Genomic DNA, 57,466 nt, shown 5'->3' on the forward strand with positions numbered 1-57,466 from the left:
AACTATATTTCAATAATTTCAAAGAACTTTTTCAGATTTTAATGGGACAGTAGTGGCATTCAATCTTTTTTCACTCGTATAAGCCACTACAAGCCCAGTCTCGTCATGCTGTATGGTGATGTACTTTTCACCCCTCTCTATAGTAGAGAAGTCGTACGGCGTACATAGCTTACCCAACACTTTACCCAGCTGCTTCATCAGTGGAGCTTCGGGGGTGATAACTAAAACTAAATCCGCTTTCATAATCAATCTCTAATTTCTATTTGAACATTATATCCAAAACGTGCAGCATATCTACACAGTCTATTGATAATAAGTAACAAGCATTCTGTTTTAGATGATTCAAAATTAACTTGTACCATTTCGTCACCATTTACATAAAAAGCCATTGTTTTCATAATCGTGTGTATTGTGGTAGCCCGAAGGCTACCGGATTAAAGTTAGAATTTCTCTATTTTAAGATTGTCGTTAATGACGAACATACGTCCACACTCTAAAATCACGTGAGCATCTGTAATTCGCTTGATTACTCTTACTACATCATCGTGCGATATGCGTGGCGTACCGTCTGCATGACGACCATTAGACAAATCACCTGATACTCTATATCTCAAACCTACTGTAACTTCATTTACGTTCATAATCTTATATATTGCGCAGGGCTTTCGCCCTGCTGGTTAATTATTTAATATCGTAATCTCTTTGTTACCTACTTCTGCATCAACGTTCAGCACCTCATACTTTTGAGCCTTGTAGTTGTAAACAACCTCACAAGTATTGAAGCCTCTACCGTCTTCTCTTTGGTCATAAACAGTATCTATATGCTGATACATTTTATTGCCTAACATGAAATTTATTTTGCCTGATGTACAGAAGTAGAATGCTACTGCATACTTCAATGTTTTCTTTTCATCAATCTTCTTTGTTGCCATGATCATATATTTAAGTGTTAATACCAATTGCGTTTCTCATAAAGTCACTTGCTTGCTCTACTGACATACCCAGCTTCTTTTGAATCAAAATGAGCATACAGCTTACTTGTTCTTTTGTGTTCAAATTGCCTTGTACAAACTCTGACATGATGAACTTCTCTATTGTTCTTTGTTTAATTACTGATGCTGCCATAATCGTATATCTTTTAATTGTTATTACTTCGTTTCTGACGATGCAAATATAATGATTAAAATCATACACACAATAAATAAGCGCATTGTTTGTATGATTATTATCATATATTAACAAAAGCAACACAAGTATGACTATAGTCTAAATATATTTTATAATAAATGACTATATTCAATCAAAAAAAATAACAATTCATTTGTATATTCAGATTTTACCACTATATTTGCAACTGATTAAAATCATACATGTATGGAAGTAAAGACAATAATCAAGCAGAAAGGCTTCACAATAGAGGCTGTTGCAAAAAAAATGGGTATAACAAGAGTTACACTTGCCCAAAACCTTAGTAGAAATCCAACAGTAGGAACATTACAAAAAATAGCAGATGTTATCGGATGCAAGGTTGGTGACTTTTTTGTTGATGATATGGATATAAAAGATGATGCCAACACCATCACCTGCCCTCACTGTGGAGGTAAAATCCATTTTGATGGAGAAAAGAATGTCTCACGTAAATCACGTGAAGATTAATGATAAAACATTGAACGAATTACAGTAACGTATATGAAATCCACATATTTTACAAAGGTAAAGGCATTCTTACAAAGAAATAAAATCTTATTTGATATTTTCAGTTCTATATTATTAAGTTCCATGGCATTGATAGTTTCCATAAATTCATGCCAAATAAGTAAGCAACAATCAATAAATGAAGAACGCCTTAATATACCTCTTATTAAAGTTTCATCTGAACAATTTTCTAATAAAGAAACAAATGATAGCGAAAAAATAACCATCGAAAATGTAGGTGGATATGCCTATAACTATAAGATTCAAAAGAAAGTATTTCTTTCTTGCGAATACAATCCCTTAAATGGTGAAGCTACAAAACAAATATACTTACCGATAGATGATATATTAGATACAAGCAGTCAGACTAACAATTATATAGGACCAATTAAATATTATTACACTATTTCTACAATGAAGTATTTTCATGATTTATACCAAAAAACCATAGAAGTTGAAAAAGGATATTTACACATAAGGTTGCTTAAATACATTATGATTTCCTATAATGATTTTAAAGACCAAACACATAAAGAATTGTTTAGCATAGATGGAGTTTTTCAAGGGTGTAAAATAGAAGAAACTGACGATATTAACAAACTGTTTTCATTACAATATCCTACATATCGAATATCAAAAATAACATTAGAGCAGATATTTAAGTTATTTAAATTAAAGCCGGAGCACTAAACTCCGGCCTGTTGATTTACTTTTTACGATTAATTTCATCACTCAATTTGCCTTTGAGCATTTGAAGATATTCATAATCTCTTAATCCTTCCTGCCTTATATTTCTGCTAATGATTGCAGCTGTTTCAAAAGGTACTCCTTTTTCTGTGGCATTTTTCACTATTCTTCGTTCTTCTTTTTCATAATAGTCTTTATTATCAGACATAAAACCTCCTTTTTTAAAGTTAATACTAATATATCAACCTTTATGTATGCTTAAAAACGGTGTTATACACATAACACAAAGAATTTTGTGCAGAAAAGCATTGTAAATATAGGAATAATTATAATTCGATGGCTCAAAATTGAGTTAAAAAAACAAAGCGATAAGAATTACTTACCGCTTTGCTAATTGATTAGCCCTTTGAATTTCAAACGATTTAGAATTTCGGTGTAAAGATACTCTATATCTCCACTGAAATCCCCATAGTTCTGATAGAGAAACACGACATCCGTACAGTTGTCGGAAATTGTACATTCAGACTGGATGCCAAGAACCTTCGCTATCTCCGGTCGTAATCCGGCAGTCATCTTCCCACCTGCAAGTGAACTTGGAGAAAACAGGTACAAGATAATGAAAATGAACTTCTTCCGCTGGGTAACACTGTCAATATTCGGTGGACATCCTCTCTCATTCAGTAACTCAATGAATATTTTGTAGATTTCATGGATAAGGCTCTTGTCTTTCAGAACCGGGGCAGTCAAGGCGTTTTCTTCCTCTGAAAGTTCTGATTTCTCGATACGAATCTTTTTAAGACGAATGATTTTATTAAAATCCAGCTCCATAACACGATTATTTTAAAAGTAAATAGTATATTTGCATCATAATCGTGTGAGGGAGGATCGAGTGGTCGTGCGCTTGGTTCTCCTTTTTTTATTTTACAGAGTTATTCTTTTCTTGAATAACCCGATTTTTCTCGTTCACCTCCCTACCCCACATCATAGCAGAATAGATGGCTTTTGCATACAAAAAGAGTTCCTCACAACTGGTAAGGAACTCAACTCGAAGGGCTGCACATTTCGCATCAGTCCAGACATTTTCATTTCTATTCATTGGCTATTTGTTAATTTTTAAATCTATTACGTTAATGGTTAACACATATATCCACTTGCTAAACCATGTTATAAGATGGCTGAACAAAGGCTCATAATTTGCATAACTCCCACAAATCCGTACCTTTGCAATGTGTTTTTCATAGTATTAGATTTAAGGTTAATAAAAAAGATTGGCTGTCTGGGATAGATAGCCTTTTTTTGTATCTATCAGTCACCTTTGTTCTCGTCCCTATACTTATGCTTCCAATAGCTATTTAAACAATTATATACAGTAACGCAAATTATCAAAACTGTTACAACAAACCCTCCCCAATCAAATTCCATATCCTACTTTATTACATTCCACTCACTTTCCATAATCACATGTTCACACTTATTACACCTATGCAGGTAAGTCGGAAACGGAGCTGTCGTATAATCTTCGACAGCAATTTCTATACTGCCACATTCCGGACACTCAATTTTTACCTCTTTAATACCGGAATAGTCCCAGAAAGACGGTTTCCCTTTCACGTTCTCGATAGGTTTGGAGTAAAGGATAGGATTAGCCAGTACCCAGTTATAAACTCCTTTCTCTGCCCAGATGGAAGAGTGATTCACAACACAATCCACAATTTCGACACTTCCAATGATAGCAGAATTTACATATCCATTGCCGCAAATAATCTCACTCTGGAATCCAAGTGAAAAGCTATCCCATTGCCTTTTCGTAAATACACTATTAGGATTAATCATTTCCATGGGGACGGCGCTTGAATGAATCAGCACCCTCTGCCCTAAGTATTTCTTAGGACACGGCCAAGTGCGATTCTCGATGTCTTTGATGCCGTGGACTATCAGACTGGCCCATGGCTGTTTGATGGCTATTGCTTTCATCCTTCGCCTCCTTTCGGTAGTGCTGGTATCGGCCTCCAATGTGTGACATATCCAGTTTTGATGTATGGATAAATATTATACATCACTCTACGAGCCGCCATTTCACCTTCTTTTCCGTCTACTGTTATGACTTGCACTACTCCGGGAGAATCATCTTTCGGAATAGCCATTTCTACGCTTATCCACGGGGATTGCTTTGCCTGCCATTCGGCACCTTTTCTGAACATATTCAACATTGCTTGTCTCTGATAGGCTAATTCACCTTCAACTATTATTGCATAACTTGACGTAAGTTCTTGTTTTGCTGCTTCTTCTACTGTCTGTTTCATAATTTATCCTTATTGAATGTTCTGATTTATGTAATTCACAATCTTTTCCAACTTGCTTGAAGCAAACAAGCAATTATTAAGTTGTCGCTTGCCCTCTTTCCATTCGTGGAATAATTGATAATATGGTGGACTAAGTGTACGGTCAATCTTTATGCGATATTGATTAGTCCCATACTCAGTTATAAGATTCTCAATGTATTCGTCTGAATTATCTTGATTGGTAACAAATACCATCTTATCAGTAGTAAGTATCATATTTTACCCTCCTTATCAAATTCGGATAATGCCTGCTCGCAGAACTTGACCTGCTCCAAAGCATAATCCCTCTTATAAGTGATTATATCGCGTGTTGTATAGTCCGTATAAAATCGGTCTATAATGCTTTTAACATAAAACCTTTTAGGTTCCTCACAATGGTTCAGAAGAATCACGTATTCATCGTTTCTCGGATGCAAGCACAAAAAACGATAATAATTCACTTCACCATTTAGGCATTCAATCAGTTTTTCATCTGTCTTTAGATTTCCAATGTCTTCTATATTCCTTATTGGTCTCATAATTCAATATTTTTTATTATTTTTTCTATTCCGCTCGCTCTGTACCTCTGCCATACACATCTTGCACCATGACGCTTTCAGATGGTATTCCTTACCGTTACGACGGGCTATTCTATCGAAAAAACGGGATAACGGAAGCGCTCTACCACAGCGGGTGCACAGTTTACGCTCCACTCCGTCAACGACCACCCGGTTACGGGGTTTCCTCCTCACGATTTCACATGGTCCGCATTCGGACGCACCGTACCTCCTGCAATATGCAAGGGAATGCTTGCCGCACTTGGAGAAGGATGTACAATCCGAACGGGGAACAGTCTGGTGAACGTTCATACGGCATCGCTCATTAAGTCGAACAATGTGGGTGCGCTGACCTCCATCTCCGCCTCATACAGATATGAAAGACTGTCTTTCCAGTAGTCGTAATTGAGTTCAGTAGATAGACCTTTCCTCCCCAAATTGATTGCGCAATAGGGAACGGTGCCGATACCTCCGAACGGGTCAAACACCAGTTCACCTTTGTTTGAGTATCGTTCAATCAACCTTTCGACAATATCCAACTGAAGGGGACAGATGTGGTTCTGCCGTTTCTTCTGCGACTGCCTAGTATTGAGCGTGCGCATCCGGGTGACATCATCCCATATCCAGGGCTTCTTGCTTACCGGGTCAACAGCCATGAATGTCTTTGGCAGTTTTCCATATGCCTCCAGTTCTTCGGCAAATGACACGTGTTCCTCATAATCATAGACGTGCCCACGCTCGTAGTTCCTGAATAGGTGGCGTATCTTGTCAATGCCGGCCCCTTTCATGTCCTCGTAACTCAACAGGGAGTTACCCGATGATTTCCAACTTGCATGAGCGTCTATCTGCCAACGGGCCAACGAATATTCGCTTTTGTTTTTTGTCACCGGCAAATCAGCATAGGCCCGTGAGGTGTCGGAAGGAAGCTTGCGGAAAAGAAGGACATACTCAGGACAACCGATACCCATCTTTGAACCGTCCTTGCACATCTCCGTATATCCAAGCCGATAAGTCTGGTTGTTCTCCCTTACCACATCCGTATCCACCGTGATGCGCCCCATGTAGCGGAAACCGTGTTTCATGTAGTGGAATACAGTCATTTCACTGAACGGGTCGATGGTGGGCATACCGTCACCAGTGGCGTTGCCGAACAAAACACGGTCTTTCACATGGATGCAAGCTAACCTACCGGGTTTAAGAATACGCATAAGCTCCGGTGTAAGATAATCCATCTGCTCGAAGAACTTGCCGTTGTCCTCATTATGCCCGAAGTCGTTATAGGTCGGAGTGTACTCATAGTGGTTGGAGAACGGGATGCTTGTTACAATTAGGTCCACCGAATTACTTTCCATAGTCTGGCATTCAAGAACATTGTCATTATTGATTGCCCTCCACAGTTTACCGGACTTTTCTTCCCTGCTGGCAAACATCCACCGCATCATCTTCTCCTCTGCCTGCAAGCCGAACAAACCGTTCTCGCGGACTATATCGGTCATCTTGGCTACCATCTCGCGGTGTTGCGCCCACTTCTGCATGAAGCTCTTGTATATCTCTCCCCCACTTTCCGCATAGACCAGATAAAGGTCAACCGGATGCTGCTGCATGAAACGGTAGATACGGGCTATCGCCTGGAACTTGTCGTTAAAACGGTAGTCAATGAACATGATTGCCTTATGGCAGTGGTACTGGAAGTTCAAACCTTCACCAAGCATCTCCGGTTTGGCGGCCAAATATTTCAGACGGCCGTCTTTGAAATCCGCTATCACCTTGTCCGCTTCATCATCATCCTGCGAGCCGTACACAGCCTTACATCCGGGTATGGCATCACACAAAGCCTTCCGTTCATTCTCCAGGTCATGCCATAAAAGGAAATGGGCGTCTTTGTTTTCAGGACGGTTAATGATTTCCACCACACGGACAATCTTTTCCTGCATGTTGTCCCGACGTTCTTTCGCTGCGTCGGCAAGTCCGAGAGCAGCCTCACGGAACATCTTCACTTGTCCGTCACGGTCAGTTCCGGCTGTGGAGTTATCAACACTAACCACTTCTTCATGTACACGCAGTTCCGGCAATTCATATCCGATATCGGGATAACCGAGGTCGGACGGTTTAGTGAGGAACAACGCCCATGTACTTACCCACAACCAGAACTCCTTCTCCTTGTGCGGATAAAGGGTAAGGTTGTTCGCCTTCGTGCTGTCACGCTGAAAGAAACGGGTAAGCGCCTGCCCGGTATCCATCACACCGAGATAACCGGCATAATGTATCAGCTCCTTGTATCTGTTGGGCGATGGCGTGGCGGTGGCGACAAAGCGGTAGGGAACATCCGCAAACAAGGGAAGGAACTCCTGGTAGGTCTTGGTACCGAAACCACGTAATACGCTCGCTTCATCCAATGATGTTGCGGTGAAGGAGGAAGGTTCTATTCTTACACCATCTTCACCGTCGCGCACACGCTCGTAGTTCGTAACCATGATGTCAGTCGGGCATATCATCACATCAGCCATAGTTCGTACATAGGTCACTTTCATGTGCAGATGTTGTTCCGCTTGTGTAAGGAACTCAACCACTACACGTTTAGGACAAACTATCAGCCCTTTGCCGCCTTTGTGTTTCAGGACTACCCGAAGTATCTCCAACTGAGTTACGGTTTTCTGCATACCGAAACTGGAGAATATCGCACGGCAACCGCCGGACACCGCCCAACGAACGGTATCTTTCACATGAGGATATAACGATGGGGTTAAATCATCCTGATTGACCTCGAACCCTGTCTGATGACTGATGGCCATCTTGTCTTTCAGAAATTCTATATATTCTTTCATTATGCTATTTCTTTCAATAATTTCATTGTTTCACTTCTTTAGGTTTCCAATCAGACGGTAATTTTGCCCACTCGCGGAACTTGGCGTCGAAGTCGTCCATGTCCCTGAACATATCCATCTTCGATTTCTCTGTCTCTACGAGTGAGGAGAATTCCAGAAAGTACAAATCTGCGCTTTTGACAAAATTGTTATGAAGCCTTTTCACGTTTCCGAGTAGTAACCCTTTGGCGCTCATCAGGTCTGCTGCTTCCTCCACCAGCATGTTGGCTTCACAGTTCAGTATGTGTGCGGCTGAAAGGAGGCTGTTCAATCTGTCTATGCTGCCATCAGCCTCGGCAGCTTTAATCAAATCTTTCTTTGGTTTCATAGTTTCTGCTTTTTCTTGCAAGTTCATCAATCATTCGCTGGTACTTCTTTGCCACCAACGGGCAGCGCAGGCGCAGTGCGTTATCACGCTGCCACTCTAATAATTCTATTTTCTTTTCAAGTTCTATGTCCATAAAATTATTTCTTCTTAAATTTGTCACATATCCTGCCGTAGCGGTCACATGCGCACACCCTATGGGCCTTGGCCTTGCATAGACAAGAGTTCCCTACAAAATCTCTGGAGTATGAGCATTGGCGGCAGCGGACGGGTGCAGGTGGTATATCTTTTTTCTTTGCTATTATCTTCGGCTTTCACCTTCAATTTTAATTACATTGAACATCTCTTTCACCCGGTCGGCAATATAATCCCCATACCGTTGAGAAAACTCCTTGTCCGGGTCCAGATTGGTAGTCATGTGGGTGTAGAAACAATATCTCTGCTCATAGCGCAGTTGCAAGACGGTCTGAATGGCATTGATGCCCGTACCAAAGTGTTTGGCATCCATAGGTTCCCGACCCACCTCGTCAATGGCAAGATTGTGCATACATGACCTGTCTGTGTATTGGTTTAACCCGACAATTCCTTTCTCGGCAAACAGCAAGGCAATCTCGGCAGCACTGGTGAACTGAAAGGTCAATCCGGCATCCGCACCGCCAATACAATAACGGGCAATTTTTGCTGCATAGTTCTGTAATCCTTTCAACAAAGTGGACTTGCCAACTCCGATAGGGCCATGTAATAACAAGCCCTTATCCAAATCAAGCATTCCCGGCATTCCCCATATCCATTGATAAAGGGCTTTCAGCAGTTGGCGGTTGCTGTCATCAACTGTAAAGGCCGGGGAAACGGATTTCATGGAAACTACGAGTTGGTTGCGCCAATACATGTCAGCCTGCTCCCTGCTCCATTGCTTATGGTTAGCTCTGTTTGCCGAAGACAATTGATTTGATACCGGCAGAACTTTCGTCTGGTTTTGTATCAGGTTTCCGATTGTTTCCATTTTTAGCTTGTGCTACGATTTCATTAAATTTAGAATTGATATTAGTTACGCTGAAATTATCAAATATCCACCCCTCTTTGACCGAGGAAAGAAGGTATTGAAGGGCATACAACAGAGAATCATCGGAAACGTCCATTTTCTTTTGTTCTCTTTGGAATTTGAGCTTATTCAAGAGCTGGGACATAGCCCCGGCATCCTTGGCTGTCCAGTAGTAGTCAGCCCCGAAGGTTTCCCTAAAATGCTGTTCAAATAGCAAACGGGCTTTTGAATTAATCTCTTTAGGCTTATTTTTCTTGCCTCCCCCCTTGGGGGGTGTGGGGGGAATATTATTATCTTCTTCATCTTTCTTTTTATTATTGCCCTTAGCTTGCCCCAATTCTTCTATTTTTTGAGCCATTTTTTCTGTGGTTGCCCTTAACTCCGCCCTTAGTTCGCCCAAAGCATGATTTAATCCGCTGATTTCTTTGTTGTTGTCTATGCCCTTATCTACGTCTCTTTGCCTGCCCTTGACCGGATTATATTCATCATAGTTACATAAAGTAATTACGGTCATACCTTGTTTATTACAAGTCGTTATCATACCTCTTTTTTTAAGTTTGGCAAGGAAATAGCGCACTTTCTTTTCAGACCATTGCCAACGCTTCATCAAAAACGATACGGATGCTGGATATTGACCTCTTGTATAAGAGATTTCCCGACCTCCGATAAGTTCGCTGTACGCCTTGTCGGTTGCCTCAAATCGTGCGCTCTGAATCAAGTCGAGCCACGCTTCGCATTCCGAAAACTTACGGGCTACTTTCCACATTTCATTCGAGAAAAACTTGCGGCTTAGCCTCAAAAATCCTTCGTCCATAGTCTTAGAATCTCACGTTAGTTAATTGCCTTCCGTTAGAGAATACAGCCCATTTCCCATTTCCGCTATCAAACAACCGTAAGTCCGATACCTCTCCGAAACGTTTGATATTACCGCATAAATCCACAATCCATCCACATTCTTTAGAAGGATGCGGGCGGATGGCACGACCGACTATCTGATACCACATGGCAAGTGACATTGTAGGACGTGCCATAACTACCGTATCAAGTTCCGGATAGTCAAAGCCGGTGGTTAATACCCCGACATTCGCCACTACCGAAATTTCACCAGCCTTGAACGCTTCAAGTATCCTTTCGCGCTCACCTTTTGGGGTGTCACCCGAAACGATTGCGGCTCCGGGTATAGACCAGGTAAGCCGCTCCGCTTCTTTCAGAAAACGGGTAAATACCAAAATACCTTTCCGTTTTCCTCCGGCTTTGGGATTCATCAGCCTTTGGACAATATGAACGAGATAGCCGTAAAAGTCTATCCGTTCATATTCTCTCTGAACTGACCTATCCGTGTAGTCGGCACCAGTGGTATTTACTTTCAAATTGAGTTCGTTCCATCCCGAAGGATTCATTGGATAATAATTTAGTTTTGCTAAATATCCCAAATCTAATAGGGTTGATACCTGTACATGGTAAATGACCTCTGAAAAGACATGAGGCTTTGTCCGGGTGATGAATTTCAGCATAGAGCCGAAATCACGGCTAGAGCTTAAACGGTATGGTGTTGCAGTCAAGCCAAGAACCTTGCACTTTACCGCATCAAAGAAATCCTTGTACATTCCCTCTTTAGGGTTTACAAGGTGGCATTCATCAACAATGATGTTCTTGAAGTGGGTAAACAGCTCAGGATGATTCTTCACACTGCCGATGGTGGCAAATGTTATCCGGCTTATTTCTTTTGAGTTAAAGGATGCAGAATAGATGCTGCAATCAAGAATGCCGTATGAGCAGAGTTTCTTGAAGTTTTGTTCTAAAATTTCTTTTGAGGGCTGAAAAACCAATGTATGACCGTCAAGCCTTGCGGCTATATCCGCTATGATAAGACTTTTTCCACTCCCCGTAGGCAGAACCATGACAACATTCGTCTTCTTCGCCCTGTTATTGAAGAAAGAAACGGCAGCATCAGAGGCTTTCTGTTGGTAATCACGAAGTTTGTACATTGTCTGCTCTTCTTTCTGTAACGGTTCTGATTCTTCCGAGTTTCATTATCTCATCGCACATCCAAGTATATCCACAGAAACCTTTAGATTTCCGCATTATTTTTTTAGATTCGCTTGGTGTAACATATCTGACTTCCACATTTGCTACCCATCCATCGCCAAAATCATAATAGAAGTTTCCTTCTTTTAGATTTGAATAGATTGGCTTTCCACGTCTAAATGCAACCTGTGAATAGGCATATAAATTCCCTTCTCCAGTCCATTTACCATTCCATGAATTGTTTTTGGGCATAGTGAGGATAAATAAAGCTACTGTCTTATTTTCTTTTTCTATCGCTGTGAGTTTATATTCAACTCCTTCAATGATAGTGGATTTCATATACCTTTCTCCTTTCGTAACTTCTTATTGAGTGCTTTGTAATACTTGATTAGCTGCTCATATTCAAAATCTGACATCTTAGTATTTGATGCAGCTTTCACTTTTAGCAAGTCAAAATACTGTTGTCCGATTTTGGCTATCAAATTCTCACGGTAGCCTTCAAGGTGGTCGGCACGGAAACGGTTGCACGCACGGCATTCGGCATGGCAATTGTTCTCATCAAATCGGGTAGCCAGATGCGTGCGGCTGAAATAGTGACCACAGTCGGCTTGCCCGAACGGTTTTATCTGTCCACATGATATACATCGGAAGAAACCGTTTGGCATACAATCACGAAGCCGGATGAAAAGGGAAAACTCTTTATCGAGCTTAGCTTTCAAATCCGGCTTCTTCTTTACTGTTATCCCTGTTTTATCAAACAGAGGTAAAGGCTTGTCTTTCTTCTTGGCCTTTGTTCGTTTTATGTAGTATGGCATTATATTATTTCAGTTTTCTGCCACAAAAAGGGCAATAGTTTATATTAAAAATATATGAATTAGTTGCACTCCCCCAACTTAATGGTATATCAACGTCAATAGTTAGTATGTCATCGTTATAGCTAAGATAGCACTCATCTGATTTATGATTAATACCAGCAAGCTGCTTATAGAAATCACATCCTTCAATATCTTTTGGATGTTCTTCTGCCCAAGTAACACCAGACCCAAACATATTTATCATATCAGTTCTATCGAATCCCTCTAAGCCATTCAAGTTATCTATCTCGGCATTGGCTACTAAATCTATTTCCTTTCCTCTATCCATAATCTTACCAAATTAAAAGCCCCGAAGCGTATTCTCCGGGGCACAAACATTATTTAAAACCAGTGCCATTGATGTGTGGCTCACATTATTCCATCGGGAACACTATCTGTATGCGCATTACAGAAATATCCATTTGCAACTGAATACTTTCATATCCCCTTTCCAACACAAGCTTGTGGACGGTGTCGGAGTCGAACCAACCTCACGGATTATTGGTGCACCTCACCGTAGTTTCAGCCCACGAAAACATAACCGCCCGTGTGCTGTTTTATTTATGGGATAAAAAACAGCAAAAAATAACCACGCTCATTTCAATGTTTTTATTGAAGGAATCCGAAAATAGAGCGGAAAACAACGTTCCCCATTGTGGTGGTAGCAGGATTCGAACCTGCAATGCTTGGCAATCTTTACGTCTTTGCGTAGAACGGGATTAGGTTTCGTTTTACTTTGATGCCCCGTTTTCATAACATCGTAACCAAGTCTACTAAGAGTTGTCAGCGTCTACCTATTCCGCCATACCACCGTGTTTGCCTGCCATATCTTCACAGACGGAGCAGGCTGGTTAACAAAGTTATTCCATATAAGCCATTGAAAACTCTTTCGGAATAAACCGCCCGACCGGAATAGGTTTGGCTGATTCAATAGCCGTGTGAATTTCTCTCTTTTTGAACTCATGTCCCTTTTCTTTGGCTTGTTTCTCACATTCTTCCTCTTTGTTTTTGAGATAGTGGGTAATAAGCATCATCGCTCTGTCAACGTTGAAGGTGTTCACGACAAAAGTCTGAACCCTTTCGTCTTCATTTTCCCCATCCGTGAATGTGATTTTCGTCTCAATCTGGTAGAATTTCTTTTCATTCGGTTTAGATTCTTCGTCGCTATCTTCCGTCTCATCGTCCATCTTATCAACGTATTCTGCCATAGTGATTTCATTTTTGAGATAGGCAAGCGAAGCATCATCAACCTTGCGTTCTTTTAAGTTGTCAGTAAGAATCACGCAAGAATCGAACTCCTTTATCATTGTCAGGGTGAATCCGAACTGATAATTGAGTTCGATGTAGTCTTTCAAGATAAGGCAAGCATTCTCTAGCCCAGTGGCATACAGCAAGAACTTATACTTCTTGTCACTTATTTGTGCTTGTGCAAGATAGGGATATAAGAACTTGTTTTCATTCTCGAACGCCAAGCGGTTCTGGTTACTGACTTCCACTTCCTTGATACCGTCGGCCTCCATACTGAAACGAATTTTCGCCAAAGTGTCTTGGTCTATTAGCGTACCACGGTCGAAAAGAATTTCATTTCGTTCAATGGTTACTGTTTCACCGGTATCTTCATCAATAAAAGATTCCTCCCATGTTTTGAGGACACGTTTTGCAAGGTACATGTTGAGCATCTTCTTCGGGTCAGATGTCACATACCGGATTTCTGTTTTTCTTGTTTCTATCATAACTAAATAAATTCTTGATTTCTTTGTATTTCCTGCTGGGCGTATATCAGCATTTGATGTTCATTGGCGGCAGGTAAGTAGATACCTGCCACTGATGCGCTCCAATTACGAAAGCGGTCAATCGAAAGGGTCATTTCACCTGTTGTCAGTTCGGCAGAACTACGCAAATAGGTTACTTCATTGCCTTTCTTGTTGACCGTCTTTCGTTCAAACAAATCACGGTTGCAAGTCCTCTTATAGAAGTCAATTTTGGCTTCGTCAAGGCTGCAACCGTACTCACTACCGAAATACCCTAAAAGAAGATGCAAATAGCTGTTTTGGGCAAGCGTGCGGTTGGGCAGTTTCTTTTTCACTTCCACCACCGCACGTTCACTAAACAGCTTGTTTACATACTCCTTGAACTTGGGTATTTGATATTCATTCTTCAAGTCGAACAGCATACGCTAAAAAGGCAAATCATCCTTTACATTGCCATTAGCATCAACCGGAGGCGGGAAATTCTGCGGCTGTTGCTGATAAGTCGGTTGTGGCGCTGGCTGTTGTATCGATGTTGTCTGTTGGGATTGAGATACACCGCCACGCGCATCTATTTTGTAACACCGAATAGACGCCATACGTTTGAATTCTCCGTCCTGATTCGTCCAAGAACGCCCTTGTAAGACAAATGATACAGTAACAACATCACCCTGATTAAAGCGGTCGAGTTCTGCACACTTATCGCCTGAAAACTCTAAGGGAATAACATTCTCATACTCGCTACGCTCTCCCGTATAAGGGTCGTAAGTGGTAGCATCCAAGATAAACTCCCGTTTTGTAAATGAGGAACCACCGTTTTTGGATGGTATTTGAACGGTTTGTCCGATTTCGATTATCCGTCCGGTTATTTGGTTTGCCATTAATTTTCTCCTCCAAAAATCTTTTTATCGGTTATAAGTTCTCTGTTTTCTTCCAAAAACCGGATAAATTCCTCACAATGATTAGTGAGAATAGGAATATCACGTTCTGGATTGAAAACGTATGTTTCTGTATAGGTATCTACCACAAAACCACCTTTATTGAACTCTACAATGTTGTACTCAAATGTCCGTACATCCGAACCGTTCTTCATCAAAGCGTAAGGATAAACCAAATGTTGATGGTGGTCTTTGAACTTCCCTACGGTATAGCTTCCGGTTGTTTTGATGTCGTGGACGCTGGCTGACATCAGTTCGTCAATTACCCCATAAACCAAAACATTGCTGTATGCGGTTGGAAGAATCGCTTCTACTCTTTGTTGGGTTAATGCTCCTTTGAAGTAACCGGCGAACTCTCGGCAAAGAGAAATGGGAAAAACAAATGTGCGGTCATTGTAAACAACCGTATAGCAAGTATTATCTTCGTTTCGCTCTACATCCATACCGTTCGGCTTGCGATTTTCTATAAGAGCGTCCACTAACTCATTAAAGGCTGTGCCCTTGTCGGCCGCTTCACTGTCGAAAGGTTTACGATTGATACGGTCTATCAGTTCTTGAAACTGCAATTCGTGAAATTCTTCGGGAGTATGGGGAGGATTTTCGCTCCATCCCCAATACTTTTCCCAAATTACATCACTATTCAGATATCCCCAATAGGCATCCAATAATGTTGCATATATACAGTAATTAAGCTGCTGGTTTTTCATAAGTCTTTGTCTCTTTATTGGGAACAAGCCCTAATGCTTTTGCTTTATTATTAATAAGCACTTTTGCCGCAACCATCGAACTACCTATATGTTGAAATTCACCAAGCCTTGATAACAAGTCATTGATGGATTCTGCGTCTGTCACCAGCTCAACCTGCTCTTTGATTTCCTCCATCACCTTATCGTATTTCTCCTGTGCTTCTTTCTTGGCGGCGAGCATCCCAAGGTAAGAGTTAATAATCTTCGAGGCGATAAAGTCGTTCTTGGCAGTTGGATTACCGTTCCTATCAAGGATAGTCGGCACTTCCATCACTGAAGGAAGATTGCAGGTATTCTTTCCGTCATTCCTTGATGTCGGATCGAAAGTGATAGTACGTCTTTGAACGCCTCTTTCGCTTTTCATTTCAAGATAACCGAGCAAATCCAGTTCGGTAACGATGGAGTTGTAGGATTTTTCACGTAAGGCAGGAATGAACACCGTATCATCACCTTCTTTTCTTGTGTCACGATGGGCAACGAAAATGATGTGCTTGTTCAGACTTGAGAGTGTTCTTGTCATCCAAGAAAATTCAGCATTGATACCACTCCAATCCCGGATAGACGGTTGGCGGTTACCACATTTATAAGCAATGATGAAATCCATCATCTTGCCAATGGTATCAACTACGATTGTCTGATAAGCTGACAAATCTTCCTGCAAGACCTGTTGAACATCACTCCAAGAAGTGACCTGTACTGTGTCTATGTTTTCCAAATGTGCCATATTCATACGCTTAACGCCATTATCGAAATCCAATAATAACGGTTTCGGTGCGCTCAATGCCACTGTTGATTTTCCCATACCAGCCTGGCCGTAAATCATCATTTTCACTGTGGTAGGGATTACTAATTCATTTGATTTTTTGATAAGACTCATAATCGTAAAATTTAAAGGGTTAATTATTCTCTTTCTGTAGAATAGCATCTACATCACTTTTTCGGTACAATCTCTTACCTCCTATTTCCAACCTGCACAAATATCCAATTTTATGCCATCTCCATAAGGTTGACTTATCGGTATGTAGAATCTGACTTGCCTCTTTAATGGTCAAGTAATCCTCTTCCGGTCTGATGAAAGAGTCTCTAATACTTCTCACAGTCTTTTTTACAAGATGTTCTGCGAACTCTTTCAAATCAGTGGACTTTATTGTCAAAGTAACATTGGCACCACTATTTAAAATATCCTCCATGTTCATTCTCTTACCCTTTCCATATGTTCAATTCTAAATCTTCGTAACCTCCTCATATCACCTTGTTCGTGGTAAAGTGACAAAGAAAATATGCACAGTAAGCAACATGCGACGGACACACGGACTATAGGCGAAAAATCCATCGTGAGCCTCACACCGGCTATCCGTTCATAAAGCATTGTTGCAAGTTCTCTCCCATTCCGTACATGCAATATTTCAAAAGCCTTTTGTAACTGGTTATTAATCGTGCTAACCGCCCGGCATTTGAAATTGGCAATTTCCTTTTTCTCATACCCCTGTGCATACATTCGTGCTGTAATTTCGCATTCAGGGGTGAGTTCTGTGAATACCCGTTCCATAATCGTGTGAGTTAGATGACTATGACTCCCTTTTTACAACGACAATACCTTTTTTCGGATAAGACTTTGAAGCCCATTTTTTACCCTCAAGAAGATGCTTGGCATTTAGAAGTGATACGTTGTTGCGGATTGTCTCAAGTGAAGATATAGGCAGCTCTATCGTGGCTCCTCTCTTCATGTTTCTCATTTTCTCTTTACTTTCTACCTTTTCCATAAATGTTATATTAGAATGATTGGTGGGCGTTGACGGACTCGAACCGCCAGTCTCCTCCAATGAGGTGTGTTAACCATTACACCGAACGCCCCAATAAGAAAGGTGCGCTATCTTCACAGACGGCACACCCAGTACAAACACAAAATAAAACACGACAAAACAGTTTATACTAACACTTTTCATGTAACTCCATGCCGGTTATCACTGCAAGTATAACAGACAAAATAAACATTGCAGATGTCAACACGATTCCCGTCATGTACAAAGGGCCATCCTTTATTATGGAATTACATAATATCATTGTCATACAAAGCAGTACAAGCAACGAAAAAGAGAACATAATTATCTTCATAACATCGTCATTGCAACCAGTTCATCACTATAGAATTCTACAAAATCGTGCTTTCCGAACTCTACCATTACTTTATCCCCATTGATGGCGCAAATCGCCCCAATCTTGCTTTCCCATCCGGGATGTTTACACTTAACCGGCATACCTATATATGGCATACGTGATTTATACATACTTTTTCCCATAATCGTGTGATTTTAAATTTTACCGCCCGTACAAGGATGAGGTAAAGCGGTGCGCACTTCGCTTTGCCCGTGGCTTTTAGTACGATAGTAGCACTAACCTTTGCTGCGGTTGTGTACCCTACCCGATTCTCGCTATCGGATGTCAGTCTTTAGCTGTCAATAGGGCTATATTGTCGATGTGCGTGTCGGTCGCCTAATCCGTCATTACTTACACCTCAAAGACTATGGTTACACATCTATTAATTGTTAAACATTGCACAGCTCGCAAGCCCCAACTTGCTTATGTGCGTTCGTTATCTTTGGTTGGCAAAAACGGCTTATGAATTACACCGTAATTGCTTTCACAGACTTATCAAAGAACCAATCAATAGTACCCTACCCGATTCTCGCTATCGGATGCCAGTCTTTAGCTGTCAATAGGACTGTCGTGCGTGATATAATCGTGTGATTAATCATCGTAAAAGAACTTCTCGCCCGGCTTTCTGAAAAGCCTATAACTTGCATACAAGCAGCCTAATACTATCAATGCCTCTATCATACTGCTATTCTATCAAGTTGAAACTCTATGTAATCAATCTCTTCTTGAATAATCTCTAAGGCCTCTTCTTTGGTATCGGTATTACAGAAAGCACAAGCCTCTGTGTCAGACATCTTATCAACTCTATCAAGGTCTATACAAGCCTTATCCAAAGCCTTTTCAAGCCCGTAGGCTTCTACACTGTCACATACTCTAAACTGTCTCATATCAGGCGATTTTTAAAAGGTTAGCCTTTTTATAGCATCTGAACTCTTGGCGTTCAGTATCATAGTAAGTTTGAACGGTGTCGTTCTTCTTTCTGTTGTCAGTACCAGCAATGGCAGGCATCAGCTTTTCATTTAGTGTACCGTAGGCTTCTCTCACAGAACCATCCACCTTTTGAAAATAGAATTTCACAATCTTGCTTTTCATCTGCAATTTCAATTTCATGTTAGCCCAAGCGCATTTTAATGCTTCTGACATCGTGAAACCGTTCTTGCGAACGAACTGCCATGCAAGGCTCATAACTTCATGTAAAAAACTCTTCGTGCTCATAATCGTGTGATTTAATATGTTTATACTATTTGTATCGTCAATCATTTAGTTTATCTTTGCTACGTGATTGATTGATGATGCAAATATACTATCTAAAAAGATACCATCAAAACAAATAGTATCTTTTTAGATAGCAACAAACATTATTTAACTATTAGAGCGGTTTATACCTTATTATAATATGAAGAAAGAAAATTGGGCTTTAGTATTGAGTGGAATTGCGATAGCGATAAGCATTATTGCATTATGTATTTCTTGCCCTCACAAGGCAGAGTTAGGATTTGACTATCAAGGCGTATTGGTTGGTGTTCTATCATTACTTGTTACAATTTTGATAGGATGGAATATATATACGATAATTGACATAAAAACACAAGAGATAAGATTGATGAAATATCAACTGGAGCATCATTCATGGTACAAAAAAACATGGCTGTTTCTGAAAACACCAACTGGATGATATATCATTATTTATTATTAGGAAAAGACCCATTGGGATTAGAATACAGATTTTTATATCATGGAGTTGCATGCTTATTCCATACATCACAATTCTCTGATATAACGACTTGCAATGTGGTAGTAAAAGGATTACTTGAATGTATAGCAAATCCTAAATCTATAACTATAACAAAAAATGGAAAGAATGACATTCTCAAGCTTTTATCTGGCGTGAAACACACCGACAAAATAGAAGGATTCCTTGAATTATTAAATAGGATCGCTTTAGTGAACGTGAAGTAACGAAGTGGTAATCCGTCATTGATGATTGTATTTGAGAATACAACTCCTTACCTTCATCGCTGTCTAAGAATTCTGTAGAAAAACCTTCGGGAATATTCTTTTCCATAATAATAAGTAAAGCGACCAACTCCAAAGTTGCGGTTTGAAGTGAAGTCGCCTATATAATCCCTTGCGGGAACAGTTAAACAATTTAGTTGGTATCATCCGCAACTTGATTCCAGCACAAATATAAGTATCTTTTATGATACCATCAAGAACTATGGAAACTATTAAAGATAGATTTTATGCGGTAATGGAAAAGCTTGGCTTAAATGACTATAAAGTGTATACTACCATTCCAAGCATCACAAAAAATATGATGTCAAAACTTAGAACTGGGGAAACAGGAGAAGTTTCTACTAAAATAATAGCTCCATTTTGTTCGTATTATGAGAATGCGAATCCAGAATACATTCTCACCGGAAGAGGAACACCACTAAAGGAAGAAAACGCCTTGAGCGAAACAATCAATATTCCTGCTTCAAACGGGATAGCTGTAACTTCCGAAAAGGAGTATAAAGAAGCTATGGAGAAAGGATTTCATCTTCTTCCAGAAGTAACTTTCAAGTTTGCCGCCGGTCAGGCAGAATTGATAAGCAAAACAGAAGATATTACCCGTTATTGGTATCTTCCCGATTGTAAAGATTGCGAAGGAGTTGCCCAAATTGTAGGAAATTCAATGACGCCTGCGCTTCCTGCCGGATGCTGGGTTGCACTCAAAAAATACACTCTTCCTCGTAATAATCCAAATGCAATTCCATTTGGGAATATTTTCGGAGTAGTTGTTGAAGATGAAATTACCGGAGATTATCACGGTCACATTAAAGTTATTCGCAGATATAAAGACCAAGAAGTATCTCGAAAATACTGGATAGCTCATTCAATAAATGAAAAAGAGTTTGATGACTTCGATATAGAAATTGCTCAGGTTAGGAGCTTATGGATAGTTAAACAACATATTGTAAGTGATATATTATTGTAGATGAAATCTAAATACTATGGGACTATATTTCAGAAAAAGAATTAAGATACTTCCCGGAGTGCACATGAATATTAGCAAATCCGGTACAAGCTGGTCAGTTGGTCCACGTGGAGCAAAAGTTAACTTTGGGAAGCGTGGCACTTATGTAACAACCGGAATACCGGGAACCGGAATTTACTCAAGAACAAAAGTCAGTAGTAATGGTATATCTAATCGTAGAATACAATCAAGCAATATTGATTCTGGATATGAGATTAAAAATTACACAGGATGTCTTTTCTCGGCGATATGCTATGCGCTTGCAATCATATTGCCGATTTGCGGTGTGCACTTCTCTGTATCTATATTTCTTATTATAATAGGATTTGCATTGCATCTATCGTCGGTTGAAAAGAAGGAAACAGTTCAAAGCAATAATGAGGTTGACAACGGTAATAATGCCAAAGTTGTAGAAACGCCTATAAACAGGGCAATTATAGACACAGAAGAAAAAGAAGAGGAATTCATAACGGAGGAAGATGAAGAAAAAATAGAGTACCCCTCTGTAGAAAAGGTTGACATGACAAGGCTTGACCCACTATTTGAAGATGCAGCTCGATTAGTTGTTATCCACCAACAAGGTTCCACTTCATTAATTCAACGTAAATTCGCTATAGGCTATAATAGAGCAGGGCGTATTATGGACCAACTGGAATGTGCTGGTATTGTAGGAGAAACAAGTGGGATTAAAGCGAGAGAAGTTTTATGTAAAGATGAAGATGAACTCGAATATAAACTAAACCATTTGGAAAAATCTCGCTTTGAAAGACTTCAACAAAAACAGGAAGAAGAATTTGAAGAAGCATCTCAACGAGAAATACAGAATGAAAGTTCAAGATTAATTAAATTGGGCATAGATTTAGAAAAGGAAGGTATGATAAATGAAGCTATAGCTGTATATGAAAAAGCTATCATACCACAACTTCCAGCAACACATCCCTATGATAGACTAATGATTCTCTATCGGAAAAAGAAAGATTATGATAATGAAGTCAGAATCATCAAGATAGCCATAAGCGTATTTATGAAAGAAAATGAACGTAGAGCCGGAAGAATAATTGAAGAAGATTCATCATTATACAATCAAGTGATGCAAGCACTTGAAACCAATGAAAGTATTAGATACGAAGACGGGAAATGGGCTTTCGTTCAATATGACGTAATGGAGTATATTACAAGACTTGAAAAAGCCCAAAAACTGTATAAGAAATCTCAAGAACAATCTAAATTATAAAAGTCATGAAAAAATTATTAATACTACTATTTTTCATACTAATATTCGGTAGTTGTACAACCAATTATTTTTTATGTGAAACCGCAGGTCCTGTAAAGTTATACGCATCGCCAAATACTAACTCGACATATATAGAAGTACCTGTTGGCAAAAACTTAATTTCAACAGGAAAATACAAGAAATACAGAAGAGCTAAATACGGTAATAAAAGAGGTTATGTATATAAAACAAGATTCCTATCAGAAAAGAAAATTCGTTCTTTATCTGATTGGAATTTTGATTCTGAAACATCTACTTATAAATATTCGCATTCTAATCATGCACTTAGTAATTCAACAAAATATAAGTATAAGCCAACATCAACTGGTGGTACTGTCCAAGTTAAAGGATACTATCGAAAGGATGGAACTTATGTTAAGCCACATACAAGAAGAGCTCCTTCTAGGAGAAAATAACAAACTAAATATCTAAGATTATGAAAAGAGGAATAATACTATTTTTTTCTTTCTTATTTCCTTGCTTGTTAAATGCCCAACTTTCCACTCAGCAAGATACCATAAGATATGTTATGGCAAATCTAAATTTGAGAGAGGCTCCTAATACGACCTCTGCTATTATTACTCAAATACCTAAAGGCACTCAAGTTACCATAGATGAAGACTGTGAATGTAAATGGATTCCGATAAACTATAATGGATACATAGGATATGTTTCGACTAAATACCTTTCAAAAGAAAAAATAGAATGTACTACTACATACAATAACAGTACGTCTATTAAATATTATACAAATTCAAAGGGAGAAAGAGTACAATCTCCAACTTATTATAATTCCGCGCCTCCTGGAGCAACAGCTTTATGTAGAGATGGAACATATAGTTTTAGCAAAAGCCGTAGAGGAACATGTTCACATCATGGTGGAGTTGCAAAATGGCTAAAATAACAAATTAGACACATAAGATTATGATTGACTTTCTAACCATCATACTCCTAATATTCGGAGTACTGCAAATCATCCTCTTCTTCAAGGTATGGGAAATGACGAATGACATCAAAGAGATAAGGAACAAGTACCTCAAAGACGAGGACGAGAAACGAAGACAAAAAGCAGAATACGACCCAACTCCCAAAATCAGCGGTGGGGTTAAAACAACAACATAGCCGGAATTATTTCCCGGCTTTTTCTTTTCCCTATTCGCGAGTTGTGCAAATGTTGTGCAACTATCATAAAAAGAAAATGCTAACAAGTTATTTATGAACTTATTAGCATTTTTCTTTGTGATTCCGTTGCGATTCGAACGCAAGACCCACGCCTTAGAAGGGCGTTGCTCTATCCAGCTGAGCTACGGAACCAGCCTTAATTGCGGTGCAAAGGTACGTTTTTTTACGAATATTGCAAATTTTTGTATCACTTTTTTTTGTTACCTATGTATAAAAGGCTCATTTGTCATATATAAAGTAATGATTAGTTATTTTCATAAACAAGATATACGATATTTATATACAGATACATCAAGACATTTTGCAAATTATCAATGTTATCAATTATGAAAAATAAAAATCTGAAGGAATATTCAAGTAGGGAAAGTAGCATTGATCCATTCGTTCCCCTGTTAACGAAATGGTTCAGTATTATAATGATTCTGCATAGTATGGTATTCCTTATTGGGAACAAAAACAGAAAGCGCCATTACCGATATTATCGAAAGCAGGCTGTTCACCGATTATGATATTACAGTCCTAATGGCAAACCGCTGATGTACCAAAGTACAAATAAGGAAGTCCATGCCAATAGAATGACTAAAGAATATCTCCAAGTATACTTCAGCAGTGAGCCATAAGTAGATTGCCTGTCATATTGCTGCATATAGGTCAAGACAAGCGGCATGTAAAACATAAAAGGAGTAATGGCATTTGTCGCACTATCACCTATACGGAATGCACATTGGGTCATATCCGGCGATATGCCCATACTTGCCAATACCGGAACAAAAATGAAAGACATAAAAATCCATTTAGCTGTGGCAGATACCATAAAAAGATTGACCAGCGCCGTGAAAAGAATAAATAAAATCAATATCCATAAACTACTCAAAGAAGCGGAAGATAACAGATTGGCGCCTAAAATGGCAATGCACTTATCCAAGTGGGAATACTCAAAACAAGCAAACATCTGTGAGGCAAAGAAAGCTATCACAAAATAAACGCCCAACAACTTCATCGGCTGTGTAAGTCCTTTTATCACATCACTGTCTGTGCGATAACGACCGGAAGCGAAACCATAAACCATTCCCATCAAACCTATTCCAAACGAAAGCAAGAACAGAATGCCGACTATAAATGGAGAACGAATCAGTCCACCATTGACACTCCGCAGTATTCCCCACGAAGAGAATGTAGCCAACAAAATAATAACAATATACAATAAGCCAACAAATACAGCTCCCAACATGGCTCTCCGCTCCTTGCGTGACAATTGCTTGTAACCATTAAAATGAATATCCCCTACGTACTCTCCCAAACGTGGTAATAAGCTCCTGCTGGTAATATGATAAATGATGAATACAAGCAAGAACGTGGAAACGAAGAGAAAATAATAATTGCACAACGGTCCTGTCTGCCCCGGAGCGATATTTATCCTATCAGCCGCTTCCTGCGTTACAGAGGCAATCATGGGGTCTAATGTACTCAAAAACACATTAGCGCTATAGCCACAAGAGACTGAAACATAAGCTGTAATTATACCTCCAATAGGATGCAGACCAACGAACTGGAACAAAGTCGCAGCTATCGGCAGCAGAATAATATATCCTGCATCCCCCACTATATTGGACAACAGCCCTAAGACAATGACCAGCAGAATAATGCGCCAGGAAGCACGTTGGTGCCGTACTCCCCTGCGAATACATGCGTCAATGAATCCCGAATGCTCTGCCGCCCCTATTCCAAACATAGCCACAATCACCAGCCCTAACGGAGCGAATCCTGTAAAATTAGTCACGACATGGCGCAGCAGCCAGCGTATGCCCTCTGGACTCAGCAAGCTTTGCACGCGTATTTCTTCTCCTGTCTGCGGTTGCAGCACGCTCAGGCCATAGATATCGAATATCCATGAAAGAAGGATGACTGCCAAAGTTAGCAGAAAGAACATCGTAGCGGGATGTGGCATTCGGAATTTACTCATCGTCAGCTTCCAGATTGTCTATATTCAGGACTCGGAGTTCCAATGCACGCACCACCAGTCGAGTGGCATTCACTCCCACCCGTTCACTGGGTGGGAAAAGACGGCCGACCAAGTCATTCTGCCGTTTCTCCAACGACTTGACCCCAAAAGGAATTCCCCTAAGATTGGCAATCATTTCTTTGGTATAGCCCAATGCCAGATGACGGAGGAAACGCTCGTCATACTCGTCAATATCATAGCTTATGATTGCTTCCTGACGTTTCGCATCATTCAAGACCGATTTCTTGAAGCGCTCCACTATCTTCTCCAGTATCGGATAGTTAAAGACCAGCTTCTTGCCGTCCATCACTGCCTGCACATCGGTTTTGGTCAGCAGTTCTCCGGTTTTCAGGATAATACCGTCGGCACCGGCTTCAAGTACGTCCACCCATAACTTCTCATTTAATATTTCTCCCGTGAATATCAGCACATGAACCCCTGGATAACGTTTAAAGATATTCCGGCAGATGTCCACCCCAATCGTGGTCGAACCTCCCAATCCCAAGTCAAGCAGGACAAGATCTGGCACACCGGCTTCAATCAATGTCCAGAAATCCTGCTCAGTCATAGCAGTACCTATTACTTCCGCATTGGGAATTTCATGGCGGAAGATTTCTTCCGTCCCTTTCAGCTCTAGCTTGACATCTTCAACGATGATTACTTTAAATTTTTTGTCTTCCATATTTCATTTTTTCGGTAGCGTAAAATATATTGTAAAACCTCCTTTCCTTCCCGGTTCGGCATTGATACGGCATCCCCGGCGTCCGGCAAACTCATCATGGTCGCGGATAATCTGCTTGCACACCAGATATTCCGTACCATACAGTTCTCCTTTCTCACCAGCTGCCATGCGGGACAGGTCGGGATAGAACAATTGGTTCAATTCCTCACGGGTCTTTTCCCTGCGCATATCCGTAAACAGAAAACGTATAAACTCCCCTTCTTCTTGAGCCGTCAGACAGACTGTTCCATCCAGAGTTATGCAACAAGCCTCATCTATCAAGTTTTCAAGTAGGAAACGCAACTGGTTCCAGTCACCGGTAATCCGTCCCTCCAACGGTTGTATCCTAAAATCAATATGCGCCTTGTTTCCCTTGTACACTTTGCGGAAATACTTCTCGGCAGTAGCCATAAGCTCCGGCACTGATATTGTCGCACGCCTGAAAGTCACCTCTTCCAGCTGGCGGGAAGCGCATGAACTGAGTATCGTAAAAATACCTTTGTAGTACTCTATCAATTCGCTGATGGCAGCCACCGTTTCCCGCTCCTCCACTTCCGTCTGTCTGCCAGACCGCAGTTTCCCTATCAGTTGCTTTATCTTATTCGGATAATAAATCGTTTCATGCTTGATGGTCGAGAGGCAATTATCCAGCACCATGTTCTGCACATGCAACAAACTGTCCTCCCACGAAGCTCGTCGGGCTTCATCCTGAGCCACTTCGATGTCCCGATATTTCGTAGCCAACTTGACCACTGCATTGAAGATTACAATGGATACATAACGGGCAATCAGTTCCAAAAGCAAATGATCGGTCTCCTGCTCTGTACCTTCCCTGCGTTCCAGACACAGCACACCTATGCAACGGCACATATTGCCCGCATCCACAACAAGCGGCAATGCCTGTATACCTTTTTCCGATATGTACACTTGCCGTTCAAAGCAACTCTCCATACATTTTCTCCAAACAGGCTGTTCATCCATTACAACATCTTCCACCGGATTGGAAGTATATTCCAACTTATGTGTAGTCTCATTGTATACAGCTATACTTAACCGGTCGATACTCAAAAGTTCGTTCACTGCATCAAAAGCGGAATTTACTATCTGCTGTGGAATTTCCTTCAATGTGTCCTCCTCACGCTGCAACATTTCTTCCGTATCCGAAGCCGGAAGCAGGGATGCATTGAACACCTTTCCATTGATTTCCAATACTTGCTCCAGATTCCAGCGGTTAATCAGACGCTTACGGAAATAGAGTATATAATATCCCAACAATAATGCAAACAGCAAAATCACCGCCAGCAAAACACCTACCATTTTGTTGTTGGTGGAGCGTTCCAATTGTCGACAATATTCTTCCAGAGATTGATCTTCTCCCAACAACTTATATAAAGTGGTGTAGGCTGCATTGTTATAACTGTAGTCATCCCATTGCTTCAATGCAAGGAATGAGACTGCCGCTTCATTCCTGATATCCAGAATTACATGGAAATCCGAGTTAAACATCCGGTTCCACCAATCCAGTTCCGCAGGCATCCCATCTCCCGTCAGCGTCATACAGCGATGTGTAGAAGGGGCATATTGTCTGCAATGTTCGTTCAGGCAATACATTGCCGAATCTATGTATTGTAAGGCCAGTTTATATTCTCCATCTACATTGCAGTAATAAGCTTCATTGGCATAATCGGAAGCTTCGTCCAACAAAGCTTCATATTCGTTCTGTGCAAGCAGTGCCAGAGAATCCGGCCGCACTTCTCCGGAAGCAGGCTGCTCCACAGTATGCCGGCAGGACGACATGCACAGAGACAATACGACGAACAACACCGACACGGGCTTACGGATGCCAGCAGGCAGACGGAAATAGAAACGGCTACCCTTCCCCAGCCCGCTCTCTACATTGAACAGACAAACCTTGAACAAATCATTCGTCTTATGATATTTTTCAATGATGCCCTTGCAGTTCATCAGTCCAAAGCCACTTCCTTTGCTCTTCCTTAATTCTTCCTTGTCGGGAGCGTCATTCATGCCAATGCTTTTCGAATCATAGACTTTTTCTCCCACGATACGGGCTACATCTTCCGGTGACAACCCACAGCCGTTATCCTCTACCGAGATTTCCACATAATTCTCCTCCTGCCGTGCATATACTTTCACCACGCCGCCCCGAGGAGTATATTTACGGGCATTCTCCGCCAGCGTATTTATCATGAACAATGTAAGAGCTTTGTCTGCCTTTACCAAGATATCCGTTGGCTGCACCTCCAAAGACTGCTTCTTCATCTCGAACGTATGGCTACCCTTCCTTATCAAATCAAAAAGTTCATTCAGCCCGAAAGTCTCTATGTTCAGGCTAAGGCTTCCTTGCTTCATTTTTATCCAAAGAGCAAGAATATCATTGTATTCGTTGATGGTAGTGACCAACTCGTCAATATACTGGTATTTCTCCTCCTTTATCCGCTCCTCTTTGATGAATCCTTTTTGAATCAGTTTCTGCACTTCGTTGATGATACGGTCTATGTAAGGATGAATCCCATTTACAATAGCCATACATGCTTTCTTTATCAGATTCTGCCGTTTGTTTCCCGCTATGTGCTGCTCGTAAATATAGCGTTGCTTTTCCAGCCTGCGGCGTTCGTCGCCAAGGGAGATGGACGTCATGCCGTTGTCGATTGCCCATTGGATATAGGGAGTTATCACCCGTACCATTGCCTGCTCATCCTTGCTCATCCGACGGGGGAACGTCAATTCTCCGTTCTCTATGTGAATATCCTTCACATCAAACAACTTTTCCAGTTCCGGACAGACAGCCGTACGTATGGAATCGACAATTTCCTCTTCAGCCTGCGCATCGGCAGGAATGGACGCTGTTATTTTCTGACAAATATCCAGCATCAGTTGCAAGCGGTGAAGATGCACTTTATTCCGTTCTTTGGAACGCTTGTTGAAGAACCAGAAAAATAGAGATACGAGAACAAAGCCTGCAATGACCAATGACAGCACAACATTCAGTTGTCCCGCCTCCTTTTCCAATGCCTGATAGCGGCTTTCCAGCTCTTTATCTTGGCGTGTATCTTCAAGGATATCCAGATAAATATTGCGGTTATAGTCTGATTTTTCTTTCATCCCGAGCCCTGCATACGAAACGCTCAACTGTTCACGAATACGTGAAATCCATTCAGGTACGGTCTTCAGTTTCTGCTCCATCCATGCCTTCTCCGCACAAATCGTATCTCGGCGGTCAAATGCTTTCAGCCAGTCCAAACTATCGTGGCAGTCATAGAAAAGGCGGTGATGATCATTTACACATTCCAGAGCAAGTTTTAAAGTATCAAGAGCTTCTGTATAGTGACTGTGGGCATTCAGGTATTTGCCGATGGACACGTATGCTCCCGCTATCTGGTACAAATCCTTGTATTGGTTGAATTTTTGCAATGCCAATTGCCCCAGACGCATTGGCAATAGAGAGTCTACCGGTACTCCTAACCGTGTCAGAGCATGGGAACGGCGCTCTAGAAAAAACTCATAATTATCCGCCGAAGCCATCAGATTGGCAAGCCCCTGCACTCCGTTCCCTTCAAAGTAGAGATACCCCTTACGGGATGCCAACCGCCACGTGATATATAGTTCGTCAAACTCGCACAGTCTCCGTTCATCCGGTGTCTCGCCCTCGCACAAGGCAGCAGAGCCTTTGATGTAATGATAATACAATAATTGGTTGGTATCTGCCAACAGTTCCAGATTTTCGGTTGCTTCATTAATAGAAGCCATCGCTTCCGGACGTTGTTGCAGATAATAATAATAAACGGCAGAAACTATATAAAATTCAGAGCGGGCATAATTCAAGCGCATCAGTTCGTGTTTGTCCACAAAAAGATTGTCATCTTCTGCTATTCTCTTCATACGACGCAAAGCACTGTTGCGATAATCGTAAAACTCCTTGTTCAATGCTGTCCGCTGATAAATCTTCATCAAACCGATGTCGGCAATAAGGAGTTCCAGTTCATTCTTGGTCAGATTATAAACATCTGTATGAAACTTTTCGGCCTGCTCAAAATCCATACGCATGAAAGCACAAAAACCCAGATTATTGGACGCTTCCGCCTTGCCTTGTTTATAGAGGCTAACCTCTCGGTACGCCCTTGATGCCGCATGGCAGGATGAATCCAAGTTCTTGTAACGATAAGCATAAGCCACCTGGTTCAGAGAGTCGACAAGGCGTACTTCCTTCATGGGTGCCGTTCCCACACACGAAACCATTGTTGTACAAAGGCACAACAAACCCGCAAACCATATAGAAGAAAGCTGTTTCATAAAGCAAAGCTACGAATAAATCCGGGAAAGAAAAATATTTTTTATACAATAACTCTTGTTTTATGTAACGGGAAATTCATACCTTTGCACGCAAATTAACAAATAGGTAACATCTATTACACAAATGAGCGAAAAAGCACCCTTTATGGTATTCTCCGGAACAAATTCGAGATACCTTGCAGAGAAAATCTGCGCTAGCCTTGATTGCCCTCTGGGAAAGATGAACATCACCCATTTTGCAGACGGTGAGTTTGCAGTCTCTTATGAGGAATCTATCCGTGGCTCGCATGTATTCTTGGTTCAATCAACCTTCCCTAATTCTGACAATTTGATGGAACTTCTGCTGATGGTTGATGCTGCTAAAAGAGCATCGGCAAAAAGCGTTGTAGCCGTTATCCCTTACTTCGGTTGGGCTCGTCAGGACAGAAAAGACAAGCCTCGCGTGTCCATTGGCGCCAAGCTAGTGGCCGACCTGCTATCTGTTGCAGGTATTGACCGTCTGATTACAATGGATCTTCATGCAGACCAGATTCAGGGGTTCTTCAACATTCCGGTGGATCATTTGTATGCATCAGCCGTGTTCCTCCCCTATATTGAATCCTTGAAGCTTGAAGACTTGGTAATCGCCACCCCTGATGTCGGTGGTTCAAAACGCGCCAGCACATTCTCCAAATACCTCGGTGTCCCTCTGGTATTATGCAACAAGACACGCGAAAAAGCAAACGTGGTTGCCACCATGCAGATTATCGGTGATGTAAAGGATAAGAATGTCGTATTGGTAGACGATATTGTAGATACGGCAGGAACCATTACCAAAGCTGCCAACATCATGCTGGAAGCAGGAGCCAAATCCGTCCGTGCCATTGCCAGCCACTGTGTAATGTCCGACCCGGCTTCTTTCCGTGTACAAGAATCCGCACTGACCGAGATGGTATTCACCGACAGCATCCCCTACTCTAAGAAATGCGCCAAGGTTAAGCAGTTGAGCATTGCCGACATGTTTGCCGAAACCATCAAGCGGGTGATGAACAATGAATCAATCAGTTCACAATACATTATCTAAACGTGAAGCGTTTAGTATTGAAAATTGATAATTAGAAATTAAAGGCTGCGCAGTTCGTCCGAACATTGCGCAGCCTTTAATTTCTAATTATCAATTCTTTAATTTTCCAATCTTCCCATCTTGTACGTTCCTTTCCGTATCACTTTCCCGTTCTTGTCCGTTTCCACAAACGGACCGTGTTTCTTGCCTTGTTTGAAGAAACCTTCATAACGGTTTCCGTTCTTGTCTTCCCGGATGCCGCTACCTTCTTCCATGCCGTTCACAAAACCGCCTTTGTATTTGGTTCCATCAGTCTGAATCAGGGTGCCCTGGCCGTTGAACTTGTTGTCTTTCCATTCACCTTCGTAAGAGTCACCTACATTCCATTTGTAAGTACCGTAACCGTCACGTTGGTTATCTTTCCAATTACCCTCGTAAACGGCGCCGCTTACCCACGTAAATGTACCGTGCCCTTCCTGCTTTCCATCCTTGAAACTACCTACATACTTGTTGCCGCCGGCATGGTAATAAATGCCCTCTCCGGTACGTTCACCTTGAACATAAGAACCTTCATAACGGTCGCCTGTATGGAAAAAGTAAATACCTTTGCCATGTTGCATATCATCCTTCCAATCACCTACATATTTGTCGCCGTTGGCATATTCAAAAGTTCCTTTACCGTCCCGGACATCATTTTTCCACTCCCCGTCATATTTGGAGCCGTCATTCCAGGTCAGTGTTCCTTTGCCGTCTTTCTTGTCATTCTTCCATGAGCCTACATACTTGGAACCGTTCTTCCAGGTATATGTTCCCTGGCCTTCGCGCTTATCATTCACCCAGTCACCTTCATAAATGTCTCCATTGTAATAGTACATGGCTCCTTTCCCGTGCTGGTAATCCTGGAACCACGTGCCGTCATAACGGTTGTTATTCATAAAATAGTAGATGCCCTTGCCATGCTGCTGGTCTTGAAACCATTGCCCCTCATACTTTTCACCGTCGGGAAACATATACGTACCGTAGCCTTCACGCTTGCCCTTCACATACTCGCCCTTGTAAACGTCACCGTTCTTAAAAACGGTCTTTCCCTTTCCATTGGGCTTGCGGCCTTTTATTTCGCCGGTATAGACAGCTCCGTTATCTTTGAACGTATAGGTACCTATCTTTATTTCTGAAGAGAATGTGCTCTTCACTTTATCGAAAAAGCCGCTTTTTTTTTCCTGGGCAGTGGCTTCGCCTTGACATAAGAAAGCCAGAATGAGTGCAGTATATAGATATTTCATTAATTGATAATTGATAGTTGATAATTGACAAAGGTAAGATTTATCCGGTAAAATGATGCGATAACTCCTGCTTTTTATGACATTTTTTTGCCACACACTATTTCTTTTAATTTCTCTTTGCATAAATGACGCCCTGCAAGTTCACGGATTTCTTGCGGGGTAACCTCCTTGACAGCATCCAGTGCTTTAGCAAAGTAAGTATCCTGCAAGCCAGATACCTGCACAAAAATCCAGGCATCTGCCAGCGAGAATGCAGACTCATAACTGCGGCACATGTCGCCCAACATATAGTTCCTCACCATGGAAAGTTCTTCATCGGAAACCAGCTCGTTCTGAAGGCGGTCTATTTCATGATAAACCTCACAGATAAGAGGCTCCACAAATTTGTTGGCAGTTTCAGCACTGACCGCCAACACTCCCTGTCCCGGATAGGGCATGATGGCCGCGGAGATACTGTATGTGTATCCTTTATTTTCCCGAATATTGGACATCAGGCGACTGCCAAAATAGCCCCCGAACAGTGTGACCAGCACGCGGGCCTTCAAGTAGTCCGGATGATTACGGTCCAGGGAAAGCATGCCCATACGGACGGCACTCTGCAGACCGTCCGGACGTTCGATGAAAATGCGTTTTCCAGAAGCAGTAACCGGCTGGAATTCTTTCTTCTCCGGTTTTCGGAGGTCTGTACCGAAAGCCTCGCAACCAAACAAGGACTCTATCCGGCAGATGCAATCGTCGGTTACCTTGCCTGAAAGGTAGATGCTGCAATTATTGGAATGATAGTAACGGTCATAAAACTCGCGTAGCACTGCAGGGGTGATGCGCCGATAATCCTCCTCCTGCACCAGACGTCCACCGGGATGCTGCCCGCCGTACAGAGCCTTCACCAATCCGCGGTGTGCCAGAAAATCCACCTTGGAAGAGTTGACAAGAAACTGCTGGATATTGTTGTCCACAATCACTCCCAGCTCTTGCTCGGGAAATACCGGTTCTTTGACGATGGACTCCAATATGTCAAGCGTTTGGGGAAGGTATTTATTCAGAGAATAAAGGGTGACATAGGCATATTCGGATGCGTTGGACAGTTCCAGCCAGGCTCCATAATAATCCAGCTTTTCCGCTATCTCAACGGCATCGTAACGTCGGGTTCCCTCGCGAAGCATGCGATTCGTAAACAACGCCTGCAATGGCTGTTTCTGTTGCCATCGGCCGCCTGCCATGAGAAGATCGATACGTGTCACTTCATTGTCACCGGCATTGAGCACGCTCAAAGGCACGCCATTAGGCAACTTGATACGCTCCGGTCTTTGCACTGCCAGTTGTTCCGGTTCAAGAATCCGGGGTTGGTCACTTCGGTTCAGCATGGGCTTCCAATGAGTTTACAGCCCACGGCTTTTAAGAAATTCTTCTGCGCGTTCCAAATCCTGGGGAGTATCTATGCCGATAGTTTCCACATCCGTGATACCTGCCTTGACAGTGTATCCGTTTTCCAGCCAACGAAGCTGTTCCAATGATTCGGCAACCTCGAGAGATGACTGCGGAAGAGCAGTTATCTCTTTCAGTACCTCAACGCGATAGGCATATAGGCCAATATGCTTATAATAAGTATGGTTCTTCAGCCAGTCCTCCTTCGCCGCATTGCGCTGGTGGGGGATGATAGAACGGCTGAAATAGAGGGCATTCATGTTTTTGTCGAGCACGACCTTCGGAGAGTTCACGTTTTCCAGTGCCTCGAAACCATTATCAACCGTAAAAGGTTTCACCAGAGTGGCTATCTGGGTGGCCGGGACGTCGAAACATGCCTTGACGGCTTGTAATTGCGAAGGCTGGATGAAAGGTTCATCCCCTTGAATATTCACCACGACATCAAACAGTCCTCCTATTTTCGCACAAGCTTCCCGACAGCGGTCAGTGCCGCTTTTGTGTTCGGTGGAAGTCATAACCACCTTTCCGCCGAATGCCCTGACTGCGGCTTCAATACGCTCATCGTCCGTAGCCACGTATGCATCGTCCAAGACCCCTGCCACTTGCTCGTATACCCGCTGTATCACGGTTTTTCCGCCCAACACCGCCAATGGTTTGGCTGGAAAACGCGTAGACGCGTAACGGGCAGGTATGATTCCTAAAAATTTCATTTCTAATCTTCGTCTTTTAATCTCCTCGTTCCCTTAAGGGGAGGGAGAGTGGTATTTATCATAACAGTTGCTTCAATCCTCGCAGGATATAACCACGTTTCAGCTCTTTCGGCTTATAGACCGTCTCGTCACAAGACAACAAGTCTATATCCAGCCGTACAATTTCCCGCTCCTTCTCTTCGGGTTTCCTTCCGGCTTCCCGTTCGATGGTTTTCAGGCAGACAGTGATTTCCTCTGCCGGATTATCAGAAACAAAGCGTGCCACCTGGTTGGAGAACAGATTCGGACGGTGAAAGAACAGAGGTTCCGTCTCCTCCTCTTCCGAGAAACGTATTCCGGGAAAAAGTTCCGTCAAGCGTCTGCGTGCCAGCTCCATGTTCTCCCTCCGCTGCTCGTTGCTCCCGATACTAATCGTATAATCCATTCTCGATTCTCAACTAATTAAACAGTTCGTCGAGTCCCTCTATCGGTTCTTCTATATGGGTATCTCCTTCCAGATTTATATCATCTTTACAGGGGTTATAGCCTTCAGGCAACTGGAATGTTTCATTTTCATCATATCCCAGAGATTTGTCACCGAGCACTTTTACCATATATTTAGTCCAGATAGGCAATGCCATGGAAGCGCCTTGTCCGTGAAGCATCGTATCAAAATGAATGTCACGGTCTTCACCGCCCACCCAGCAACCGGATACGAGCGAAGGCGTGAAGCCCATAAACCAGCCGTCGGCATTGTAGTTCGTCGTTCCGGTCTTGCCGCCCATGTCGGCTTTCACACCCAGACGGCGCACACGGGCTCCGGTACCTTCGTTGACAACGGCACGCAACATGACCAGCATCTTGTAAGCGCTGGATACGCTGATGACTTCCTGCATTTCGGGAGCAAAGGTTGCCAGCACGTTTCCATCATTGTCTTCGATGCGGGTCACGAACAGCGGAGCTACCCGGATGCCCTTATTGGGGAATGCGGTATAGGCACTCACCATCTCGCCGACTGAAATCTCGCACGGGCCCAGACAGAGTGAAACGGAAGGTACAATATCACGGTTACGGACACCGAAAGTATGTATCAGACGTTTCAAGTTATAGGGATTCAGTTTACTCATGAGATAAGCCGTAATCCAGTTGTCCGAGTTTGCCAGCCCCCACTTCACCGTCACCATGTCACCAATCAGCTTTTTGTTGGCGTTACGCGGTGTCCACGGTTTCCCGTTTTCATCAAACAGCGTATATTCTACATGGCGTACTTCGTCACACGGAGAGAATCCGTTCTCCATAGCCAGCGTATAGAGGAAAGGCTTGACGGTAGAGCCTATCTGTCGCCGTCCCACCATGGCCATGTCGTACTGGAAATAATGATAGTTCGGTCCGCCCACGTATGCCTTTACGTGTCCGTTGCGCGGGTCCATGGACATGAAGCCGGCGCGAAGGAAGAATTTGTAGTAACGGATGGAATCCATCGGGGTCATGATGGTATCTTTCTCCCCTTCCCAACTGAATACGGACATCTCTGTCGGCGTATCGAAGGCCTTCTCTATTTCAGTTTCAGTGGCTCCGGCTTTCTTCATGAAGCGGTAGCGGTCGGACAACCTCATGGCACGTCTCAAAATCTCGTCCACCTGTTCCTGAGTCAGACGGAAGGTGTAGGGGGCTTTCTTGGCCCCTTTCTTTTCCTTGAAGAAATAGCCTTGCAGCTCCTTCAGATGTTCTGTTACAGCATCCTCGGCATACTGCTGCATACGCGAGTCGAGCGTGGTATGGATTTTCAACCCGTCGGTATAGAGGTTGTATTTGGTACCGTCTTTCTTGGTATTCTTTTCGCACCATCCAAAGAGCGGATTGTTCTCCCAGTTGAGTGAATCCTCGTAGTACTTCTGCATTTGCCAACCGCGGTAATCGGCCTTGTCGGGCTTCTCGGCGGTGAGCACACCACGCAGATATTCGCGGAAATAAGTGGCGAGCCCTTCCTTGTGGTCCACACGGTTATATTTCAGTTTCAGAGGCAACGCCTGGAGGGAGTCGCACTCGGCTTCCGTAATATATCCCGCTTTCCGCATCTGGTCGAGCACCACATTGCGCCGCCCACGGGAACGTTCGTTGTAGCGCACCGGATTATAAAGCGACGGATTCTTGCACATGCCCACCAACGTAGCCGCTTCCTCAATCTTCAAATCCTTCGGTTCGCAACCGAAATAGGTAAAAGCAGCAGTCTTGATACCTACCGCATTGTTCAGGAAGTCGAACTTGTTGAGGTACATGGTGAGGATTTCCTCTTTTGTATAGTAACGTTCCAGCTTTACGGCAATCACCCATTCGATAGGCTTCTGAAACAGACGCTCCATCACATTGTCGGCGCCGGGAGAATAAAGCTGTTTGGAAAGTTGCTGGGTGATGGTACTGCCACCGCCGGCGTTCTTCTGCATCAGGATACCACGCTTCACCACGGCACGCGTCAGAGCGTAGGCATCAATGCCCGAATGCTGGGCAAAGCGTACGTCTTCCGTAGCAATCAAGGCATTGATGATATTGGCAGACAGCTCATCGTAGCCCACAAACACACGATTTTCCTTACTATAGGAATAAGTACCCAATACTTTTCCATCATCGGAAAAGACTTCTGTGGCAAATTTGTAATTCGGATTCTCCAAATCCTCCACCGGAGGCATATAGCCTATCCAGCCCTTGGCTATGGAAAAGAATATAAAGACACACACCAGCGCAATCAGTGCGATAAAAATCCATAGGATTTTGACGACCTTCTTTATCATGTTTCTGTTGCTAAAATCAAAGTTCAATAATAGGGCAAAGGTACGGAAATATATTGGATGTGCCTATGCTTTTTATATCTTTTTCAGGATAAGCTTTACGGAACCTATGAAAACACCCGTTCATTTTAACGGAAATTCTCAATGAATTGCAAAACAACCAGAAAAACTTGAAGAAAAAAAACGAATAGGAAAAACATATCGTAATAAGCAATAAAACAGATTGAAACAAAGAAAACTTGCCATCGCGCCCGTAAAACAGAGACAAGGGAAGAACAGAATAGGGAAAAACGATGTTGTCGTTGACAGAACGACGACGGGCCGCCATCCGAAATGCCACATGGTAAAAACAACCCATATTTCGCAAAAAATTTTCCCGCACATTTCCGTAGCCCGCATATTTTACGTAACTTTACACTCTCGAAAAGTATAAATGAATTCAACGATATGGAAAACAGAAGTTTAGTCACCATTGCCGAGCATAGCCGGGAAAAAATCCTCTATATGCTCGAGATGGCGAAAGAGTTTGAAGCCCATCCCAACCGGCATATATTGGACGGGAAAGTAGTTGCCACCTTATTTTTCGAGCCTTCCACCCGTACACGCCTCAGTTTTGAGACTGCCGCCAACCGACTTGGAGCACGTGTCATCGGATTCAGCGATCCAAAGGCCACCAGCTCATCCAAAGGCGAGACGCTGAAAGACACCATCAAGATGGTGAGCAACTATGCCGACATCATCGTGATGCGTCACCACCTCGAAGGGGCCGCACGCTATGCCAGTGAAGTCACCACCGTGCCCATTGTGAATGCCGGAGACGGTGCCAACCAGCACCCTTCACAGACCATGCTCGACCTCTATTCCATCTACAAGACGCAAGGTACGCTGGAAAACCTGAACATTTTTCTGGTCGGCGACTTGAAGTACGGTCGTACCGTCCACTCCCTACTGATGGCAATGCGCCACTTCAACCCTACCTTCCACTTCATCGCTCCCGACGAGTTGCGGATGCCCGAAGAATACAAAATCTACTGCCGCGAGCACAACATCAAGTATGTGGAACATACGGACTTTACGGAAGAAATCATCGCAGACGCCGACATCCTTTACATGACCCGTGTGCAGCGCGAGCGCTTCACCGACCTCATGGAATACGAACGGGTGAAGAATGTCTACATCCTGCGCAACAAGATGCTGGAGCATACCCGTCCCAACCTGCGCATACTGCATCCGCTGCCCCGTGTCAACGAAATAGCCTATGATGTGGACGACAATCCCAAAGCATACTATTTTCAGCAGGCACAAAACGGACTATATGCCCGTGAAGCTATTCTGTGCGATGTACTGGGCATCACACTGGATGAGGTGAAAAAAGAGTAAAGGAGTAATTCAGTAGAATCGTCTAATAACAAATATATCAAGATGTTAAGCGAAAAGAAACAAGAATTGCAGGTGGCCGCTCTGGAAAACGGCACTGTAATAGACCATATACCCTCCGAGAGACTGTTTACAGTAGTCTCCCTGCTCAGACTGGAACACATGAGCAACAATATCACCATCGGCTTCAACCTCAAGAGCAAGAAACTGGGCACGAAAGGCATCATCAAGATTGCCGACAAGTTCTTCTGCGACGAAGAGATAAACCGTATCGCCGTAGTGGCTCCCAATGTAAAACTGAATATTATCCGCGACTACGAAGTGGTGGAAAAACGCGAAGTCCGCCTGCCCGAAGAGCTGCGCGGAATCGTGAAATGCGCCAACCCGAAGTGCATCACGAACAATGAGCCGATGCCTACATTATTTCATGTTGTGGATAAGGACAATTGCATCATCAAGTGCCACTATTGCGAAAAGGAACAGACCAGAGAAGATATTGAAATCATATGAAAGAAGACTGGAAACCCGGAACAATGATTTATCCGCTGCCTGCCGTATTGGTGAGTTGCGGAAGCACTCCGGAGGAATATAACATTCTGACTATCGCATGGACGGGAACGATTTGTACGAACCCGCCCATGTGCTACATCTCCGTACGCCCCGAACGCCACTCCTACGACATCATCAAGCGAAATATGGAGTTCGTCATCAACCTCACCACAAAAGACATGGCGCAGGCCACGGACTGGTGCGGTGTACGCTCCGGAAAGGATTACAACAAATTTGAGGAAATGCATCTGACACCCGGGAAAAGCACCGTAGTCAGCGCGCCTCTTATCGAAGAATCACCGCTTTGCATAGAATGCCGGGTAAAGGAGATTATGGCTCTCGGTTCGCACGACATGTTCATAGCGGATGTGGTAAATGTCCGTGCCGATACCCGTAATCTGAACCCTGAAACCGGCAAGCTGGAACTGGCGGAAACAAATCCCCTGGTCTATGTGCACGGCGGATATTATGAGCTGGGGGAAAAGATAGGCAAGTTCGGATGGTCAGTGGAGAAAAAGAAGTAATAATGCAATTAAAGGTTTTAAGAGATGGAGCTGCGACGAATCTTGATGGGTTTATATCTGTTGGCCTTTCCTGCCATGATGTGGGGACAGACTCCGGTTGTGCCCGGCACTGCCGGCAAAGAGCATTCCGGACACCACAAGGAAACTCCGGTCAATTTCGGTTTCAAAGGCGGTTTCACCTCTTCCTTATTCCTTGTATCCCAGTTCAGCGTCAACGGAATGCCCATTGACGAAGTGCAGAACAATTACAAGATAGGATATTTCGGTTCCCTTTTCATGCGGATAAACTTCGACCGCCACTTTCTGCAACCGGAAATTTCCTACAACATCAACCGGTGCAACATCACTTTCGAGAAACCTCTGCCCGAAGACGCCTCATCGGGCGCCCTGCCGGAGGAAGCCTCCATTACATCGTCCATTCACAGCATAGATATCCCCGTCATCTACGGATACAACTTCATCAAGGAGGGGCCGTACAGCCTTGCTGTCTTTGGCGGTCCTAAAGTGCGCTATATATGGGACCGGAAAAGCGACATCGACTTCGAAAATTTCGACCAGATGAATATCCGTGAAAGGCTTCGCCCGCTTAATCTCAGCTTCACGGTTGGCGTATCCGTCACCATATCACGCGTCTTTTTCGACTTCCGTTACGACATGGGACTGCACAACATCTCCAAGAGCGTGACATACGACATGCCGGCCGACAACAACGCTGCAAACGAAAATACGAAAAACGAAATCCGTTTTCACCGCAGGGACAATGTGCTGAGTTTTTCTTTCGGAGTGTTCTTTTGACAGTAAATTTCTTCCTTTTCTTTCAATTTATTCATTTATTTCCCGTAAATTTGTACGCTTAATAAGAGAATACAGATTTATCAAACTTATCTAATAAGCAGAATGAAAAGAGATGATTTAATTTTCGAACTTATCGAAAAAGAACACCAACGTCAGCTCAAGGGCATTGAACTGATTGCATCAGAGAACTTTGTAAGTGACCAGGTTATGCAGGCAATGGGCTCCTGCCTCACCAACAAGTATGCTGAAGGATATCCCGGCAAACGTTACTATGGTGGTTGTGAGGTAGTGGACCAGAGTGAGCTGATTGCCATTGACCGCCTGAAACAAATCTTCGGCGCAGAATGGGCCAACGTACAGCCGCACTCCGGTGCACAAGCCAATGCAGCCGTATTCCTCGCCGTACTCAATCCGGGTGACAAATTCATGGGACTGAACCTTGCACACGGCGGTCACCTCTCCCACGGCTCCTTGGTCAACACTTCCGGTATTATCTATACTCCCTGCGAATATAATTTGAATCAGGAGACCGGACGCGTGGACTATGACCAGATGGAAGAAGTCGCCCTGCGCGAGAAACCCAAAATGATTATCGGCGGCGGTTCTGCTTATTCCCGCGAATGGGACTACAAGCGCATGCGCGAAATCGCAGACAAGATAGGTGCTATCCTGATGATTGACATGGCTCATCCTGCCGGACTGATTGCAGCCGGTGAACTGGATAATCCCGTGAAATATGCCCACATCGTGACCTCTACTACCCACAAGACTCTGCGTGGTCCGCGTGGTGGCGTTATCATGATGGGTAAGGACTTCCCCAATCCCTGGGGCAAGAAAACTCCGAAGGGAGAAATCAAGATGATGTCCCAATTGCTGGATTCAGCCGTATTCCCCGGTATTCAGGGTGGTCCGCTGGAACACGTCATCGCTGCCAAAGCTGTTGCCTTTGGCGAAATCCTGCAACCGGAATGGAAAGAATATGCCAAGCAGGTGAAGAAAAACGCCGCTGTCTTGGCACAAGCCTTGATAGACCGTGGCTTCACCATCGTTTCCGGCGGTACGGACAACCACTCCATGCTGGTGGACTTGCGCAGTAAATATCCCGATTTGACCGGTAAGGTTGCCGAGAAGGCGTTGGTGTCTGCCGACATCACCGTAAACAAGAATATGGTTCCCTTCGACAGCCGTTCGGCTTTCCAGACTTCCGGTATCCGTCTGGGTACTCCTGCCATCACAACCCGTGGCGCCAAGGAAGACCTGATGCTCGAAATTGCCGAGATGATTGAAACCGTTTTGTCCAACGTAGACAACGAACAAGTCATTGCAGAGGTACGCGCACGCGTCAATGCAAAGATGAAAGAATATCCTCTGTTTGCTTATTAATAAGCAACAGGAGGAAATTAAAAATTAAAGGCTGCGCAGTTCAAAGCTCGCGCAGCCTTTAATTTTTAATCCTCCATTCTAAACATGCGCCCGTACGTTTAGCTCAGCCCTTCTATATTTCCATCCACAATGTCAATGCGTTCGGCTTGTGGTTTCTTTGGCAATCCCGGCATACGGAGGATTTCACCGGCAATGGCTACAATCATTTCCGCACCGTTGTTGACTACGATATCCTTGATGTGAAACTCAAAGTTGTTGACTGCACCGTATATCTTCGGGTCGGCAGAGAAGGAATACTGTGTTTTGGCGATACAGACAGGGTAATGGCTGATGCCCATCTGCTCTATCAGTTTGATAACCTTGCGGGAATGGAGACTGTAAGTCACTACGCTTGCTCCGTAGAGGTTGCAGGCCACCTTTTCAATTTTACGTTCCACGCAATCGTTCTCCTCGTAGGTGAAGGTCAGCGGTTCGGATGGTTTGTTCTCGATGGTATCTACCACCAGATTGGCAAGGTCAACGGCTCCCTCTCCTCCTTTGGCAAAGGCATTGTTCACGGCAAAACCTACATTGAGCTTTTCTTCGCAATGGCGGCGGATAGCCTCCACCTCCTCGTCCGTATCACTGGCAAAACGGTTGAATGCCACGATGACCTGCTGGCCGAACGAACGCAAATTGCGTACATGCTTGTCCAGGTTGCCAAAGCCCTCTTTCAGTCCCTCCATATTGGGTTCCTTGATGCAGTCCAGACTGACACCGCCATGCATCTTCAGTCCTTGTGCGGTAGCAACGATTATCGTCAACTTGGGCTGTAGGCCGCTCTTGCGGCACTTGATGTTGTAGAACTTCTCCGCACCGAGGTCAGCCCCGAATCCGGCTTCCGTCACCACATAATCGCCGAATGTCATTGCCATTTTTGTAGCAAGAATGGAGTTGCAGCCATGGGCAATATTGGCGAACGGTCCTCCATGAACAAAAGCTGCAGTACCTTCGGTAGTCTGCACCAGGTTAGGATTGATGGCGTCTTTCAGCAAGACAGTAATGGCACCGGCTACGCCTAACTCTTTCACCGTAAATGGAGTACCATCGAAACGGAATCCCAGAATAATGTTCTCGATACGGCGACGGAGGTCATCCAAGCTTGTTGCCAAGCAGAGAATGGCCATAATTTCGGAAGCCGGAGTAATGTCGAATCCCGACTCCTCGGTAATGCCGTTGGTGCTCGGTCCCAATCCGGTGACAATGCTGCGCAAGGAGCGGTCGTTTACATCAAGCACACGCCGCCAGATGATTTCTTTCAGCCCGAATCCGTCCGCCTGATGCTGGTACAAGTAATTGTCGAGCAAAGCGGAAATCATGTTGTGTGCCGAAGTAATGGCGTGAAAGTCGCCTGTAAAGTGCAGGTTTATCTTCTCCATGGGCAGCACCTGGGCGTATCCTCCGCCGGCAGCACCGCCTTTCATGCCGAAGCAAGGACCTAACGACGGTTCGCGCAGAGCGACAATAGCCTTTTTGCCTATCTTGTTCAGCCCCAGTGCCAGACCGATGGACACGGTTGTTTTACCGATACCCGCTTTCGTAGCCGTGATAGCCGTCACCAGTATCAGATTACTTTTCTTCACTTTCTCTTCATCAATCAGATGCGTAGGAATCTTAGCTATGTAACGGCCATAGTTCTCTACCTCGTCATGTGGAATCTCCACACTCTCGGCCACCTGCTTTATCTTCTTCAGCTCTATGCTCCGAGCTATTTCAATGTCAGATTTCATACAGAGTTTTTTCTTTAAATAACAACTTTAATATTTTGCTTCAAAGTTGCAAAAGTACGAAAAATCCCCTACTATTCCATCAGTTTTTCCAGTTTCTCCAACAAACTGCCTTTTCTATAACCGGACCACATCTCTACAACCTCTCCTTCCGGAGATAAAAATACATAGCGAGGGATAGCACCTGAACTATACCTGGCATACAAACCGTGATTTCCTTTCAAGTCATTCAAATTCCACCAGCTAATGTCATGGTGGCGCGAAGCTATCTCCCAGTTGGTTTTATCATCAATACTCAAACTGACTATCACCAGACAATCTTCGTATTTCTTGCTGATTTCTTTCATTTCCGGCAATGCCATAAGGCAAGGTCTGCATCCACGGCTCCAAAAATCCATTAAGACTGCTTTCCCTTTAAAGTCGGACAGACGGTGTACATTTCCTTGCAAGTCGAACAAATCGCCGTCTGCTGCCTTTTCCTGTGCAGCTACCGCCTTGACAGGAAACAAATAGGCTTGGATGTCCAAAGCTTCCGGTGTATGACGCTGTTCCTCAGTAAGTCTGGCATATAATTCCTCTACTTCTTTACGGTAAGGATAACCTTTTGTGTACTTCACTCCTATTGCCAAGCTTTTCAGGTTATCCATCCAAACTTCTTCTACCGGCAATTGCTTCATTCGGGCTATTACATTGGAGGCTATACGGAATTTTAAATCATTTTCCACTTTTTCCAAACTGTCACGCAAAGCAACGACCTTTGCCAGCACCTCCTTATCATCCGGTTTCCGGGGATATTTGCGCATCAATCGCATGTGCTCCATTCTATTCTCCTGATTATGGTTCCATAAATCCCGTGAATCGTTTACAAAAAGCTGCCATATCTTCTGTTGCGGCATTTCACTTTCCACCTGCCAGGTGTAGATGTTCATATCCTCGCCCGTCAAGCGGATATGGGAACCTTCCTTAGCCCAAAGGGACAATCCCATACTATACAGATTACCGTCACGAATCATCAAACTCAAACGTTCTGTATCTGTTTTAGAGATAGGTATTTCAAAACGAAAACTGTCTCCCTGAAGGGTATCTGTCGCAATACTGTTTTCCACGTCTCCTTCCATCCGAAATAGATTCAGGCAGACTCCTTGCTTCACATTCTTTACTTTTCCTTCAATGACACAAGTACCTTGCGCCTGCATACAAACGCTTATTAATAACAGAAAAACAGCGCTTACTACCTTCCTGCAGTTCATATCCTTTATCGATTTTGATTAACAATGAACAATGATACTAAGAATAAAAGGAATTACGAAAATATCGTACCCCCCCCTTTTATTTATATTTAACATCGACCTTTTTTATTGGTAACTATTCAGCGAATAATTACTTTTTATTTGAACCGCGACGTATCCACCGCCTCCCGTTGCTTCTCCTTATATCCTCCGAACTTATAGGTGAACGATACCCCTGCTTCGCGGAAGCATGAGTAACGGTTCGTCACGTTCTGCGTCCTGAAACGGATGCGGGGAGAAATCTGTCCCGTCTCAAAAAGGTCATTGCAGTAGAGGTTGAGGATGGCTTTGTTCTTGGCGAAGCCGTAGCGCAGGGCGATATTCACATGGCCCGACGCTGGCAGGTCGTAGATGCCCTGGATGGCTTTGCTGTGCACAAATCCGGTCACCGTCAGCTTCAAGTCGGGCTTGGTGGAGAGAGTAAAAGTATTGTTCATCTGGGCAATGCCATAACATTGTTTTCTGTCGAAAGGAATATCCCAGAAATCACCATCCTTTTCGCGGTGCCACAAGCCGATGAGGGTAAGGCGCGAGTTCAACAAATTCTTCACATTAAATGGAATAGAGGCTTGTATGCCTGCTTGTTGCTGACAGTCGAAACTGAGTGTCTTGTAGATTTCAACCAGACGTTCGGAAGATTGGTAAAGCGTCTGTACGGAGTAGTCCTTGGTGTGATTGAACCAGGCACTGAAGATGTATTTGCTTTTCAAAATATAGGTCATTTTCAGCTCATACTCTTGTGCCGGTTTCAGCAACGGATTACCATGCAGCTCAGAGTATCCGCCGCCGATGTAAGAGACGGCATCCTGCACGGCCCAGTAGTCGGGATAGTCCTTGTCGCTGCTCAAGGAGAGTTGGAGGATATGTCCCGGGGCAGGCATATAGTTCAGGTTGAGGATGGGATACCAGTCCCACTGGCTCCAGACGGGAGTCTTGTAATGCTCCACGGCAAGAGAACCGTCCAAGACAAGGTTGTCGCCGAAACTCTTGCTGAAGCCGGCATAGACATCCCAGGTCTGCTCGCGGCGGTGGGACTTCATATTGCTCAAGGCATCCGACGAGGTCAAACGTTCACCGGTTTCGGGGTCGTAATAATACTGATAACTGTTGTCGATGCCGGTGGTGTAGACGGCTCCGTAGTTCAAGTCCCAGCCTTTGCCCAGACTGTGTTCCTGTGCCAGAAAGAACTTCCAGCGATTGATGCGCTGGCAGTCTTCCGTGTAGAAATCGAGTTCCTCGTCCTGCATGCGGCTGTGCAGTAGTTGGTCGGACGGAGAGCGGTAGTAGGTCAGTTCGGCACCGGCTTTGAGGCCGAAAGGAGCGCGGTAGTCCAGACGGCCGTTGTGCAGCCTGTCGGTGCTGTTGCTGCGAGTGGTAGAAACTTGGGTACCGGTGATATCCCTGTGATTGTGACCGGTGGAATAGGCGCCGTCATAGACGAAACTCAGCTGATGGTCTTTGGCGAGGTCATAGTCCGCTCCTGCCCGGAAGCTGTGGGCATGGCTGCGGCCACGGCTCACCTCATCTGTTGTCATGGGGTGAACCGAGCCGTCTGCCAAGGTGTGCACAGCCTCTTTGCCGGTAGTAGAGTAGCCGCGGCCATGGCTGTGCGAGTAAAGAAAGTCTGCTGAGAATTTATTCTTGCTGAAGAGCAGGCTGGCGCGTTGTTCAAAGCCTTCGTCGTGTTTTTGGCGATACTTGGCGTAGAGTTCGCCTTGCCAGGAGCCGGGGCCACCTGCCGATTGTTTCAGGGTGATATTGACAAGTGCGCCACGCACCTGGTAGCGCGCAGGGGCATTGTACATCACTTCCGCTGTCTCGATGCGGCTGGCAGGAATGCTGCGCAGCAAGGCATAGAGCTGCCCGGTACCGAGGGTGGTTACTTTGCCGTCCAGGATAACGGTGACTCCCTGGCCTGCCAGTTGCAGCCCGCCATTCACCTCGATGACGCCGGGAAGCTCTTTCACGGCATCGTAGGCATTGTCCACGGGGAGATTCCGGATAAGGCGGGGCAGGTCATACACCAGTTTGCCTTGTGCTGCCTTTACGATGGGGCGTTCACCGGTAATCATCACCTCCGGCAAGGTCTGATAAAGACTGTCCAGACGGGCATCGGTCGTGACAAGGCTGTCAGCGCTGAGGATGCGGTTGCCGTCCGCATCGGAGGTGGTTGCAGTGCCGTTGTTCTCTTGTGCCGAAAGACTGATGCTCAATGCACAGCATACAATAGGGAGTAAATAGAATCGTTTCATGTTCTTCTTCATATTCATGTTTATATTCTTCTTCTGTAAATCTTCATCCGCAAAGTACGGCAGAATCAGCAGAAACTTGTGTTATCAGCGGCTTACCAAGTGTTATCCAGTGTTATCGGGAGTGTTATTTAGTCTTATCGGATGTCAGGGTTCACAACATTAATCCTATCTTTGTATGTATAAAAACAACCGGAAACAAACATGAAACTGCCATTCAAATATATTGCCATACTTGTCATCGTCTCCCTGGCCGGCATCTTCGCCTACCAAGCCTACTGGCTGACGGGACTCTACCATACCATGCACGACCAGATGGAGCGCGACATCACCGAAGCCATGCGCATGAGCGACTATAACGAGATGATGATACGCGTGGAAAAACTACGGAATGACAGCATCAAAGAAGGAACCGTGAGTGTATCGGCAGGTTATGACAACGACAAGTCCTACGTCAGCAGCTCCACAAGTATCACCACGACCATCCCGAAGCAAGAGCCCGAGAAAGCGGACAGCCTCATTGTGGAAGTGACGGGAGACACCATATCCGAGTACGAACCTGCCGACCTGCAGCAATCCGCCATGAGAGTCCACGAAGGCATGGACGTCATCCTCGGCAAGCAGAACAACATGCAGAAACTGACGAACTACTTCCAACGCGGACTGCACTCCGGACTGGACGTCGTCCTCAACCCAGACCTCGCCATCTACGACAGCCTGCTCACCAGCCTGCTGCGCGAGCAGGGACTCGACATGCCCTACCGGCTGGAATACCTGTATGCGGGAGGCGGCAGCGGCAACGTCCTCCCCTACACCGACACCCTTTCCGTGAAGGGCACCGAGGGGTACACGCCCAGCGCCCAAGCCGTGCAGTACGACTATGCCTTCAACCTGCATGGCAGCCAGTTGTACCGGCTGACGATAGAACCCGTCACCGCGATTGTGCTACGGCAGATGTCGGGCATTCTCGCCACTTCCTTCATCATTCTCGTGATACTCTCCTTCTCCTTCTGGTTCCTTATCCGCACCATCTTGAAGCAAAAGACCCTGGAGGAAATGAAGAGCGACTTTACCAACAACATCACCCACGAACTGAAAACACCCATCGCCGTGGCCTATGCCGCCAACGATGCCCTGCTGAACTTCAACCAGGCCGAGGAAAAGACGCAACGCGACAAGTACCTGCGCATTTGCCAGGAGCAGCTTCAGCGGCTTAGCAGACTGGTGGAGCAGATTCTCTCCATGAGCATGGAGCGCCGCCGTACGTTTCGCCTCCATCCGGAGGAGCTCTCCCTGCAAGAAATCGTGGAACGCCTCGTAGAGCAACACAAGCTGAAAGCCGGGAAGCCCGTCCACACCTCCACCGACATCGAGCCCCAGGACCTCACCGTCCTTGCCGACCGTACGCACTTCAGCAACATCCTCAGCAATCTGCTGGACAATGCCATCAAATACTCTAACGGAGAAGCCGAAATAGACATCCGCTGCCGACGGATTGCTACCATGGAGCAAGGCGAGCAGACCGAAATATCTGTCAGCGACCGTGGCATAGGCATCGCACCGGAAAAGCTGAAGCATATCTTCGACAAGTTCTACCGCGTACCCACGGGTAATCTGCACGATGTGAAAGGCTATGGGCTGGGACTGTTCTATGTGAAGACCATGATAGAGAAGCATGGTGGCAGCGTATCGGTAAAGAGTGAGTTGGGAAAAGGAAGTACCTTTACGATAAGGATATGATAACATTATTTGTTAGGGCACTTTACATTACTTGTTAGGGCACTTTACATTACTTGTAACAAAAGCGACAATTATGGAAAAGATAACCGTACTTCTGGTTGAGGACGAACAAACCCTCGCCATGATTATCAAAGACACGCTGGAAGGACAGAACTTCATTATCCACACCGCCTCCGACGGTGAAGAAGGATTGCGCAAGTTCTTCGACCTCCGCCCCGACGTGCTGGTGGCAGACGTGATGATGCCCCGCATGGACGGCTTTGAAATGGTGCGCCGCATCCGGCAGACCGACAAACAGACCCCGGTACTGTTCCTCACCGCCCGCTCCGCCATCAACGATGTGGTGGAAGGGTTTGAACTGGGTGCCAACGACTATCTGAAGAAACCCTTCGGCATGCAGGAGCTGATGATTCGGATCAAGGCACTGGCAGGTAAAGCCTTCTCCTTTACAGACGAGAAGCCCAAGGAAAGCACCAGCTTCGAGATAGGCGACTACCGACTCAACTCCATCACGCAGCGACTTACGTACGTGGGAGTCGCTGCCTCACCGCAGATGCAGACGGAAGTGGAACTCTCCCACCGCGAGTCCGAAATACTGAAACGCCTCTGCGAGAACCGCAACCAGGTGGTCAATACCCAGAACGTATTGCTCGACCTCTGGGGAGACGACAGCTTCTTCAACTCCCGCAGCCTGCATGTGTTCATCACCAAACTGCGGCATAAACTGGCCGGAGACGAGCGCATCCGTATCGTCAATGTGCGGGGAATAGGATATAAACTGATAGTAGACTAAACTAAAACTAAACTGCCGTCTTCGTCCCTGCCATTCGTATAAAGAAATAGAAGTAATACAAAGATATTTCCGGAAATAGAGGGAAACGAGTATCTTTGTTCAGTCCGCCCCTATGCGGTGGGCAGCAACTGAAATCGTGAACAAAGAACTATGAAACAAATCTTCTTCTGCATCATCACTTTACTTGCAGGCATGTCATCCGTCAGCGCACAGAGCGAGATGCCTGCCGATACGGTACGCTCTGCGTCCGTACGCGACGAGATGTCTCCCGAAGGCATGTCTCCGTCCGAAAAGGAGCTTCTGCCGGACGTGAAGAATTACGACGGCTTCCTGCTGGATATGGGGCTGATGAATCTGTGCGCCCCCACTCTTCCCAGATTCACTTTGGAGATACCGGATGCCAGCAAGGACTACAGCCGCATCTTCCGGTTGAACCCGAACGTGACTTATTCACAAGGCCTTTCGAACCTATTCTCACTCAGCAACTCCCGGTATTTCAGTTCGAACCCTTTCGGGCTGACGGGCTTCCGGGGCTCTGCCGACAACCTGCAAATGGGAAGTTTCACTTTGAAGAACGGCATGCGTATCCATACCTACGGCGAATATGACAAGGACGGCTGGAAAGTGCCCAACCCTTCCGCACTGCCTTGGGAAAAGAACAATTTCAAAGGGGCGTTCGAGCTGAAATCGGCCAACGGAGCCTTTGGCATACGCATCGAGGTACAGCAAGGCAAACACGTGCCCTATTGATGTCCATCACTTAACGACAGAATCTATGGCAAGAAAGAAAATACTGGTGATAGGCGCCAACGGTTTTACCGGCAGACGCATCCAGGATGATTTGTCCCGCAACCTGTCTTATCAGACAACGGGCTGTTCCCTGCACGACGACATCCGTCCCCATTCGGGTGACTATCGTTTCATCCGTACGGATATATGCAACCGCCAAGCGGTGGAAAAGCTTTTCCAGGAAGTGCAGCCGGATGTCGTAATCAATACCTCCGCCCTCTCCGTCCCCGATTATTGCGAAACACACCATGCAGAAGCAGATGCCGTCAACATTACTGCCGTGGAGCATCTGGCAGAATGCTGCAAAGCAGAAGGAAGCTGCTTCATCCATCTTTCCACAGACTTTGTTTTCAGCGGCAATACGAATCGGCCTTATACGGAAGAAGATAACAAAAAGTTGCCATGTCTGCTGTTGTGGCATATCACTCTCTACCCGCCAAGTGTAGATGTTCATATCCTCACCTATCAGGCAGATATAAGTACCTTTCTTAGCCCAAAGCGGCAACCCCATACTGTACAGATTACCATCAAAAATCACCAGACTAAAACAATCCGTACCCACTTCCGAAACAGGTACCTCGAAACGAAAGCTGTTTCCCTGCAACGTATCGACAGCAATACTACTCCTACGCCACCTTCCATCCTAAACAGATTCAAGCAGACACCCTACCTCACATTCTTTACCTTACCTTCAATAATAAAACTTCCTTGCGCCTGCACACAAATGCTTGCCAATAATAGAAACACAGCGTTTATTGCCGTATTACAATTCATAGTCCTCTACTGATTTTGATTAATGAAAAACAAAAAGTGGCTGCCCACAAAATGGGCAACCACTCGATTCAAGGTTAGAATTGTGAAATAATGTAATGCAAAACTGTTATATTCCTATTAGTTGAGTACCACTCCGCCATTGTCTGTCGGGTTCTGGGTTAAAGTACCCGGATAAGCGTTGATAGCATCTTGCGGAATGTAATAAGTCACACGATAGTCAGTAGCCGAAACGTCTTCAAACTGTTTGTGCGGACCCGGGAAACGACGAGTCAAAGGCTTGCCGTTACGGAATACATCATAGCTACGTTCTGCCTGATACGCCAATTCCAATTGACGCTCTTTGTCGATTTTTTCGGCAGCATCCTCTTCATCCAACGATACATAGCCAGCTCCCGGAATAGAACGTTCACGAATTGTGTTCAGGTCAGTCAAAGCCTGGCTATATTGTCCCAATTTAGCGTACGCTTCCGCGCGGTTCAGGTAAATCTCGCCCAACCGGCTGATGATGGGAGAATGGAGATGTGAATCTTCACCCTCACGAGAACACTTGGTGATATAGAATTGCGGATATACACGGTTCAGAGAAATATAGTAGTCCAATACTCCTTGGTAGGTTGCTCCACCATAATTGATTTCGTAGATTTCCTCTTCTTCGTTGACAGGAGTCAGTGTATAAGAGTTCTTCTCTGCATCTTTGCAAGTCACTGTAGCCCCATTGCGTTCTGCATCGAATTGTGCGTAGTTCAATATAGGGTCGGAGCCTTTTTCTTGTTCTTTTTTGATGAAACGGAACACCAATTTATTCCCATCTTCATACGTCGGTTCGATGAAAGCAGCGCGTGCATCTACAATTCTATAATGGTCCGGACGCCAGTCGTTACGACCTGTCTCATTCAGCAAGTCGATGTATTTGGCACTGGCATACATTTCGCCCCATCCCATACCGCCAATGTTGGCATACATACCACCGATACCGTAGTAATGGTCATATCCCGAGAATTCGGAAGCCACACGTTTTACCACGAAGATAGATTCGTCGTTGTTTTCCGGCGTAAGGGTATTGTATTTCATGAATTGGTCACGATTCAACAGGCTATAATCACCGGAATTGATTACCTTGTCGGCATATTCCACAGCCAAGCGTGCATATTCTTGATTCGGGTTTTCATAAGTACCGCTCATGTACAGGTACACACGTGACAGCATGGCTTGTGCGGCACCTTTTGAAGCGTAAGCAGGACCTTTGTCTATAGTCAGCATTTCTTCGGCTTTCTTCAAGTCACTAATAACTTGTTCGTAAGTCTCCTTCACGGTAGCACGGTCTTCCATAAACAAGTCTGTCATGATGTTGTCAGGAGTACCGTTTACAATGGGCACACCCAAATTTTTTTCCGGTGCCTGATAGTATGGACGTCCATATGCACGTACAAAATAGAAGTAGAGCATACCGCGCACGTAATAGCATTCGCCCAGTTGGTTGTCGATTTCTTCACTTTGTCCTTCTTCAATCATGTTGATGATGTTCGAAGCCTGTGCGATACCTTTGTAACCATAGTCCCAAAAGTTCTGGAGACGATAGTTGTTGGGAGTACGAGAGTATGAGATGAATTCAAAGAAAGCATCCGTGGAACTACCACGAATCATCATGTTGTCTCCGGCGTATTCACCGCAACGGTGCATAGGGTCAGACCATGTCTTCAATTGTGCATATACTCCATTCATCAAGGCATCCAAGGATGCAGAAGGGTCGCTGGTGATTTGCTCAGCAGACATAGAACCATATGGCAGTCTTTCAATGTCGCAACTTGTCAATGCAGTTGCTGCAACAAGTGCGATGGCTAGTATCTTTTTCATTGTTTATTTTCCTTTTTTTAGATTAGAATGTAACATTTAGACCAAGCATGAATCTACGAACAGACGGATAAACCGCCGGACCGGCAGTTCCCATAACGGAACCATCGGATGCAGGAATCTCAGGGTCAACTCCGGAATAATCTGTAACGGTAAACAGGTTCTCGCCCGAGAGAGAAAGACGGAGGTTCTGTATACCGTATTTCTTCAAAACGAAGTTATAGCTCAGAGTCAGTGAGCGTAACTTCAGATAATCGCTATCTTCCAAATAACGTGAAGATGCGGAATTACCCTTGTCGGAATTGTTGTATTTGGCCACAGGGTGTGTAGCAATGTCACCCGGTTTTTCCCAACGGCTCCAGCCCTTTTGCAATTTCATTTGGTTACGGTCGGTATAAGTACCGTCCGAGTCATATTCCTGACGTGAGTAGTTGTAGATTTGTCCACCGAGAGAATAGCCGAATACAGCACTCAGGTCGAAGTTCTTCCATGATAAAGAAGTAGAGAATCCACCGAATACTTTCGGATTGGCTGTACCCAGTTTGTAATAGTCTGCTTCCGAATAATTGGATGTCGTTACTTTATTACCGTTCTCATCGTCCATGTACCACATCGGGGCACCGTTTTCAGGATTTACACCTGCCCATTCTTTTCCATAATAAGTGTCGATAGGTTCACCCACCTCCAGACGTCTGTTGATGGTACCGGCAATGGAACTACCATCGCTAATGATAACGGGAACTATGGCATAACTGCCGTCAGCTTGCTTCTGTGCATAGAGGTCTTTCAACTCGTTTTTGTTGGTAGCGACGTTGAACTCTACGTTCCAGTTCCAGTCTTTGTTGTGGATAATGTCGCCACCTACGGAAAGTTCAAAACCGGTATTACGCATCTTACCGATATTCTTGTAGATGGATGTTACACCAGTCAAACCAGTAACGGGCACATTGTAGAGAATGTTATCGGTGTTCTTCAGATAGTAATCAAAAGTCATGTGCAGACGATTGTCAAAGAACGCACCATCCACACCAATACCGGTGGTGAAAGTTTTCTCCCAAGTCAGGTCTTTGTTCCCGATGACAGAAATCAAAGCTCCTGCCTGTTCGTTATAGCTGGAAGAAACGGAATAAAGGTCGTACTGCGGATAAAGTGAACTGGGACGGTTACCTACAGAACCGTAGGATGTACGGAGTTTCAGATTGTCCACCCAATCTGCGTTGAACCAGTCTTCACGGTTAATAATCCAACCGGCACTGACAGAGAACAAATTACCATACTTGGCATTGTCTCCCAAATTGGAAGCACCATCACGACGAAACATCACTTCTCCCAAATATTTATTGTCATAAGTGTATTTCCAGTTGGTAAAATAAGATTGTACAGCCCATTCAGTGCGTGCACCTCCAATAGATTCAGGAATGGCAGTAACGTCCATCACCTGGAAACCGGGAATAAACCCTGTACCGTTTCCTGCAAAGGTCTTGGCCGTGTAGTCCTTAAACTCGTAGGATACGTGACCGTTGATAGAGTGCTTACCGAACATTTTGCTCACCATCAAGTTCTGGTTGGTATAGCGGCGCACCACTTCACTGCGATATTCATACAAACGTCCATCCACACCGGAACCGCCATTTGAGCGCGGGTCTGTATAGCTATGTAAAGAATAAGAAAGGTAGCGGTAATTGTTTACAGAGGTGAATGTCAACCAGTCTGTAAGACGAATGTCGAAGTCAAAGTTACCCATGAACTCATAGTTGGTAGATTCTCCATAGTTGCCATAGCTTAAGTCCAGCAAATAGTTGGTATTCTGCGCATTTACCCATCCACTATAACGATGAGGCACCAATTCTCCATTTTTGTCATACGGACTATCCCAAGGGAACATGGAATACATGGCGGTAACAGAATATTGCTGGTCGTAAATGTCACGGCGAGAACCACTCAATGACGGTTTTACTGTTAACCAGTTGAACGGCTTATAGGTGGTACGCGTACGGAAGCTGTATCGCTTATAGTCATATCCCTTTACAGCTCCTTCTTCATCGTAGTAGCCAACAGATAAGTAAGACTGGAGTTTGTCTGAACCTCCAGAGATTGAGACGTGATAATCTTGCGTGAAACCGGTCTTGGTAGCCAAATCCCACCAGTTAAAATTACTGTTGCGCAGTTCAGGATTCCAGCGGGTAAACGCAATTTCGTTAACATTCTGGAAAGAAGCGTAATAATCGTACAACTCGGCACCGTTCATCACTTCCAGATTACCGTTGTTCACAGTACTTATACCCATCTTGACGGATGCACTTACATTCAATTTGCCTTCACGCCCTTTCTTGGTAGTGACTACAATCACACCGTTGGCACCTTCCGAACCATAAATAGCAGTCGAAGCGGCATCTTTCAAAACGGTCATACTTTCAATGTCAGCAGGGTTCAAATCACCGGCACTACTACCTACGATAACACCGTCGATAACCCACAAAGGCTGTGTACCACCGCTCAACGAAGCTTGTCCGCGAATCACTACGGCACCATTAGAACCTGGTTGTCCAGAACCCGGAGCCACATATACGCCCGGCACCTTGCCGTTCAGCATATTTTCCACAGAAGGAGTGGTGATGTCCTTCAGTTTGTCACTCTTCACAGTGCTCATGGCTCCCGTCAAACTCTCCTTGCGTTGGGTAGTATAACCCACAACGACTACCTCGTCCAATGTTTCGGTGTCCTCTGCCAACTTGATAATTTGCGTTCCAGAGGTCGCAGCCACCTCGATAGTCTTATATCCAATATAAGATACGACCAACGTGGCGCCTACCGGTGCATTCAATTCATATTCTCCATCCAGATTCGTAATGGTACCATTAGTTGTACCTTTCACCAATACATTGGCACCAATAATGGTTTCCCCATTATTGTCCAAAACCTTACCTTTGATTTTCGTGGTTTGTTGTGTAATTGCAGGCAGCAAATTTACCGCATCTGCCAGAGTAGCAGACACTGGTATGGAAAATATTCCCAAGGCACCTGCAAGCAAGACATACTTGCCAGTCAGAGTTAATCTTTCAACTTTCATAAGTATTACTTTGGGTTAATAAATATGTATAATTTTGATTATCAACAAATAAAACACACTTATCCGTTCTTTCTAAAGCAGAGAGACCTACCATTTGTTAATAATCAGCGCAAAATTATACAAATATTTAATAATTGCAATACCCCTATTAAAAAAATATATAAAAAACATAGAATAATATCGTAATATCTAAAGTTGCTTTGGATACCATCTTCAACACCCGTAGCCAGCACGTGTTCATCAAAAAACTGAGGCGCAAGCTGGCTGGAAACGAGTACATCTGTATTGCTAATATGAGGGGAATAGGCTACAAACTGATCATCAACGGCTGAAACTCTCTTTAATAAAGCTTTCTCATTTATAATTGAATTTTGTAGTAACTTTATTCTTTAGAAAGATTAAAGTCTCATATATTCCAACTACCTTTGTATTTGAAACCCAATGAATCAATTATAAAACGGCAAAGATTATAATAATATAGAATAATAATTATGTACCAAAATGGAATGATAAAACGGATGCTGCTTTGCGTCCTTGTCTTATTTACAGGCACTTTGTCCGTCCATGCACAAGAAGAAGTGGCGACCGACACGATAAGCGGCCTACCGGCAACCGTAAAAAATTACGACGGCTTCCTGCTGGATATGGGACTGATGAATCTGTCCGCCCCCACTCTTCCCAAATTTACTTTGGAGATACCGGATGCCAGCAAGGACTACAGCCGCATCTTCCGGTTGAACCCGAACATGACTTATTCACAAGGCCTTTCGAACATATTCTCACTCAGCAACTCCCGGTATTTCAGTTCGAACCCCTTCGGAC

At 44.2% G+C, this 57,466-nt stretch carries 61 protein-coding genes, 2 tRNA genes and 5 pseudogenes (1 of these 68 cut by a window edge); 21 read left to right on the top strand and 47 right to left on the bottom strand.

Translation table 11 applies throughout. From position 1 onward, the window contains the following. Positions 1–18 precede the first annotated feature (18 nt). From E5355_RS08020 to E5355_RS08035, 4 genes are all read right to left on the bottom strand, one after another. Positions 19–243, bottom strand: coding sequence for a hypothetical protein (locus E5355_RS08020; RefSeq protein WP_136009929.1), 225 nt, complete (start codon positions 241–243; stop codon positions 19–21). Positions 244–440: 197 nt separating this feature from the next. Further along, complete coding sequence (locus E5355_RS08025) at positions 441–641, bottom strand: hypothetical protein (RefSeq protein WP_136009930.1); 201 nt, start codon at positions 639–641, stop codon at positions 441–443. A gap of 36 nt (positions 642–677) precedes the next feature. Beyond that, positions 678–932 (bottom strand): hypothetical protein, encoded by a 255-nt coding sequence (locus E5355_RS08030; RefSeq protein ID WP_136009931.1) that lies wholly within the window; start codon positions 930–932, stop codon positions 678–680. A 10-nt stretch (positions 933–942) separates the two neighbouring features. Continuing rightward, positions 943–1,125 carry a hypothetical protein gene (locus tag E5355_RS08035; protein ID WP_136009932.1) on the bottom strand — a complete coding sequence of 61 codons (183 nt, stop codon included), beginning with the start codon at positions 1,123–1,125 and terminating at the stop codon, positions 943–945. A 249-nt stretch (positions 1,126–1,374) separates the two neighbouring features. Between E5355_RS08035 and E5355_RS08040 the strand changes: the two genes are divergently transcribed. Then, on the top strand, positions 1,375–1,656 hold the full coding sequence (locus E5355_RS08040; RefSeq protein WP_136009933.1) for a helix-turn-helix domain-containing protein: 282 nt from the start codon (positions 1,375–1,377) through the stop codon (positions 1,654–1,656). 123 nt (positions 1,657–1,779) lie between these two features. Beyond that, on the top strand, positions 1,780–2,385 hold the full coding sequence (locus E5355_RS08045; RefSeq protein ID WP_118273781.1) for a hypothetical protein: 606 nt from the start codon (positions 1,780–1,782) through the stop codon (positions 2,383–2,385). Positions 2,386–2,401: 16 nt separating this feature from the next. Here the strand turns inward: E5355_RS08045 and E5355_RS08050 are convergent, their stop codons facing one another. From E5355_RS08050 to E5355_RS08185, 28 genes and pseudogenes are all read right to left on the bottom strand, one after another. Further along, the gene (locus E5355_RS08050; protein ID WP_117880713.1) at positions 2,402–2,590 is read right to left on the bottom strand and encodes a hypothetical protein; all 189 of its coding nucleotides are present in this window, start codon (positions 2,588–2,590) and stop codon (positions 2,402–2,404) included. A gap of 182 nt (positions 2,591–2,772) precedes the next feature. After that, the gene (locus E5355_RS08055; protein ID WP_136009934.1) at positions 2,773–3,210 is read right to left on the bottom strand and encodes a hypothetical protein; all 438 of its coding nucleotides are present in this window, start codon (positions 3,208–3,210) and stop codon (positions 2,773–2,775) included. A gap of 597 nt (positions 3,211–3,807) precedes the next feature. Next, complete coding sequence (locus E5355_RS08065; protein WP_136009936.1) at positions 3,808–4,356, bottom strand: ASCH domain-containing protein; 549 nt, start codon at positions 4,354–4,356, stop codon at positions 3,808–3,810. Continuing rightward, complete coding sequence (locus tag E5355_RS08070) at positions 4,353–4,685, bottom strand: hypothetical protein (RefSeq protein ID WP_118940808.1); 333 nt, start codon at positions 4,683–4,685, stop codon at positions 4,353–4,355. Before E5355_RS08070 ends, E5355_RS08065 begins: the two co-directional genes overlap by 4 nt. A gap of 35 nt (positions 4,686–4,720) precedes the next feature. Further along, complete coding sequence (locus E5355_RS20320) at positions 4,721–4,831, bottom strand: HNH endonuclease (protein WP_118940807.1); 111 nt, start codon at positions 4,829–4,831, stop codon at positions 4,721–4,723. 105 nt (positions 4,832–4,936) lie between these two features. Beyond that, positions 4,937–5,242, bottom strand: coding sequence for a hypothetical protein (locus E5355_RS08080; protein ID WP_118940806.1), 306 nt, complete (start codon positions 5,240–5,242; stop codon positions 4,937–4,939). 3 nt (positions 5,243–5,245) lie between these two features. Next, the gene (locus E5355_RS08085; protein WP_118940805.1) at positions 5,246–5,572 is read right to left on the bottom strand and encodes a hypothetical protein; all 327 of its coding nucleotides are present in this window, start codon (positions 5,570–5,572) and stop codon (positions 5,246–5,248) included. Further along, a complete protein-coding gene (locus tag E5355_RS08090; RefSeq protein ID WP_136009937.1) occupies positions 5,569–8,085 on the bottom strand; it encodes a DNA methyltransferase in 2,517 nt (838 codons plus the stop codon). The genes E5355_RS08085 and E5355_RS08090 overlap by 4 nt, the downstream gene beginning before the upstream one ends. A 22-nt stretch (positions 8,086–8,107) precedes the next feature. After that, positions 8,108–8,452 carry a hypothetical protein gene (locus tag E5355_RS08095; RefSeq protein ID WP_136009938.1) on the bottom strand — a complete coding sequence of 115 codons (345 nt, stop codon included), beginning with the start codon at positions 8,450–8,452 and terminating at the stop codon, positions 8,108–8,110. After that, entirely contained in the window at positions 8,427–8,585 is a 159-nt protein-coding gene (locus E5355_RS19395; RefSeq protein ID WP_168354300.1) for a hypothetical protein, read from the bottom strand. The genes E5355_RS08095 and E5355_RS19395 overlap by 26 nt, the downstream gene beginning before the upstream one ends. Positions 8,586–8,750: 165 nt before the next feature. Further along, positions 8,751–9,392 (bottom strand): ATP-binding protein, encoded by a 642-nt coding sequence (locus tag E5355_RS08100; RefSeq protein WP_148356365.1) that lies wholly within the window; start codon positions 9,390–9,392, stop codon positions 8,751–8,753. Then, positions 9,370–10,305, bottom strand: a complete 936-nt coding sequence (locus tag E5355_RS19840; RefSeq protein WP_229095771.1) for a hypothetical protein — start codon at positions 10,303–10,305, stop codon at positions 9,370–9,372. Before E5355_RS19840 ends, E5355_RS08100 begins: the two co-directional genes overlap by 23 nt. A gap of 4 nt (positions 10,306–10,309) precedes the next feature. Further along, a complete protein-coding gene (locus E5355_RS08110) occupies positions 10,310–11,479 on the bottom strand; it encodes a DEAD/DEAH box helicase (protein ID WP_136009940.1) in 1,170 nt (389 codons plus the stop codon). Continuing rightward, positions 11,463–11,858, bottom strand: a complete 396-nt coding sequence (locus tag E5355_RS08115; protein WP_136009941.1) for a hypothetical protein — start codon at positions 11,856–11,858, stop codon at positions 11,463–11,465. Before E5355_RS08115 ends, E5355_RS08110 begins: the two co-directional genes overlap by 17 nt. After that, on the bottom strand, positions 11,855–12,334 hold the full coding sequence (locus E5355_RS08120; protein WP_136009942.1) for a recombination protein NinG: 480 nt from the start codon (positions 12,332–12,334) through the stop codon (positions 11,855–11,857). Before E5355_RS08120 ends, E5355_RS08115 begins: the two co-directional genes overlap by 4 nt. A gap of 4 nt (positions 12,335–12,338) precedes the next feature. Further along, entirely contained in the window at positions 12,339–12,662 is a 324-nt protein-coding gene (locus E5355_RS08125) for a hypothetical protein (protein WP_136009943.1), read from the bottom strand. Positions 12,663–13,925: 1,263 nt separating this feature from the next. Further along, a pseudogene (locus tag E5355_RS20325) lies at positions 13,926–14,043 on the bottom strand (RNA polymerase subunit sigma); the annotation flags it as partial. Positions 14,044–14,108: 65 nt separating this feature from the next. Then, a complete protein-coding gene (locus tag E5355_RS08135; protein ID WP_007851986.1) occupies positions 14,109–14,546 on the bottom strand; it encodes a hypothetical protein in 438 nt (145 codons plus the stop codon). Positions 14,547–14,549: 3 nt separating this feature from the next. After that, positions 14,550–15,002 carry a DUF3127 domain-containing protein gene (locus E5355_RS08140; protein WP_136009945.1) on the bottom strand — a complete coding sequence of 151 codons (453 nt, stop codon included), beginning with the start codon at positions 15,000–15,002 and terminating at the stop codon, positions 14,550–14,552. Continuing rightward, positions 15,002–15,766 (bottom strand): HNH endonuclease, encoded by a 765-nt coding sequence (locus E5355_RS08145; protein ID WP_136009946.1) that lies wholly within the window; start codon positions 15,764–15,766, stop codon positions 15,002–15,004. The genes E5355_RS08140 and E5355_RS08145 overlap by 1 nt, the downstream gene beginning before the upstream one ends. Continuing rightward, positions 15,747–16,682: an ATP-binding protein gene (locus E5355_RS08150; RefSeq protein WP_136009947.1), complete on the bottom strand. Its 936-nt coding sequence runs from the start codon at positions 16,680–16,682 to the stop codon at positions 15,747–15,749. The genes E5355_RS08145 and E5355_RS08150 overlap by 20 nt, the downstream gene beginning before the upstream one ends. A 19-nt stretch (positions 16,683–16,701) precedes the next feature. Then, positions 16,702–17,001, bottom strand: coding sequence for a helix-turn-helix domain-containing protein (locus E5355_RS20330; protein WP_118132122.1), 300 nt, complete (start codon positions 16,999–17,001; stop codon positions 16,702–16,704). Next, the gene (locus E5355_RS19845) at positions 16,998–17,354 is read right to left on the bottom strand and encodes a DNA-binding response regulator (protein WP_118358016.1); all 357 of its coding nucleotides are present in this window, start codon (positions 17,352–17,354) and stop codon (positions 16,998–17,000) included. Before E5355_RS19845 ends, E5355_RS20330 begins: the two co-directional genes overlap by 4 nt. Before the next feature lie 19 nt (positions 17,355–17,373). After that, on the bottom strand, positions 17,374–17,568 hold the full coding sequence (locus E5355_RS08165; RefSeq protein ID WP_117880743.1) for a hypothetical protein: 195 nt from the start codon (positions 17,566–17,568) through the stop codon (positions 17,374–17,376). A gap of 20 nt (positions 17,569–17,588) precedes the next feature. Further along, a tRNA-OTHER gene (locus tag E5355_RS08170) sits at positions 17,589–17,659 on the bottom strand. A gap of 257 nt (positions 17,660–17,916) precedes the next feature. Continuing rightward, positions 17,917–18,105, bottom strand: a complete 189-nt coding sequence (locus E5355_RS08175) for a hypothetical protein (RefSeq protein ID WP_118273778.1) — start codon at positions 18,103–18,105, stop codon at positions 17,917–17,919. 534 nt (positions 18,106–18,639) lie between these two features. Beyond that, positions 18,640–18,849 carry a hypothetical protein gene (locus E5355_RS08180; RefSeq protein WP_136009948.1) on the bottom strand — a complete coding sequence of 70 codons (210 nt, stop codon included), beginning with the start codon at positions 18,847–18,849 and terminating at the stop codon, positions 18,640–18,642. Position 18,850: 1 nt separating this feature from the next. Next, a complete protein-coding gene (locus tag E5355_RS08185; RefSeq protein WP_118940824.1) occupies positions 18,851–19,177 on the bottom strand; it encodes an SH3 beta-barrel fold-containing protein in 327 nt (108 codons plus the stop codon). Positions 19,178–19,358: 181 nt separating this feature from the next. Here E5355_RS08185 and E5355_RS08190 point away from each other — a divergent pair, with 181 nt between their 5' ends. Continuing rightward, positions 19,359–19,637: a hypothetical protein gene (locus E5355_RS08190; protein WP_136009949.1), complete on the top strand. Its 279-nt coding sequence runs from the start codon at positions 19,359–19,361 to the stop codon at positions 19,635–19,637. Here E5355_RS08190 and E5355_RS20335 read toward each other — a convergent pair. Next, complete coding sequence (locus tag E5355_RS20335; protein ID WP_370867938.1) at positions 19,590–19,724, bottom strand: SVM family protein; 135 nt, start codon at positions 19,722–19,724, stop codon at positions 19,590–19,592. The genes E5355_RS08190 and E5355_RS20335 overlap by 48 nt on opposite strands. 438 nt (positions 19,725–20,162) lie before the next feature. Between E5355_RS20335 and E5355_RS08200 the strand changes: the two genes are divergently transcribed. The 6 genes and pseudogenes from E5355_RS08200 (at position 20,163) to E5355_RS08220 (ending at position 23,376) form a co-directional block, all read left to right on the top strand. Beyond that, entirely contained in the window at positions 20,163–20,942 is a 780-nt protein-coding gene (locus E5355_RS08200; RefSeq protein WP_133303598.1) for a hypothetical protein, read from the top strand. A 16-nt stretch (positions 20,943–20,958) separates the two neighbouring features. Next, a pseudogene (locus E5355_RS20130) lies at positions 20,959–21,114 on the top strand (DUF4236 domain-containing protein); the annotation flags it as partial. 378 nt (positions 21,115–21,492) lie between these two features. Then, a pseudogene (locus E5355_RS19405) lies at positions 21,493–21,732 on the top strand (DNA translocase FtsK); the annotation flags it as partial. Between the two features lie 488 nt (positions 21,733–22,220). After that, on the top strand, positions 22,221–22,670 hold the full coding sequence (locus E5355_RS08210; RefSeq protein ID WP_133303599.1) for a hypothetical protein: 450 nt from the start codon (positions 22,221–22,223) through the stop codon (positions 22,668–22,670). Positions 22,671–22,690: 20 nt separating this feature from the next. Then, positions 22,691–23,158, top strand: a complete 468-nt coding sequence (locus tag E5355_RS08215; RefSeq protein WP_117880755.1) for a DUF3761 domain-containing protein — start codon at positions 22,691–22,693, stop codon at positions 23,156–23,158. 20 nt (positions 23,159–23,178) lie between these two features. Beyond that, complete coding sequence (locus E5355_RS08220; protein ID WP_136009952.1) at positions 23,179–23,376, top strand: hypothetical protein; 198 nt, start codon at positions 23,179–23,181, stop codon at positions 23,374–23,376. 118 nt (positions 23,377–23,494) lie between these two features. On the opposite strand, the gene E5355_RS08225 is transcribed toward E5355_RS08220, so the two are convergent. The 4 genes from E5355_RS08225 to E5355_RS08240 all read right to left on the bottom strand — a co-directional run bounded on the left by E5355_RS08225 (position 23,495) and on the right by E5355_RS08240 (position 30,470). Further along, positions 23,495–23,568, bottom strand: a tRNA-Arg gene (locus tag E5355_RS08225). Between the two features lie 379 nt (positions 23,569–23,947). Beyond that, positions 23,948–25,399: an AbgT family transporter gene (locus E5355_RS08230; RefSeq protein WP_136009953.1), complete on the bottom strand. Its 1,452-nt coding sequence runs from the start codon at positions 25,397–25,399 to the stop codon at positions 23,948–23,950. Further along, on the bottom strand, positions 25,392–26,120 hold the full coding sequence (locus E5355_RS08235; protein WP_136009954.1) for a DUF5932 domain-containing protein: 729 nt from the start codon (positions 26,118–26,120) through the stop codon (positions 25,392–25,394). The genes E5355_RS08230 and E5355_RS08235 overlap by 8 nt, the downstream gene beginning before the upstream one ends. A gap of 3 nt (positions 26,121–26,123) precedes the next feature. After that, positions 26,124–30,470, bottom strand: a complete 4,347-nt coding sequence (locus E5355_RS08240; RefSeq protein ID WP_136009955.1) for a DUF5113 domain-containing protein — start codon at positions 30,468–30,470, stop codon at positions 26,124–26,126. Positions 30,471–30,594: 124 nt separating this feature from the next. On the opposite strand from E5355_RS08240, the gene E5355_RS08245 reads away from it, so the two are divergent. Then, entirely contained in the window at positions 30,595–31,533 is a 939-nt protein-coding gene (locus E5355_RS08245) for a ribose-phosphate pyrophosphokinase (RefSeq protein WP_168354302.1), read from the top strand. Between the two features lie 98 nt (positions 31,534–31,631). Here E5355_RS08245 and E5355_RS08250 read toward each other — a convergent pair whose 3' ends face one another. The 5 genes from E5355_RS08250 to E5355_RS08270 form a co-directional block, all read right to left on the bottom strand. Continuing rightward, positions 31,632–32,795 carry a phosphatidylinositol-4-phosphate 5-kinase gene (locus tag E5355_RS08250; RefSeq protein WP_136009956.1) on the bottom strand — a complete coding sequence of 388 codons (1,164 nt, stop codon included), beginning with the start codon at positions 32,793–32,795 and terminating at the stop codon, positions 31,632–31,634. Between the two features lie 74 nt (positions 32,796–32,869). Continuing rightward, positions 32,870–34,159, bottom strand: coding sequence for a M16 family metallopeptidase (locus tag E5355_RS08255; protein ID WP_136009957.1), 1,290 nt, complete (start codon positions 34,157–34,159; stop codon positions 32,870–32,872). A gap of 15 nt (positions 34,160–34,174) precedes the next feature. Next, positions 34,175–34,930 carry a 3-deoxy-manno-octulosonate cytidylyltransferase gene (gene kdsB, locus E5355_RS08260; RefSeq protein ID WP_136009958.1) on the bottom strand — a complete coding sequence of 252 codons (756 nt, stop codon included), beginning with the start codon at positions 34,928–34,930 and terminating at the stop codon, positions 34,175–34,177. Positions 34,931–34,988: 58 nt separating this feature from the next. Continuing rightward, the gene (locus tag E5355_RS08265) at positions 34,989–35,354 is read right to left on the bottom strand and encodes a 2-amino-4-hydroxy-6-hydroxymethyldihydropteridine diphosphokinase (RefSeq protein ID WP_136009959.1); all 366 of its coding nucleotides are present in this window, start codon (positions 35,352–35,354) and stop codon (positions 34,989–34,991) included. A 13-nt stretch (positions 35,355–35,367) separates the two neighbouring features. Next, the gene (locus E5355_RS08270) at positions 35,368–37,698 is read right to left on the bottom strand and encodes a transglycosylase domain-containing protein (RefSeq protein ID WP_136009960.1); all 2,331 of its coding nucleotides are present in this window, start codon (positions 37,696–37,698) and stop codon (positions 35,368–35,370) included. A gap of 444 nt (positions 37,699–38,142) precedes the next feature. On the opposite strand from E5355_RS08270, the gene pyrB reads away from it, so the two are divergent. The 5 genes from pyrB (at position 38,143) to glyA (ending at position 42,323) form a co-directional block, all read left to right on the top strand. Continuing rightward, a complete protein-coding gene (gene pyrB, locus E5355_RS08275) occupies positions 38,143–39,075 on the top strand; it encodes an aspartate carbamoyltransferase (protein WP_136009961.1) in 933 nt (310 codons plus the stop codon). 42 nt (positions 39,076–39,117) lie between these two features. Beyond that, positions 39,118–39,582 carry an aspartate carbamoyltransferase regulatory subunit gene (gene pyrI, locus E5355_RS08280; RefSeq protein ID WP_136009962.1) on the top strand — a complete coding sequence of 155 codons (465 nt, stop codon included), beginning with the start codon at positions 39,118–39,120 and terminating at the stop codon, positions 39,580–39,582. Continuing rightward, positions 39,579–40,145 carry a flavin reductase family protein gene (locus tag E5355_RS08285; RefSeq protein ID WP_136009963.1) on the top strand — a complete coding sequence of 189 codons (567 nt, stop codon included), beginning with the start codon at positions 39,579–39,581 and terminating at the stop codon, positions 40,143–40,145. Before pyrI ends, E5355_RS08285 begins: the two co-directional genes overlap by 4 nt. 24 nt (positions 40,146–40,169) lie before the next feature. Next, a complete protein-coding gene (locus E5355_RS08290) occupies positions 40,170–40,940 on the top strand; it encodes a porin family protein (protein ID WP_136009964.1) in 771 nt (256 codons plus the stop codon). Positions 40,941–41,042: 102 nt separating this feature from the next. Continuing rightward, entirely contained in the window at positions 41,043–42,323 is a 1,281-nt protein-coding gene (gene glyA / locus E5355_RS08295) for a serine hydroxymethyltransferase (protein WP_136009965.1), read from the top strand. 98 nt (positions 42,324–42,421) lie between these two features. On the opposite strand, the gene E5355_RS08300 is transcribed toward glyA, so the two are convergent. The 3 genes from E5355_RS08300 to E5355_RS08310 form a co-directional block, all read right to left on the bottom strand. After that, positions 42,422–44,092, bottom strand: a complete 1,671-nt coding sequence (locus tag E5355_RS08300; protein ID WP_136009966.1) for a formate--tetrahydrofolate ligase — start codon at positions 44,090–44,092, stop codon at positions 42,422–42,424. A gap of 71 nt (positions 44,093–44,163) precedes the next feature. Beyond that, positions 44,164–45,339: a TlpA family protein disulfide reductase gene (locus tag E5355_RS08305; protein ID WP_246866912.1), complete on the bottom strand. Its 1,176-nt coding sequence runs from the start codon at positions 45,337–45,339 to the stop codon at positions 44,164–44,166. Positions 45,340–45,476: 137 nt separating this feature from the next. Next, positions 45,477–47,630, bottom strand: a complete 2,154-nt coding sequence (locus E5355_RS08310) for a TonB-dependent receptor (protein WP_136009996.1) — start codon at positions 47,628–47,630, stop codon at positions 45,477–45,479. A 201-nt stretch (positions 47,631–47,831) separates the two neighbouring features. On the opposite strand from E5355_RS08310, the gene E5355_RS08315 reads away from it, so the two are divergent. The 4 genes and pseudogenes from E5355_RS08315 to E5355_RS19855 form a co-directional block, all read left to right on the top strand. Continuing rightward, a complete protein-coding gene (locus tag E5355_RS08315) occupies positions 47,832–49,367 on the top strand; it encodes a sensor histidine kinase (protein ID WP_136009968.1) in 1,536 nt (511 codons plus the stop codon). Positions 49,368–49,440: 73 nt separating this feature from the next. Then, entirely contained in the window at positions 49,441–50,160 is a 720-nt protein-coding gene (locus E5355_RS08320; RefSeq protein WP_136009969.1) for a response regulator transcription factor, read from the top strand. Positions 50,161–50,310: 150 nt separating this feature from the next. Further along, the gene (locus E5355_RS08325; RefSeq protein WP_136009970.1) at positions 50,311–50,910 is read left to right on the top strand and encodes an occludin; all 600 of its coding nucleotides are present in this window, start codon (positions 50,311–50,313) and stop codon (positions 50,908–50,910) included. Positions 50,911–50,935: 25 nt separating this feature from the next. Then, positions 50,936–51,493: pseudogene (locus E5355_RS19855) on the top strand (SDR family oxidoreductase); the annotation flags it as partial. A 347-nt stretch (positions 51,494–51,840) separates the two neighbouring features. Here E5355_RS19855 and E5355_RS08340 read toward each other — a convergent pair. Further along, on the bottom strand, positions 51,841–53,577 hold the full coding sequence (locus E5355_RS08340; protein ID WP_136009971.1) for a RagB/SusD family nutrient uptake outer membrane protein: 1,737 nt from the start codon (positions 53,575–53,577) through the stop codon (positions 51,841–51,843). 22 nt (positions 53,578–53,599) lie between these two features. After that, complete coding sequence (locus E5355_RS08345; protein WP_136009972.1) at positions 53,600–56,644, bottom strand: SusC/RagA family TonB-linked outer membrane protein; 3,045 nt, start codon at positions 56,642–56,644, stop codon at positions 53,600–53,602. A 203-nt stretch (positions 56,645–56,847) separates the two neighbouring features. Between E5355_RS08345 and E5355_RS19860 the strand changes: the two are divergent. After that, positions 56,848–56,976: pseudogene (locus E5355_RS19860) on the top strand (DNA-binding response regulator); the annotation flags it as partial. A 177-nt stretch (positions 56,977–57,153) separates the two neighbouring features. Then, a protein-coding gene (locus E5355_RS08355; protein WP_136009997.1) for an occludin crosses the window boundary here: on the top strand, positions 57,154–57,466 show its 5' portion. 233 nt of this gene lie beyond the right edge of the window; only the first 313 of its 546 coding nucleotides appear in the window; its start codon is at positions 57,154–57,156; its stop codon lies off the right edge, out of view.

This window comes from Bacteroides muris (ex Afrizal et al. 2022) (genome assembly GCF_004793475.1).
In the GTDB taxonomy this organism is placed as follows: domain Bacteria; phylum Bacteroidota; class Bacteroidia; order Bacteroidales; family Bacteroidaceae; genus Bacteroides; species Bacteroides muris.

Coding starts and splice junctions, on each gene's coding strand:
- E5355_RS08235 (WP_136009954.1), bottom strand. CDS start 26,120: ATGGAAGACAAAAAATTTAAAGTAATCATCGTTGAAGATGTCAAGCTA.
- E5355_RS08180 (WP_136009948.1), bottom strand. CDS start 18,849: ATGAGACAGTTTAGAGTATGTGACAGTGTAGAAGCCTACGGGCTTGAA.
- E5355_RS08045 (WP_118273781.1), top strand. CDS start 1,780: ATGGCATTGATAGTTTCCATAAATTCATGCCAAATAAGTAAGCAACAA.
- E5355_RS08085 (WP_118940805.1), bottom strand. CDS start 5,572: ATGAACGTTCACCAGACTGTTCCCCGTTCGGATTGTACATCCTTCTCC.
- E5355_RS19845 (WP_118358016.1), bottom strand. CDS start 17,354: ATGGAACGGGTATTCACAGAACTCACCCCTGAATGCGAAATTACAGCA.
- E5355_RS08125 (WP_136009943.1), bottom strand. CDS start 12,662: ATGGATAGAGGAAAGGAAATAGATTTAGTAGCCAATGCCGAGATAGAT.
- E5355_RS08020 (WP_136009929.1), bottom strand. CDS start 243: ATGAAAGCGGATTTAGTTTTAGTTATCACCCCCGAAGCTCCACTGATG.
- E5355_RS08080 (WP_118940806.1), bottom strand. CDS start 5,242: ATGAGACCAATAAGGAATATAGAAGACATTGGAAATCTAAAGACAGAT.
- E5355_RS08230 (WP_136009953.1), bottom strand. CDS start 25,399: ATGAGTAAATTCCGAATGCCACATCCCGCTACGATGTTCTTTCTGCTA.
- E5355_RS08110 (WP_136009940.1), bottom strand. CDS start 11,479: ATGTACAAACTTCGTGATTACCAACAGAAAGCCTCTGATGCTGCCGTT.
- E5355_RS08115 (WP_136009941.1), bottom strand. CDS start 11,858: ATGAAATCCACTATCATTGAAGGAGTTGAATATAAACTCACAGCGATA.
- E5355_RS08250 (WP_136009956.1), bottom strand. CDS start 32,795: ATGAAATATCTATATACTGCACTCATTCTGGCTTTCTTATGTCAAGGC.
- E5355_RS08025 (WP_136009930.1), bottom strand. CDS start 641: ATGAACGTAAATGAAGTTACAGTAGGTTTGAGATATAGAGTATCAGGT.
- E5355_RS08070 (WP_118940808.1), bottom strand. CDS start 4,685: ATGAAACAGACAGTAGAAGAAGCAGCAAAACAAGAACTTACGTCAAGT.
- E5355_RS08040 (WP_136009933.1), top strand. CDS start 1,375: ATGGAAGTAAAGACAATAATCAAGCAGAAAGGCTTCACAATAGAGGCT.
- E5355_RS08325 (WP_136009970.1), top strand. CDS start 50,311: ATGAAACAAATCTTCTTCTGCATCATCACTTTACTTGCAGGCATGTCA.
- E5355_RS08055 (WP_136009934.1), bottom strand. CDS start 3,210: ATGGAGCTGGATTTTAATAAAATCATTCGTCTTAAAAAGATTCGTATC.
- E5355_RS19395 (WP_168354300.1), bottom strand. CDS start 8,585: ATGGACATAGAACTTGAAAAGAAAATAGAATTATTAGAGTGGCAGCGT.
- E5355_RS08315 (WP_136009968.1), top strand. CDS start 47,832: ATGAAACTGCCATTCAAATATATTGCCATACTTGTCATCGTCTCCCTG.
- E5355_RS08190 (WP_136009949.1), top strand. CDS start 19,359: ATGAAGAAAGAAAATTGGGCTTTAGTATTGAGTGGAATTGCGATAGCG.
- E5355_RS08185 (WP_118940824.1), bottom strand. CDS start 19,177: ATGAGCACGAAGAGTTTTTTACATGAAGTTATGAGCCTTGCATGGCAG.
- E5355_RS08095 (WP_136009938.1), bottom strand. CDS start 8,452: ATGAAACCAAAGAAAGATTTGATTAAAGCTGCCGAGGCTGATGGCAGC.
- E5355_RS08090 (WP_136009937.1), bottom strand. CDS start 8,085: ATGAAAGAATATATAGAATTTCTGAAAGACAAGATGGCCATCAGTCAT.
- E5355_RS08150 (WP_136009947.1), bottom strand. CDS start 16,682: ATGAGTCTTATCAAAAAATCAAATGAATTAGTAATCCCTACCACAGTG.
- E5355_RS08285 (WP_136009963.1), top strand. CDS start 39,579: ATGAAAGAAGACTGGAAACCCGGAACAATGATTTATCCGCTGCCTGCC.
- E5355_RS08265 (WP_136009959.1), bottom strand. CDS start 35,354: ATGGATTATACGATTAGTATCGGGAGCAACGAGCAGCGGAGGGAGAAC.
- E5355_RS08270 (WP_136009960.1), bottom strand. CDS start 37,698: ATGATAAAGAAGGTCGTCAAAATCCTATGGATTTTTATCGCACTGATT.
- E5355_RS20330 (WP_118132122.1), bottom strand. CDS start 17,001: ATGAACATGGAGGATATTTTAAATAGTGGTGCCAATGTTACTTTGACA.
- E5355_RS08140 (WP_136009945.1), bottom strand. CDS start 15,002: ATGGCAAACCAAATAACCGGACGGATAATCGAAATCGGACAAACCGTT.
- E5355_RS08240 (WP_136009955.1), bottom strand. CDS start 30,470: ATGAAACAGCTTTCTTCTATATGGTTTGCGGGTTTGTTGTGCCTTTGT.
- E5355_RS08290 (WP_136009964.1), top strand. CDS start 40,170: ATGGAGCTGCGACGAATCTTGATGGGTTTATATCTGTTGGCCTTTCCT.
- E5355_RS19840 (WP_229095771.1), bottom strand. CDS start 10,305: ATGGACGAAGGATTTTTGAGGCTAAGCCGCAAGTTTTTCTCGAATGAA.
- E5355_RS08215 (WP_117880755.1), top strand. CDS start 22,691: ATGAAAAGAGGAATAATACTATTTTTTTCTTTCTTATTTCCTTGCTTG.
- E5355_RS08310 (WP_136009996.1), bottom strand. CDS start 47,630: ATGAAACGATTCTATTTACTCCCTATTGTATGCTGTGCATTGAGCATC.
- E5355_RS08305 (WP_246866912.1), bottom strand. CDS start 45,339: ATGAACTGCAGGAAGGTAGTAAGCGCTGTTTTTCTGTTATTAATAAGC.
- glyA (WP_136009965.1), top strand. CDS start 41,043: ATGAAAAGAGATGATTTAATTTTCGAACTTATCGAAAAAGAACACCAA.
- E5355_RS08175 (WP_118273778.1), bottom strand. CDS start 18,105: ATGGGAAAAAGTATGTATAAATCACGTATGCCATATATAGGTATGCCG.
- E5355_RS08340 (WP_136009971.1), bottom strand. CDS start 53,577: ATGAAAAAGATACTAGCCATCGCACTTGTTGCAGCAACTGCATTGACA.
- E5355_RS08035 (WP_136009932.1), bottom strand. CDS start 1,125: ATGGCAGCATCAGTAATTAAACAAAGAACAATAGAGAAGTTCATCATG.
- pyrB (WP_136009961.1), top strand. CDS start 38,143: ATGGAAAACAGAAGTTTAGTCACCATTGCCGAGCATAGCCGGGAAAAA.
- E5355_RS08210 (WP_133303599.1), top strand. CDS start 22,221: ATGAAAAAATTATTAATACTACTATTTTTCATACTAATATTCGGTAGT.
- E5355_RS08145 (WP_136009946.1), bottom strand. CDS start 15,766: ATGAAAAACCAGCAGCTTAATTACTGTATATATGCAACATTATTGGAT.
- kdsB (WP_136009958.1), bottom strand. CDS start 34,930: ATGAAATTTTTAGGAATCATACCTGCCCGTTACGCGTCTACGCGTTTT.
- E5355_RS08065 (WP_136009936.1), bottom strand. CDS start 4,356: ATGAAAGCAATAGCCATCAAACAGCCATGGGCCAGTCTGATAGTCCAC.
- E5355_RS08135 (WP_007851986.1), bottom strand. CDS start 14,546: ATGCTGTTCGACTTGAAGAATGAATATCAAATACCCAAGTTCAAGGAG.
- E5355_RS08300 (WP_136009966.1), bottom strand. CDS start 44,092: ATGAAATCTGACATTGAAATAGCTCGGAGCATAGAGCTGAAGAAGATA.
- E5355_RS08050 (WP_117880713.1), bottom strand. CDS start 2,590: ATGTCTGATAATAAAGACTATTATGAAAAAGAAGAACGAAGAATAGTG.
- pyrI (WP_136009962.1), top strand. CDS start 39,118: ATGTTAAGCGAAAAGAAACAAGAATTGCAGGTGGCCGCTCTGGAAAAC.
- E5355_RS08200 (WP_133303598.1), top strand. CDS start 20,163: ATGATACCATCAAGAACTATGGAAACTATTAAAGATAGATTTTATGCG.
- E5355_RS08120 (WP_136009942.1), bottom strand. CDS start 12,334: ATGCCATACTACATAAAACGAACAAAGGCCAAGAAGAAAGACAAGCCT.
- E5355_RS08345 (WP_136009972.1), bottom strand. CDS start 56,644: ATGAAAGTTGAAAGATTAACTCTGACTGGCAAGTATGTCTTGCTTGCA.
- E5355_RS08255 (WP_136009957.1), bottom strand. CDS start 34,159: ATGCTGAACCGAAGTGACCAACCCCGGATTCTTGAACCGGAACAACTG.
- E5355_RS08030 (WP_136009931.1), bottom strand. CDS start 932: ATGGCAACAAAGAAGATTGATGAAAAGAAAACATTGAAGTATGCAGTA.
- E5355_RS08165 (WP_117880743.1), bottom strand. CDS start 17,568: ATGGAAAAGGTAGAAAGTAAAGAGAAAATGAGAAACATGAAGAGAGGA.
- E5355_RS20335 (WP_370867938.1), bottom strand. CDS start 19,724: ATGTATGGAATAAGCATGCAACTCCATGATATAAAAATCTGTATTCTA.
- E5355_RS08320 (WP_136009969.1), top strand. CDS start 49,441: ATGGAAAAGATAACCGTACTTCTGGTTGAGGACGAACAAACCCTCGCC.
- E5355_RS08220 (WP_136009952.1), top strand. CDS start 23,179: ATGATTGACTTTCTAACCATCATACTCCTAATATTCGGAGTACTGCAA.
- E5355_RS08245 (WP_168354302.1), top strand. CDS start 30,595: ATGAGCGAAAAAGCACCCTTTATGGTATTCTCCGGAACAAATTCGAGA.